Source organism: Pelagibius litoralis (genome assembly GCF_011683915.1).
In the GTDB taxonomy this organism is placed as follows: domain Bacteria; phylum Pseudomonadota; class Alphaproteobacteria; order Kiloniellales; family Kiloniellaceae; genus Pelagibius; species Pelagibius litoralis.
The window spans coordinates 55,570-113,240 of the sequence record NZ_JAAQPH010000005.1 but is presented as its reverse complement, the minus strand read 5'-3'; the positions used below and the strand labels follow the sequence as shown (position 1 = coordinate 113,240).

Sequence of the window (57,671 nt, the reverse complement as noted above, 5' to 3'; positions counted from 1 at the left end):
CGGGTCCCCGATCACGGTAAGCACATAGTCCATCGGCGGCTTATACAGAGGCCGCGCCCTATTCTGCAAGGCGCGCTGACGGGTTATGACTGACACGCCTGATGCCAATGACCGCCGGACGGTGGTGATGATCGCCGGCCCGACAGCTTCCGGTAAGTCCGCTTTGGCGGTGGCGCTGGCGCAGAGGCTCGGCGGCGTTGTCATCAACGCCGATTCCATGCAGGTCTATCGGGAGCTCTCTGTCCTGACCGCCCGCCCGGGCGCGGCGGACCTGGCGGCGGCGCCGCACCGTCTCTACGGCGTCCTGAGTGGCGAATCGGCCTGTTCGGTCGGGCGGTGGCGCGATTTGGCCATGAGCGAGGTGAATGAGGCCCTGGCCGGCGATCACCTGCCGATCCTGACCGGCGGGACCGGTCTTTACCTGCGCGGTTTCGAACAGGGGCTGAACGCGGTGCCGGAGATCCCGGCGGAGATTCGCGCCGCGACCAGGGTGGAACTGGCGCGGGCCGGACCTGCGGCGCTGCATGAAAAGCTTGCCGTCAGGGATCCGCTCATGGCGGCACGCCTCGCGCCGAACGACGGTCAGCGCCTGGCCCGCGCCTGGGAGGTGCTGACCGCCACCGGGCGTTCCCTGGCCGATTGGCAGGCGGAGCGCGCGGTTCCCGCCCCTTTTCGCTTCGTAAAGCTCTGCCTGCTGCCGCCCCGCGAGCTGCTCTATGCCGGCTGCGACCGGCGCTTGGCGGCGATGCTCGATAACGGGGCGCTGACCGAAGTCGAAAGCCTGCTGACCCTGGGGCTCGATCCCGGCCTGCCGGTCATGAAGGCCCTGGGGGTTCCGGAATTTGCCGCCCATCTGGCCGGCGAAAGCGACCTTGAAAGCGCCCTGGCCCAGGCCCGCCAGGCCACCCGGCGCTATGCCAAGCGCCAGATGACCTGGTTTCGCCATCAGTATGTGGGTAATGATCCGAATGTCATGGTCATCGAGGCGCAATATTCAGAAAGTCTAATGCCAGAAATTTTTTCAAAAATTCGCCAAATCCTGTTGACCAAGCCCGGGTAAGGGGATAGGGTCGCGCTCCGTCGGCCCTGAAAACGGGCTGAACTGCGGCCTTTTGGCCGCTGATGATGAGATCGTGGCCGGTTCTGCCGGCCTATTTTGTGACCGATGGCGATTTGCCGGGGCGCCGCGAGGCGCCGGCGGGGCAGTCGGGGCAGGGCCGAGAGGGGCCGGAGGAGAAGGCAGCGATGGCTGGAAACAAGGAAAGCGGTGCGCGGACGATGAACGGGGCCGAGATGCTGATCAAGGCCCTGAAGGACCAGGGTGTCGATGTCATTTTCGGCTATCCCGGCGGCGCCGTCCTGCCGATCTACGATGCGCTTTTCCAGCAGAACGAGATCCAGCACATCCTGGTGCGCCAGGAAGGCGGCGCGGTTCATGCGGCCGAGGGCTATGCCCGTTCGACCGGCAAGGTCGGCGTGGTGCTGGTGACTTCCGGGCCCGGTGCGACCAACGCGGTGACCGGCCTGACCGATGCCCTGATGGATTCCATTCCCGTGGTCTGCCTGACCGGCCAGGTGCCGACCCATCTGATCGGCAACGACGCCTTTCAGGAGGCCGATACGACCGGGATCACTCGGCCCTGCACCAAGCACAATTATCTGGTGAAGGATGTCGAGGACCTGCCGCGGACCCTGCACGAGGCCTTTTACGTGGCGCAGAACGGGCGGCCCGGTCCGGTGGTCATCGACCTGCCCAAGGACGTGATGCAGGCGAAGAGCGATTGCTACATCCCGCCGGAAGAGGTGAAGCACCGCAGCTACCGCCCGCAGGTGAAGGCGGAAGAAGACAAGATCGCCGAGGCCGTGGCGATGATCGCCCAGGCCAAGCGGCCGATCGTCTATGCCGGCGGTGGGGTGATCAACGCCGGGCCCAAGGCTTCGGAGCTGCTGACCCGCTTCGTGCGTCTGCTGGGTGTGCCCTGTACCAACACCCTGATGGGCCTGGGCGCCTATCCCGGCAGCGATCCGCTGTTCCTCGGCATGCTGGGGATGCACGGCACCTACGAGGCCAATCTGGCCATGTACAACTGCGATGTGATGATCAACATCGGCGCGCGCTTCGACGACCGGGTGACCGGGCGCCTCGACGAGTTCTCGCCCAACTCCAAGAAGATTCACGTCGACATCGACGCCAGCTCGATCAACAAGAACGTCATGGTCGACCTGCCCATCGTCGGTGATGCGGCCTCGGTGCTGGAAGACCTGCTGGCGGCCTGGAAGGCCAAGGAATTGCAGCTCGACCAGAAGGCCCTGAAGGCCTGGTGGGCGCAGATCGAGGAGTGGCGCGCCCGCGACTGCCTGAAGTTCGAGCAGAAGGGCCAGATCATCAAGCCGCAGCACGCGATCAAGCGGCTTTATGAGCTGACCAAGGATCGCGCGCCCTACATCACGACCGAGGTCGGCCAGCATCAGATGTGGGCGGCCCAGTACTTCAAGTTCGAGGAGCCGAACCACTGGATGACCTCCGGCGGGCTGGGCACCATGGGCTACGGCATGCCCGCCGCCCTGGGCGTGCAGCGGGCCCATCCCGATGCGCTGGTCATCGACGTCGCCGGGGAGGCCTCGATCCTGATGAACATCCAGGAACTGTCCTGCATCGCGCAGTACGATCTGCCGGTGAAGGTCTTCATCGTGAACAATCAGTGGATGGGCATGGTGCGCCAGTGGCAGGAGCTGCTGCACGGCGGACGCTATTCGGAAAGCTACTCGGCCTCTCTGCCGGACTTCGTGAAGCTGGCCGAGTCCTTCCACGCGGTGGGCATCCGTTGCGAGAAAGCCGACGACCTGGACGACAAGATCATGGAGATGATCGAGACGCCCAAGCCGGTGATCTTCGACTGCCTGGTGGCCCAGGACGAGAACTGTTTCCCGATGATCCCCTCGGGCGCGGCGCACTATGAGATGCTGCTGGGCCCGGATGACAAGGCCGCCAAGCCGATTTCCGAGGAAGGCATGGTGCTCGTATAAGGACCGGCCAAGTTCCGCGGAACTTAGCCGTAGCGCCCGCAACCGGCACCGCACCACCTTTTTTGAGACACGACTGTAGACGAAGAAAGCGGCCCTGCGGCCGGCGATATCCATGGTGAACAAGAGCACAGAGATCGAAACGCGCACCATCGCGGTGCTGGTGGACAACGAACCGGGTGTGCTGGCCCGGGTCATCGGCCTGTTCTCCGGGCGCGGCTACAACATTGAGAGCCTGACGGTGACCGAGGTCGATCCGCGTGAGAAATTGTCGCGCATTACCGTGGTCACCTCCGGCACGCCGCAGATCCTGGAGCAGATCAAGGCCCAGCTCGACCGCCTGGTGCCGATCCAGCGGGTCAGCGACCTGTCGATGGAGGGCCCCTCGGTAGAGCGCGAGCTGGCCCTGGTGAAGGTGGCCGGCGCCGGGGAGAAGCGCGTCGAATCCCTGCGTATCGCGGATATCTTCCGCGCCAGCGTGGTCGATTCCAGCCACGACCACTTCGTCTTCGAGATGACCGGCAAGAGTGAGAAGCTCGACGTCTTCATCGACCTCATGCGGCCCCTCGGCCTGGTCGACGTCAGCCGCACCGGCGTGGTGGCGATTTCCCGCGGACCCCAGGGACTCTAGGTTGCTTTGGGGTCTTTCGGCGCAGCCGGGGTAAAATTTCCTACGAAACTGCTGAAATAAGAACGATTTTCATCGTTCCGGGGCCGTCTTGGCGGGCCTTTGCAAGGCTTTCTCCATTCTTCCCGGTTATTCTGTCCGGGGACTGAGAACGAGAGAGAATGCCTGATGTGCCGCTGGCTGGCCTACACCGGGGAACCGGTGTTTCTCGATGAACTGATCTGCAAGCCGGATCATTCCCTGGTGGCCCAGAGCCTCTGCGCCAATGAAGCGAAGACCCCGACCAACGGCGACGGTTTCGGCATCGGCTGGTATGGCGAGCGGGCGGAACCGGGGCTCTACCGCGAAGTCCTGCCGGCCTGGAACGACCAGAACCTCGCCAGCCTGGCCCATCAGCTCCGCGCCGGGCTGTTCTTCGCCCATGTCCGCGCCTCTACCGGCACCTCGTCCTCCCGGCCCAACTGCCACCCCTTCGCCCGGGGCCGCTGGCTGTTCATGCACAACGGCCAGATCGGCGGTTATCTGAAGCTCCGCCGCCGGCTGGAGGCTTTGATCCCCGATCCACTCTACGATAACCGCGAAGGCACCACGGACAGCGAGATCCTGTTCCTGCTGCTCTTCGCCAACGGCCTGGAGGATGACCCGCTGGGCGCCCTGTCGCGGACCCTGGCCCAGGTCGGCGGCGTCATGGCGGCGGCGGGGGTGAAGCAGCCGCTGCGCTTTACCTCGGCCCTCACCGACGGGCGTTCGATCTATGCCCTGCGCTATGCCAGCGACGACCGGCCGCCCAGTCTCTATTGGCGGTCAGGCGATCCGGCAGGGCAGGGTGATGGCGTTTCCATCGTCTCCGAGCCCCTGGAAGGGCCCGATACCTGGCAGGCTTTGCCGGCCAACCGGGTCCTCATGGTCGGCCCGGACCGCGCGGTCAGCTTCGAGAGTCTGGATTTCCTGCGGGCCGCCGCGGAGTAATCCGGCGCCAGGCGGCGGAATTGCTGCCCGAAAACCGCTGAAAACCGGACAAACCCCGGCTATGCGCCCCTTGCAGGCGGCCATGCCGGGAATCCCGTTGCGCTTTGCCTGCTGGCGCATTAGAACCCCGGCGAGCCAATTCGAACAACAAAAGTACAAAGGGAGACGGCCGCAATGCGCGTCTATTACGATCGTGACGCCGACGTCAATCTGATCAAAGGCAAGAAAGTTGCCATCGTCGGTTACGGTAGCCAGGGCCATGCCCATGCCAACAATCTGAAGGACAGCGGCGTGAGCGACGTCCGGGTCGCCCTGCGCGCCGGTTCGGCGACCGCCAAGAAGGCCGAGAATGCCGGCCTTCAGGTGATGACTCCGGAGGAGGCCGCCAAGTGGGCCGATGTGGTCATGATGCTGACCCCGGATGAGCTGCAGGCCGACATCTATCGCGATTCCCTGGTCGACAACATGAAGGAAGGCGCGGCCCTGGCTTTTGCCCATGGCCTGAATGTCCATTTCAACCTGATCGAGCCGCGCAAGGACCTCGACATCTTCATGATCGCGCCGAAGGGACCCGGTCACACCGTGCGTTCCGAGTACGTGCGCGGCGGCGGCGTGCCCTGCCTGATCGCGGTGGATCAGAACGCCTCTGGCAACGCGCAGGAGATTGCGCTCAGCTACGCCTCGGCCATCGGCGGCGGGCGCTCCGGCGTCATCGAGACGACCTTCAAGGAAGAGTGCGAGACCGATCTCTTCGGCGAGCAGGTGGTGCTCTGCGGCGGCCTCACGGCCCTCATCACCGCCGGCTACGAGACGCTCTGCGAGGCCGGCTACGCGCCGGAGATGGCCTACTTCGAGTGCCTGCACGAAGTGAAGCTGATCGTCGATCTGATGTACGAGGGCGGCATGGCCAACATGCGCTACTCGATCTCCAACACCGCCGAGTTCGGCGACTACGTCACCGGCCCGCGCATCGTCACCGACGAGACCAAGGCGGAGATGAAGCGGGTGCTGGACGACATCCAGTCCGGCCGTTTCGCCCGCGACTGGGTCAGCGAGTGCAAGGCCGGCCAGCCCTCCTTCAAGGCCCTGCGCCGCCGCAATGCCGAGCACAACATCGAGGAAGTCGGCACCAAGCTGCGCGCCATGATGCCCTGGATCGCCGCCAACCAGCTGGTCGACAAAGAAAAGAACTAAGCGCCTTTCCTTCGGGCTTCAACGCTCGGCTTCGGGCCTCGTGCTGACCGGCACGGGGCCCGAAGTGTTTTTTGGGGTCCCCCTCACCCTCCCGCTACGCGGGCCCCTCCCTCTCCCACGGAGGGGAGAGGGCATTACAGCGGCGCCCTTTTTTGTTTCCCCCTCTCCCCTCGTGGGAGAGGGTCGGGGTGAGGGGGCTTCCCGCGATAGCGGGAGGGTGAGGGGGCCTTCCGCACAGGGGAAATGTGAGTGGGCTGGCCCCGCGCAACATCTTCGGCTAGGTTGCGCGCCGCCGCACTGACCGGATGAGGCCCATGCAAACCGACACCCTGCCAACGCTGAAGACCGAACGCCTGATTCTGCGGCCCTGGCGCGACGCGGACATCGAGCCTTTCGCGGCGCTGAACGCCGATCTGGTGGTGATGGAACACTTCCCCGCGATCCAGACTCGCGCGGAAACTGAGACCGCGATGGCGCGCATCCGTCAGGAGATGGCAAAGCACGGCTTCGGCTGGTGGGCGGTGGAGGTGCCGGGCGTTGCCCCCTTCATCGGTTTCATCGGCCTCTGGGCGCCCAACTTCGACGCACCCTTCACCTCGGTCCAAGACCCCATCGTTGAGATCGGCTGGCGCCTCGCCAAGGAACACTGGGGCAAGGGCTACGCCACCGAGGGCGCCCGCGAATGCCTGCGCTTCGGCTTCCAGGACCTGGGCCTGAGGGAAATCGTCTCCTTCACGACGACGACGAACACGCCGTCGCAAAAGGTCATGCAGCGTCTCGGCATGACCCACGACCCGGCGGACGATTTCGATCACCCCAAGGTGGCGAGGGGCCACCGGCTGGAGCGCCATGTGCTGTATCGGATGCGGCGGGACAATTGGGCGGTGAGAGCAGACCTTGCAGGCTGAGGCCCTTGCAGCCACTGTCACCCTCGCACTTGTTCCGAGGTCCATGGTGCCGCGCGCTGGAGCTTCTGTCGGAAGGGTTCGGGTCTGCCGCTGCCATGCATACTCGGGCCAAGCCCAAGTATGACGGCGGAGGGGCTGGTGAGGGGCGGCGCAGCGCCGCTTAGGTTCCCACCCGCAGCGGACCCGCCATCCGCCGCAGCGTCGCCAACACCGACAAGGCGGTGATCTTGCCGGTCTTCGGGTTTTCTTCCGTCGGCACGTTTTCGATGGTCATGGTGAGGCGCGCGGCATCGGCCTCCACCTGCACGGTGTGGGTGTTGCGGGTGACGGTCGGGTCGGCCCAGATCTGCAGTGTGGTCTTGTCGGGGCCGATGCCGGCGAGGCTGAGGGCCGCGCCGACGTTCACGTTGGCGGGAAAGCCCCTGGCGCCGTCGCGGGCGGTACCTTCGAAGACCAGTTTGGGCTCTGTCAGGTTCTCGACGGAGATGTCGTTGTCGACGAGGTGCGGCGCCCCGGCGAGGCCGCCCGGTGGTTTGCGGGTCACCAGGGTGACGCTTTCCACCGGTCCCTCGGCGCAGGCCCGGACGGCATCGAGGCCCAGCAGGGCGCCGGTCGGCACGATGATGGTGCCGCCCTTCGCCCGCGCCAGGTCGATCAGCTCCGGGCGCGGCAGCAGGGCGCCGACGGAAAGCGGGATCAGGGTCCCGCCCCGGCCCAGCACGCTGACCGCCAGTTCGGCGAAATGGGCGGCGGGCAGGCACTCGATCACCACATCGGCCTGCGCTGCCAGATCGGTAAAGGGCAGCACCGGCACCGGGTTTTTGAAGGCAGACATACGGTTTTGGGCCCTGGCCGCATCGCGGGCCGAGACCGCGGCCAGTTCCAGGCCCCCGATCCCGTTGTCCAGAGCCTCTGCGACGGCAAAGCCGATTGCACCGAAGCCGGCGATTGCCACTCTGATTTGTGCTGACAAGATTGTTACTCCTGATGGGCGAAGTCGGGCCTTTTTGACGGCCTTGGGCTGTTGTCTCAGGGGCCGGGCAGGGTACAGTAACAACGAGGCGACCGCACGCCATCCCCGCTCTCGCCAGAGGGCGGCCGGGGGCAGGGCAGTTGATTGCTTTCCGGTCCGCCGGGTCGGCCCCGGGAAGGGGTTGATCGAGACGGGCCCAAGGGAATACCGAACAAGAACATCGAACCCGATTAGTTGGGAAGGGAGAACGAAGAACATGTTGAGAGGCAAACTTCTATTGGGGGCAGCGGCCCTGGCGGCGGCTCTGGCGACCGGCGGCGTATCGACGGGCCCGGCCGAGGCGGCGGACATTTCCTGCCGGACCGCCAAGCTGATCGTGCCCTGGGGCGCCGGCGGCGGCACCGACGTGATTTTCCGCGTCTTCGTCGAAGCGGTGAACAAGCAGGGCGCCGAGCCGCAGCTGCAGGTGGTCAACATCGGCGGCCAGGGTGGCAACAAGGGCGCCAAAGAGGCTGTGAAGGCGAAGGCTGACGGCTGCACGCTCTTTGCCATCCACCAGAGCGCCATCACGTCCTACCTGAATGGCCGTGTGGACTTCACGTGGGACGCCTTTGAGCCGGTGGCCATGCTGACCCGCACCCCGGCTATCTTCGGCGCCAACCCGGATGTGCCCTACAGCAACATCAAGGAACTGGTTGAAGAGGCCAAGAAGAAGCCGGGCGAGATCGTCGCCGGCGGCACCCTGGGCTCGACCAGCCACTTCGTCTTCCTGCTGTTGGAAGATGCGGCCGGCATCAAGTTCAAGCACGTTTCCTATGACGGCACCCGCCAGCGCATGACCGCGCTGCTGGCCAAGAACATCGAGCTGGGTGAAATCAATCTGGCCTCGGCCAAGAAGTACATCACCACCGGTGAGCTGAAGGCGCTGGGCATCACCACGCCGGACCGCAACAGCGAGATCGGCGACGTCATGACCCTGAAGGAACAGGGTTACGACATGGTCTACGGCACTGACCGCGGCATCATGCTGCCCAAGGACACCCCGCAGGAGATCATCGATCACTACGGCGCGCTGTTCCAGAAGGCGGCGACCGACCCCGAGGTGGTGGCACAGATGAACGCCAAGGGCACCGAGGTGGTCTACTACGGCCCGGCGGAGTACACGGCTTACTTCGAGGAGACCTTCACCAACTGGAAGCGGATCGCCAAGGAAGTCGGGCTCTACAAGGGCGAATAACGCCCGGGAGACCAAGACCGGCATTGAATCGGCCCCGGCGGTTTCCGCCGCCGGGGCCGCAATGTCATAACAACGATCGTCAGGGATGCTTTGAGGGAGACTGCCGGTGACGCGCGTGAACCGGGATGTGGTGGTAGCGCTTTTGCTGCTGCTTTTTTGCGGGGTCTTTTTCTGGGAGTCCTTCAATATAAGGCTGACCGACTACGGCCAGATGAACTCTGCCGTCTGGCCGCGTGCCTTGCTGGCGGCCTTGGCGCTGGCAAGCGTGATCTATCTTGCCCAGGCGCTGCGCGGTGACTTTGCGGCTGAAACGAAGTCAGAGGACGGGGCGCCGGAGGAGCGGGGCCTGCTTGCCTGGCTCGCCAGCTACCGCAACGCCTTTTTCTGCTACGGCCTGTTCCTGCTTTTCCTGCTGACGCTGCCGGTCTTCGGCATGCTGATCGGCGGCATTCTTTTCGTTTTCCTCGCCCTGACCGTTCTCGGCTCCCTGGAGCTCAGGCTGGTGCCGATCCACGCCGCCGTCGCGGTCGGCACGGTCGGCGCCATGTGGGCCGTTTTCACCTTCGGACTGCGGGTCTTCCTGCCCGAGGGCATGCTGATCTCGTTTAATTGACCTGGGCAATTGAAGCGGGACCCGATGAGGCGAGATAGCATGACAATGATTGGTTGTTCCTATGGGATTTGAGTCGCTTATCGGCGCCTTCGGCGAGGTTTTCGCGCCGGGCAATCTGGTCCTGATGTTCGTCGGGGTCACCGCCGGTCTGATCGCCGGGTCGATCCCCGGCTTCACCATCACCATGGCGGTGGTGCTGACGCTGCCCTTTACCTTCGGATTGTCGCCGGTTGAAGGTCTGTCGACCATGATCGGCGTCTTCGTCGGCGGCCTTTCCGGCGGCCTGATGTCGGGCATGCTGACCGGTATTCCCGGCACGCCGTCATCGGTGGCCACGGTCTTCGACGGTTTTCCCCTGGTGCGCAGGGGCAAACCCGGGCTGGCGCTGGGCCTGGGGGTCTGGTCATCCTTCTTCGGCGGGATCATCTCGGCTGTCATCCTGGTTCTGCTGGCGCCGCAGCTGGCGCGCATCGGGCTGGAGTTCGGGCCCTGGGACTTCTTCTCGCTGGTGCTCTTCGCCCTCACCATTACGGCCAGTCTGTCGGGCGAAAACCTGACCAAAGGCATCATCGCCGGCCTGCTGGGGCTGATGATCGCGACCATCGGCTCGGACGAGGTGAACGGCGTCGCCCGCTTCAACTTCGGCACCGAGATCCTGCAGAATGAATTGAAGTTTCTACCGGTGCTGGTCGGTCTGTTCGCTTTCTCCCAGTTGCTGAGCGACGTGCGTGATCGCCGCAAGGCCCGCCAGCCCCTGATGGAAAGTTCCGCCAAGGCGGTCAGGGTCGAACACATCGCAGCGATCAAAATGATCCTGCGCCACTGGGTAAACCTTGTCCGCTCCGCCTGCATCGGCGTCTTTACCGGTATCCTGCCGGCGGCGGGCGGCTCGATTTCCAATATCCTGGCTTACGACCAGGCCAAGAAAGCTTCCAAGGCACCGGAAGAGTTCGGTAAGGGATCGCCCGAGGGCATTATCGCGCCTGAGGCGTCCAACAATGCCACCGCGGGCGGCGCGCTGATCACCATGATGGCGTTGGGTATTCCCGGCGACATCGTCACTGCAGTGATGCTGGGCGCGCTGCTGATCCACAATGTGCAGCCCAGCCCGACCTTCATCACCGACAATCCGCAGCTTGCCTACGGCATCTTCGTCGCCTTCTTCCTGGCCCACTTCATCATGATCGTCATGCAGGCTTTCTGTCTGCGCGCTTTCCTGATGATCGTGCGGATGCCGATGTACTTCCTGGCGGCGGTCATTCTGCTGTACTGCGCCATCGGCGTCTTTGCGCTGGACAACGCGGTCTTCAGCATCTGGGTGCTCTTCGTCTTCGGCATCATCGGTTACATCATGAAAACCCTCGGTTTTCCCCTGGCGCCGATCATCCTGGGTGTCGTTCTGGGCCACATCGCTGAGCTGAACCTGTCGCGTGCGATCGGCACCAGCGACGACCTGACGCTCTTTATCACCAGGCCCTGGTCGCTGTTCTTCCTGATCGTCGCCGCTTTTTCGGCCGCTTTTCCGTGGTATCAGCGGAACTTCGGCAAGAAGCAGTGGACCCTGGTCTATGTACCTCTGGCCAGCCTGGCGCTTTCGGTACCACTGATCATGATGGGCGGCATCGTGCGGCCCGGGATCGGCTTGTTGCTGATTGTTTATGCGCTCTACAAGCTCTATCGGCACCACCAGGCCGGCTGGGCTGTGCACCAAGGCTGATCCGCCCGCCCGGCGCCGAGCATCGAGTCGGAACCCGAAAGGCCCGTCTTTGAGATCTTCTTGCGTGGAAAAAGCGTAGGAAGGGCCTGGACTTCAGCAATTCTTAACGCTTTCAAAATAGATATTGTTAACCTCAAGAGTGGCGTTTAGAAAAGTAGGCGTTAACCACGCTTCTGAACGGATTGGCTGACCTTCGGGTCCGGACGCGTTGAGACGGGAAACAACGCGGATCAGCAAGAGCCATGAGCATCGAAAAAGGGACCCAGTCCTTGGACGATGGACCGATAGAAGCAGTGATCCTCTTTCCCGTGGCCTTTGGACCGGCCGTACGCCTTTGCTTTTCGTTCGCCGCTCCACGCTGCCGCGGCTGACGGGGTGAGCGGGTTTTGAGGGAGAGAAGGTTCACGGGACGTGGCATAGTTCGATGCCACGGGGGCCGCAAGGCCCGAGACGAGGGTTTGACAGGCAGTGTCGCAGGCAGTGTCATTGAAGGCTTCAGAGAGAAACGCAATCGGCAGGTCTGCCGCCACTGCTGTTTCGCCGGCTTGCACCGGCCTTTCTGTCGGCCTCTGCGCCGCGCCGGATTTCTCCGCGATCTCGTGTTTCGAACAGCCGCAGGCTCTGCGGCTCCATAAGGATTGAAGAAAAGGCGATTGGATCGATGTTTTCAGGTTTGCTCGGGATGCTCTCCGCCGATATGGCGATCGACCTCGGTACAGCGAACACGCTGGTCTATGTAAAGGGGCGGGGGATCGTTCTTAACGAGCCCTCGGTGGTCGCGATTGCAGAGGTCAAAGGTAAAAAGCAGGTTTTGGCGGTCGGTGACGAAGCCAAGATGATGCTGGGCCGCACCCCCGGGAACATCCAGGCCATCCGCCCCTTGCGTGACGGCGTGATCGCCGATTTCGAAGTGGCGGAGGAAATGATCAAGCATTTCATCCGCAAGGTGCACAATCGCCGCTCCTTTGCTTCACCCCAGGTTATCGTCTGCGTGCCTTCCGGCTCGACCGCCGTTGAGCGCCGCGCGATCCAGGAATCGGCGGAAAGCGCCGGCGCACGCCGGGTTTTCCTCATCGAAGAGCCCATGGCGGCGGCCATCGGCGCCGGCCTGCCGGTGACCGAGCCGACCGGCTCCATGGTGGTCGATATCGGCGGCGGCACCACCGAGGTGGCGGTCCTCTCGCTTGGCGGCATCGTTTACTCGCGTTCGGTTCGCGTCGGCGGCGACAAGCTGGACGAAGCCATCATCGCCTACATCCGCCGCAATCATAACCTGCTGGTCGGTGAGGGTTCTGCCGAGCGGATCAAGAAGGAAATCGGCTCTGCCTGCCCGCCGGAAGACGGCGAGGGCGGCACCATGGAGATCAAGGGGCGTGACCTGATGAACGGCGTGCCGAAAGAGCTGATCATTTCCGAGCGCCAGATCTCTGAATCCCTGGCCGAACCGGTCGGCGCCATCGTCGAAGCCGTGAAGGTCGCCTTGGAGCATACCGCGCCGGAACTGGCCGCCGACATCGTCGACAAGGGCATCGTGCTGACCGGCGGCGGCGCCCTTCTGGGCAACATGGACTATGTGCTGCGGGCCTCGACCGGCCTGCCGGTTTCCATTGCCGACGACCCGCTTTCTTGCGTGGCACTTGGAACGGGACGTTGTCTTGAGGAAATGAAAGTTCTGAAGAACGTCCTTATTTCCATGTATTGATCACCGGTTGATTGGTGATCAATGGTTTCTTCATTTGTATTTGTTTTGATGTTTCGGTAACTTAGCCCGAATCGGTCGCTCGTAGGCCCCTGGGGGGATGGCCGCGACTGGAGGATCTGTGAACAAACCGACCGGCTCAGAGATTCGCGTTGCCTCGCCGCTCAAGGCCTGGGCGAGTCGCTTTGCTCTGTTGCTGCTCGTCGGAGCAGCCTTCGGGCTGATGCTGATCGGCCGCACCAACAGCTTCCTCGTCGAAGAAACCCGCACCGCCGTTACCGACATGGTGACCCCGATCCTGGATGCGGTTTCCCAGCCGGTCGATACCTTCAGCGGTGTCATCGATCAGGCGGAAACCCTGGCCAACCTGCAAAGCCAGAATGTGTCTCTGAAAGAGCAGAACGCCCGCCTGCTGCATTGGCAGGCCGTGGCGCGCCGCCTGGAGGCGGAGAATGCCGCCCTGCGCGATCTGAACCAGATGGTCCCCGATCCCGGGATGCGCCACATCACCGCGCGGGTGGTCGGCGATCCCGGCGGCGCCTTCGTCCGCTCTGTGTTGATCAATGCGGGTGAGCGCAACGGCGTGGAAAAAGGACAGGCGGCGACAACCGGTGCCGGCTTGGCCGGCCGCGTTGCCGAGGTTGGCGTGCGTTCGGCGCGGGTGCTGCTGGTGACCGATATCAACAGCCGGATTCCGGTGGCGGTCGGTGATGGCCGCGAACGTGCGGTTTTGGCCGGTGATAACACCAACGCCCCGCAACTGCTCTACCTCGGCCCCACCGCCCAGCTGCAGGTCGGCGATCAGGTGAGCACCTCCGGTCATGGCGGCGTGTTTCCGCCGGGCCTGCCGATCGGCGTGGTTTCGGCCGTCGGGGAGACTGCCATTCGGGTCGAACCCTTTGTCGACTGGTCCCATATGGAGGTCCTGCGCATCGTCGACTACGAGATGAGCGGTATTCTCGACTTCCAATCGGTCGAAGCCGAGCGCGCCGAGCGCGCTGCTGCGGCGCAGGAGGAGGCGAGCCGGTGAGCCAGGGCGTCTTTCATCGCCTGGACGGCGTTGCCCGCAACATCTCGCCGTTCTTCGTCACTCTGCTGCTGGTCCTGATGGCATTACTGCCCATCAGGGTCACCGATTTCGGCCCCATCGTGCCGGCGGTCGCCCTGATCGGGGTGTTCTTCTGGTCGGTCCATCGGCCGGACCTGATGCCGATCTGGGCGGTCTTCATCATCGGATTTGTACAGGACCTTCTGACCGGCGGGGCCTGGGGTCCGGGGATCGTGGGTCTGCTGGTGGCTCATGCGCTGGTGGCCTGGCAGCACCGCTTCTTCCTGGCGGCCTCTTTCGTCCTGATCTGGTGCGTCTTCATGCTGGTGGCCGCCGTCGCCATGGCGGTGACCTGGATGTTCACCTGCATGGCCATGATGACTTACATCGATCCGGAGCCGGTTTTCTTCCAGTTCCTGATGACCGTCGCGATCTATCCCTGCCTGGCCTGGGTTTTCCTGCGCGGCCAGCGGCTGTTCCAGCGCTAGGCCGGGCCGATGCTGCAGAAAAACGAAGACAACGAACGCCACCGCGCCTTTTCACGCCGCGGCCTGCTGCTGGGCGGCGCGCAGTCCCTGCTGCTGGCCGGTCTGGCCGGTCGCATGTATTACCTGCAGGTGGTCGAGGCCGACCGTTACAAGACCCTGGCCGAAGACAACCGCATCAACCTGCGCCTGCTGCCGCCGCCGCGCGGGCGCATCCTCGATCGTTTCGGCTATCCCCTGGCCAGCAACCGGCAGAATTTCCGGGTGGTGCTGGTGCGCGAGCAGGCCGGCGACGTGGAGCGGGTGCTGGATGCACTTTCCCGCCTGATGGTTCTCGGCGAACACGACTACAAGCGGGTGCTGCGCGAAGCGTCGCGCAAACGCGGCTTCGTGCCGGTGACGGTGCGCGAGAACCTGACCTGGGACGAAGTCAGCCGGGTCGAGGTGAACGGCCCCGACCTGCCGGGCGTGTCCATCGAAATGGGCCAGATCCGCGACTATCCCTATGCCGCCGGCATGTCTCATGTTCTGGGTTACGTCGCGCCGGTGGCGGAGCGCGATCTGACCGGCGACCCGCTGTTGGAACTGCCGGGCTTTCGTATCGGCAAGAACGGCATCGAACAGAAGTACGATCTGCCGCTGCGCGGTGCGGCCGGCAACAGCCAGATCGAGGTGAATGCCTACGGTCGCGTCATTCGCGAATTGAACCGGGAAGAGGGCAAGCCGGGCGACGAACTGGTGCTGACCCTGGACGGTGGCCTGCAGACCTTTACCCACCAGCGGCTGCTGGGCGAAAAGAGCGCCTCTGCCGTGGTGATGGATATCGAAAACGGCGATGTGCTGGCGCTGGCTTCGACCCCCAGCTACGATCCCAACGCCTTCAATATCGGGCTGACCGTCAAGCAATGGAACAACCTGATCAACGATCCGCTGAAGCCCCTGAACAACAAGGCGACCACCGGGCTCTATGCGCCGGGCTCCACTTTCAAGATGGTGGTGGCCCTGGCCGCGCTGAAGGCCGGTATCAGTCCTGACCACCGCGCCTTCTGTCCCGGGCACATGACCCTGGGGCGGGCGCGGTTCCACTGCTGGAAGCGTCCGGGTCACGGCTGGGTCGATATGATCCGCGGCATCCAGCACTCCTGCGACGTTTTCTTCTATGAGATCTCCCGCAAAGTCGGCATCGACAACATCGCCGCCATGGCTCGCCAGTTCGGCCTTGGCGAGCCGGTGGGTATCGATCTGAACGGCGAAAAGGGCGGCGTGATCCCGACCCGCGATTGGAAGCTGGCCAATATTGGTGAACCCTGGCAGGGCGGCGAGACGTTGATCGCTTCAATCGGCCAGGGTTTTGTGCTGACAACGCCACTGCAACTCGCGGTCATGACCGCGCGCCTTGCCAGCGGCAAGGCGGTGACGCCACGGCTGACCCGGGGCGTGCGCGCCGAGGGTGAGGGGCCGGAGGGTGGTGAGCCGCCGGTGCCTGATTTCGCGACGCTGGACGTGCCGGAAGCACACCTGAATATCGTCCGTGAGGCGATGGATGCGGTCAGCAATCACCCGCGCGGCACGGCCTATCGCGCCCGTATCCAGGAAGAGGGCTGGGAACTGGCCGGCAAGACCGGTACGTCCCAGGTTCGCCGTATCACCATGGCGGAGCGCGCCGCAGGCGTGACCAAGAACGAGCACCTGCCCTGGCGGCGGCGTGACCATGCGCTCTTTGTGTCCTTCGCGCCGGTGCACAAGCCGCGCTACTGCTGTGCGGTGGTCGTCGAACATGGCGGTGGCGGCTCCAAGGTGGCGGCGCCGATCGCCCGCGACCTCCTGATCGAAACCCAGCGCCGGGACCCGGCGGGGCGGCCTTCCATGCCGATCCTGGCGGTCGGCCTGCCGACACAGCAGGGCTGAGACCATGCCGGCCGATATCTTCCTGTCCAACCGCAATCCGGAAATAACCCTGCGCCAGAAGATCTGGCAGCTGAACTGGGGCCTGGTGATTCTGCTCTGTCTGATTGCCGGCGTCGGTTTTGCCATGCTCTATTCGGCGGCCAACGGCTCCATGTCGCCCTGGGCTTCGCGCCAGCTGATGCGCTTCGGCATCGGCCTCTTCATCATGTTCGTGGTGGCCTTGATCGATGTCAGGTTCTGGTTCCGCCATGCCTATCTCATCTACCTCGGCAGCCTTGCTCTGCTGGTCGCGGTGGAGGTCATGGGCACCATCGGTATGGGCGCGCAGCGCTGGATCGACCTGGGTTTCATCCGCCTGCAGCCCTCTGAGGTCATGAAGGTTTCACTGATCCTGGCGCTGGCCCGATACTTCCATGGCGTTTCCATGGAGGACATCGGCCGACCGACCTATCTGATGCTGCCGCTGGCCCTGGTCATGGCGCCGGCGGCGCTGGTGCTGAAACAGCCGGATCTCGGCACCTCCGGCATGCTTCTGCTGGCGGCCTCTGCCGTGTTCCTCTGCGCCGGCGTGCGCTGGTGGAAGTTCGCCCTGGTCTTCGTTGCGGGTCTCGCCGCCGTTCCGATCGGCTGGCAGTTCCTGCATGACTACCAGAAGGCGCGGGTGATGACCTTCCTGAACCCGGAGAATGACCCTCTGGGCGCCGGCTATCACGCCATGCAGGCGATGATCGCCTTCGGTTCGGGCGGCGTTACCGGCAAGGGCTTCATGCAGGGCACGCAAAGCCACCTGAACTTCCTGCCGGAGAAACAGACCGACTTCATCTTCACCATGCTGGCTGAGGAATTCGGCCTGATGGGCAGCCTGGGCCTCCTGGCGCTCTATTTCCTGCTGCTGGTCTATGGCTTTGCCATTGCCTTTCGGGCGCGCAACCAGTTCGCCCGCCTGCTGGCCATCGGCCTCACCACCAATCTGTTCCTCTATGTCTTCATCAACATGGCCATGGTGATGGGGGTCTTCCCCGTGGTTGGTGTGCCGCTGCCTCTGGTCTCCTATGGCGGCACTGCGCTGTTGACCTTAATGACCGCCATGGGCCTGGTTATCTCCTGCTACATCCACCGCGATATCCGCATCTCCCGGCGCGGTACCGCAGAGGTCTGAGGGTTGCCCCGGGGCCCGTTATCCAGCCGAAAATCCAAGATCTTTGTCGGAATTCGAGAGGATTTCCGACGAAAATGTCCTTTTGCCGGATTTCCGGCCTCAGCCCCCTCGACAAAGCCCGGCGGACTTGCTATCACCCCGCATCCCGGCGGCCGGCGCGATTTCCGGCCCTTGCCAGACGTGCCTGCGGAAACGTGGGCCAGAGCCGGGACGTCTTTTGGGGGCGCATAGCTCAGTTGGCAGAGCAGCTGACTCTTAATCAGCGGGTCCAAGGTTCGAGTCCTTGTGCGCCCACCATTTTCTCCAGGATTGTCAACGACTTGAAATGGTGCGGGTTTCCATTTGGAATCCCGCCTGCGCGGCATTTGGGAAAAACCGCCGTGAGCCGATGACGCAAGGCGGGCGCATCCGCCAGATTGGTCCGCCGGCGTGCACTGAACGCTCAACAGCAATTGGGGCCGGTGGGCGCCAGTGCACATCTTCGTGCGGTGAGTACACGGGTCCAAGGGAACACGCTCGTATGACGCCGTTTGGACTGCCTTCCGCCACTCGGTGAATGCCGCGTCTCGGAAGGTTCGAAACGTGCTTCTGGAGATGAGGTGGCGTTGGAGGTTGAAGCAGTTGTAGACGACGGCTTGGGCAGAGAGAAATCGCTGTGTCGATCCTGGTCGCTTGAATCCGATCCACGATCGCTCTCGCCGCCGTAGCGGCTGATGGGAATTCGCGGCCCGATTGCACAGTCGGCCGCCCGTCTTGTGACGCAATTTAGCCCCGGATCACTCAGAGCCGCGCCGTAGGAGCGAAGCTTGTCAGTCACTACTGATGTTGGCGAAATGCCCGGCTTTTTCAGCAGCTTCCGAATCAGCTTCTTGGCTGCGCGCTTGTCGCGCCGCGGCTGAACCAGGACGTCGCGGACTTCGCCTGCGGCATCGACAGCGCGCCACAAATGCATCCGTCGCCCGCCGATCGAAACGAACATTTCGTCCAGATGCCAGCGGTCGCTGGGTGTAGTCCGCCGCCGGCGCAAGATACTAGGATAGGCCGTGCCGAATTTCACGGCCCAACGGCGGACTGTCTGGTAGCTGATGTCCAAGCCACGCTCGGCAAGCAGGTCCTCGGCGTCCCTAAGGCTCAAGTTGAACCGCAGATACAGCCAGACCGCGTGCTGTATGATACTCGGAGGAAACTGACAGCGGGAATACGAGGTTTTCAACACGCGACAACGCTAACGCGCCGCCATCAATTTGACTGGCTCGTTCGTGTGACAATGCCCAGTGGAGGCTTGATTTAGGTCATGGAGGGTCTGTCGGAACCGCTTGAGTATGCTTCGACTGGAACTCGGCATCCCGAACCGCCGGAGCAAGCCTTCATTGGACACTATCCATAAGCAAGACCCAGCCCTGCTGCAGCGCGCTAATCTGCGCGATTATGACAGCGTCTACGGTCGTTTCTCCTGGCTGGAAGCCCGCGCGGAATTGGACGGCCTGCCTGGCGGCGGCCTTAACATCGCTTTTGAGGCAGTCGACCGGCATTTGGCGCATGGGCGCAGCGAGAAGGTGGCTCTGCGCTGGCTTGGCAAGGATGGAGGCCAGCAGGACTTTACCTATGGTGCACTGGCTGCGCAGAGCAATCGCTTTGCCTCTGTGCTGAAGGGCTTCGGGCTGGAGCGCGGTGCCGTTGTATTCGGGCTTATGGGGCGACGACCGGAGTTGTATCTGACGGCACTTGGAGCCTGGAAGAACGGCAACGTCTTTTCGCCGCTGTTCTCCGCCTTCGGGCCGGAGCCCCTGAAAGCCCGGATGACCATCGGCCGCGCCCAGGCGCTGGTAACCACCGATAGGCTCTACAGCCGCAAAGTGGCGGCTTGGCGCAGCGAACTGCCAGATCTGCGTCTCGTGCTGTTGCTGCGCACCACCGACAAGGCGCTGCCGCCGGATACCGTCGACCTCACAGCCGCCCTGGCCGAGGCATCCGAGGTCTTCGAGATCGCCGAAACCGAGCCCGAGGATCGGGCACTGTTGCATTTTACCAGCGGCACCACCGGCAAACCCAAGGGCGCAATCCATGTGCACGAGGCCGTGGTGGCGCATCACATCACGGGGCGCTATGCCCTCGACCTGCACCCTGGCGACGTCTACTGGTGTACCGCCGACCCAGGATGGGTGACCGGCACCTCCTACGGCATAGTCGCGCCGCTAACCAACGGCGTTACCATGATCGTCGACGAGGCGGAGTTCGACGCCGAGCGCTGGTACGGCATCATCCAGGACCGCAAAGTCACGGTTTGGTACACGGCGCCGACTGCAATCCGCATGCTGATGCGCGCCGGACGGGGGGTCGCTGACCGCTACGATCTTAGCAGCTTACGCTTTCTCGCCAGCGTCGGCGAGCCGCTCAATCCCGAAGCGGTAGTCTGGAGCCAGGAAACTTTCGGCAAGCCGTTTCATGACAACTGGTGGCAGACCGAAACCGGTGGCATCATGATCGCCAACTTCGCCGCAGAGGACGTGAAGCCCGGCTCCATGGGGCGGCCTTTGCCCGGCATCACCGCCGGCATCGTCGAGCGCAGGCCCGACGGCGGTGTCGAGGAAATCGCCAAACCGATGGCCATGGGTGAATTGGCGTTGCGGCCCGGCTGGCCATCGATGATGCGCGGTTACCTGGACGAGGAGGCGCGCTACCAGAAGTGCTTCGCCGACGGCTGGTATCTTTCCGGCGACTTGGCGATGCGCGATTCTGATGGCTACTTCTGGTTCGTCGGCCGCGCCGACGACGTCATCAAGAGTGCCGGCCACCTGATCGGCCCCTTCGAGGTGGAGAGCGCCCTCATGGAACACCCCGCTGTGGCGGAGGTCGGGGTGATCGGCATTCCCGACGAGACGGCCGGAGAGGTTGTGAAGGCTTATGTCGGCCTTAAGCCCCAGTTCGAGGCGAGCGATGCCCTCCGCAGGGAACTGCTGGGCCATGCCCGCAAGCGCTTGGGGCCCGCGGTGGCGCCGCGTGACATCGCATTCCGTGCCAACCTGCCGAAGACCCGCAGCGGCAAGATCATGCGCCGCCTCTTGAAGGCGCGAGAGTTGGGTTTGCCGGAAGGTGATCTCTCGACCCTGGAAAGCGACGAGCGATGAGCAAACCGCACCTAAGCCGTGAGCACGCTCTGCATTTGCTGAGAGAGATGCTGCGTATCCGCCGTTTCGAAGAGAAATGCGCCGAGCTCTATACCCAGGAAAAGATCAGGGGCTTTCTACATCTCTACATCGGTGAGGAGGCCAACGCCGTCGGCGTCATGCAGGCGCTCGCCCCCGATGACGCGGTGGTCGCCACTTACCGCGAGCACGGCCACGCCCTGGCCCGCGGCGTCTCTATGGACGGTGTCATGGCGGAGATGTACGGCAAGCAGGAGGGTTGCAGCGGCGGGCGCGGCGGCTCCATGCACATCTTCGATGCGGCAACCAATTTCTACGGCGGCAACGCCATCGTCGGCGGCGGACTGCCGCTCGCTGTGGGCCTGGCGCTGGCCGACAAACTGCAGGGGCGCGATCGCGTCACCGCCTGCTTCTTCGGCGAAGGCGCGGTGGCCGAAGGCGAGTTCCACGAGAGCCTGAACCTGGCGGCCTTGTGGAACCTCCCGGTGTTCTTCGTTTGCGAAAACAATCTCTATGCCATGGGCACGGCCTTGGAGATCTCCGAGTCCGAGACCGATATCCACAAGAAAGCCGAAAGCTACCGCATTGCCTCCGAGGTCGTCGACGGCATGGATGTGGTGGCGGTGGAGGCGGCCGCCCAGGCCGCGGTCGAGGCGATCCGGACCGAAGGCAAGCCGCGCTTCCTGGAATGCCGCACCTACCGCTTCCGCGCACACTCGATGTTCGACGCCCAGCTCTACCGCGAGAAGGGCGAGGTCGAAAAATGGAAAGAGCACGGGCCGATCCTGCGCTACCAGACCTGGCTGCGCGAAACCGGCATCCTGCACGGCAGCGATGTCGAGGCCATGGAGGCGGAAGTGGCGGCGGAGGTCCAGGTCGCGGTGGATTTCGCCGAACAGGGAACCTGGGAGCCGGTCGAAAACCTGCTCGCCGATACCTATGCCGACGGCGCGGCCGATACGGCTGTTAAAGCAGCCGCTGCGCCGCCACCGGAGATGACCTATCGCGAGGCCATGCGCGAAGCCCTGCGCGAAGCACTGACCCGGGACGAGCGGGTCTTCCTGATGGGCGAGGACGTTGCTCACTACGGCGGTTGCTACGCGGTTTCCATGGGATTGTTGGATGAATTCGGGCCGGAGCGTATTCGCGATACGCCGCTGTCGGAATCCGGTTTCACTGGCGCTGGCATTGGTGCTGCTTTGGGTGGCATGCGGCCGATCGTCGAGGTCATGACGGTGAACTTCAGCTTGCTGGCGCTCGATCAGATTCTTAACTCGGCGGCGACCCTGCGCCACATGTCCGGTGGGCAGTTCGGTGTGCCGCTGGTGATCCGCATGGCGACCGGCGCCGGCAAGCAATTGGCGGCGCAGCATTCGCACAGCCTGGAAGGCTGGTTCGCGCATATTCCCGGCATCAAGATTCTGGCGCCGGCCACCGTGGCCGATGCACGCGCCATGCTGGCTCCGGCACTGGCCGACCCCGATCCGGTGCTGATTTTCGAGAACGTCATGCTCTACAATCGCCGCGCCGAAGCGGATGCCTCCATTGGGCTTTCGCCGGAAAGCGTGTGGCAGGCGGCGCTGCGCCGCACCGGCAAGGATGTGACGGTCATCGCCTATGGCGGCGGCCTGTGGCGGGCCATGACCGCGGCGGAGGAATTGGCCGAGGCGGGCATCGAGGCGGAGGTCGTAGACCTGCGTTGCCTCAGGCCGCTGGACGACGCAACCATTGCCGCCTCGGTCGCCAAGACACGGCGTGCCGTCATCGTCGACGATGGCTGGCGCTCCGGCAGCCTGGCGGCGGAGATTTCGGCACGAATCACGGAGGAGTGTTTCTGGTCGCTGGATGCGCCGGTGGAACGCGTCTGCGGTGCCGAGGTGCCGATTCCCTATCCGCGGCATCTGGAGCAGGCCTCCCTGCCGCAGCCGGCGGACATTGTCGCTGCTGCCAAACGTACGCTGCACCGGACATGAGCGAATTCCTCATGCCGTCGCTTGGCTCCGACATGGAGGCCGGCACTCTTATCGAATGGTTGAAAGCGCCTGGGGAGGCCGTGCATCGCGGCGATATCGTGGCCGTGGTGGAAACCCAGAAAGGTGCGATCGAGATCGAGATCTTCGAAGACGGCGTGATTGAAGAGCAGCTTGTCGAGATCGGTCAGACCGTGCCGGTGGGCATGCCGCTGGCGCGCCTGAAGGGCGCTGGCGAAACCGCGCCGCCGCCTGAAGCGGCGCCACCGCAAGTGCCGGAACCGGCGCCGCTGCCGATACCAGCCCCGCCGCCGCAAGCTCTGCCGTTGCCAGGCGCCGCGGGCGTCCTGGCCTCGCCGGCGGCGCGTAAGCTGGCTGCCGAGCGCGGCCTCGATCTGGATGTCCTCACCGGCAGCGGCCCGGGCGGTGCGGTGGTGTTGTCCGACCTGGGGGCGGGCAGCGGGCCGGCGCCAGGCACCGCTCCGGCGAAGGTCAGGCCCCGAGGTGTGGATCTGGAAGAGATGCGCAAAGCCATTGCCGCGGCAATGAGCCGGTCCAAGCAGGAAATCCCGCACTACTACCTCTCCCACGATGTGGATCTGGCTGCCGCTGCAGCCTGGCTGGAACGGACCAACGCCGCACGCGAACCGATCGAGCGCCTGCTGATGGGTGCGCTGCTGCTCAAGGCCGTGGCGCTGGCCTTGACCAAGCACAAGGCCTTTAACGGTTTTTACGGCGAGGAGGGCTTTCTGGCGAACGCCGATATCCATATCGGCACTGCCGTGTCGATCCGCGGCGGCGGTCTGGTGGCGCCGGCCATCCACAACACGGATCAACTCGGCCTCGACGAGATTATGACGCGCATGCGCGACCTGGTGGCGCGGGTCAGGACCGGCAGCCTGCGCAGTTCCGAACTGTCGGCCCCGACGGTAACAGTCTCCAGCCTTGGCGAGCGCGGGGTCGAGGGCATGTTCTCCATCATTTACCCGCCACAGGTGGCGATCCTCGGTATCGGGAAGGTGGTTGAGCGCCCCTGGCCGGTTGCGGGTGAGATAGCGCTCAGGCCCGTCGTGACGGTCACCCTGGCAGGCGATCACAGGGTGAGCGACGGTCACCGGGGCGCCGTTTTCTTGAACGAGATCGACCGTCTGTTACAGGAGCCCGAAGCGTTATGACCCCCGACGAGGCACGTGGTGTGTTCTTCGAAGAACTGGGCAACATCGCCCCGGAGTGGGACCCGGCCGAGATCGATCCCCAGGAAGATATCCGCGACGCCATGGATATCGATTCCATGGATTTGCTGAACTTGGTTATCGCCTTGCACAAACGGCTGGGACTCGACATTCCCGAATCTGACTATGGCGAGTTGGTGACGATCGATGGTGCCATCGCCTATCTGGCCGCCAAAAGCAGCGGATAGGGGATATCGACTGTTCACCACCGCCGCAGGCCCGGTTACGGCTGATTTCGCCGGCAACCGTCTGCTGCAGGGGATAACCCTCGCCTATGTGCTGCTGTGGCTGGCGCTGGCCATCGCGCCTGTCAACCGCTTTGACTGGTTTCTGGAAAACCTACTGGTGTTCTTCTTCGTCGGTCTGCTGGCAGTGACCTATCGCGCCTTTCCGCTCTCGAGCTTGTCCTACCTGCTGCTGGCGGTTTTTCTCGGGCTGCACGCCGTCGGTGCCCACTATACCTATTCGAAGACGCCCTTCGGCTGGTGGCTCGTCGAGCTTCTTGAGTGGGAGCGCAACCACTACGACCGGGTTGTGCATTTCCTCTTTGGTCTGATGTGCAGTTATCCGCTTTGGGAGGTGGTGAGGCGCGGCACGCGCCTTGCCGGCTGGTGCAGCTATGGCATTGCCTTTGCGGTCGTTCTGGCCTTCAGCGGCATCTATGAGATGCTCGAATGGGGCGTCGCCATGATCCTTAGTCCGGATGCTGCCATGGCCTTTCTCGGTACCCAGGGTGATGTCTTCGATGCGCAGAAAGATACCGTCCTGGCCACCGGTGGAGCCGTTATTGCCCTGTCGTTGATCGTGCTCACCGAGGGGGTGGGCAGGGCATCTGGAAAGGCTCGACCGCCGACTTCTTGATCTGGTGCAAGGGTACCGCGGGTATTGTCATCTATGGACACCCCCCTGATTGCAAGTGGTTTTGATGATTAGAGGCGGGCTGGGTTTGCAGTCATCTATCCGGCCTCTCGATGCAGCATCTTCTTCACTGCGGGCCCTGATGGAATCCGAGGATCGACGCCTTGTCAGACTATCGAGCTCAAGGCTCGGGTCAAGGACTATGCCGAGGTCTGCCGGCGCAGCTACGGCCAGAAGGAAAGCGTCCAGTCGGACAAATGCTCGATTGAGAGCGTCACTTCTCGAAAACCCTGAACTCTCTGGATCCATACATCCATCGCTGCTTTCTATTTGTCGGCCGTGCTGATTTGGACATCAGCGCCTCCGCGCGATTTTCCGCGTCGAGACGGCGGGCAGGTGCTCGGCTCCTGAGGTTGCGAAGAAATCCCAGAGGGCTTGTGCCGCAGGGAGCAGGCGCTTTTCCTGCGGGCGAACCACAAACCATTGACGCACGATCGGCAGGCCTTTGACCGGCAGTGCGGCGAGGCGGCCGTATTCGATCTCGGCGGAAACCGTGTGGGCCGAGATCAGCGCGATCCCGAGGCCTGCCATGACGGCCTGCTTGATGGTTTCGTTGCTACCGATTTCCATGCCGAGGTTCGGGCTGAGCCCGGCATCTGAAAACAAACGCTGCATCAGCAGCCGGGTACCTGAGCCTTTCTCGCGCAGCAGAAAGGTTTCCTGCGCCAGGTCTTTGAGAGCGAGCCGCTTGCGCCCGGCGAGGTGGTGGTCGATGGGGGCGACGATGATATGGGGATGATCGCCGATAACCGCTTTCTCCACAGCGTAATCTATCGGCGGCCGGCCCATCACGGCGAAGTCGAGATTGTGATCGCCCAGCGCGGCGATGGTTTCCTCGCGATTGCCGACCTGCAGACGGATGTCCACGTTCGGATGCGATTTGGCGAATTCGGCAAGGGCCCGCGGGGCAAAATACTTTGCTGTGCTGACGACGCCGACGGAAGCACGGCCACCATCGCTGCTGATCAGGGCGCGTAGCGCTTCGCCGCAGTCTGCCAGTGCGATCTCGATACGCTCGGCGGTGGCAAGCAGCTCCTGTCCCGCCTGGGTGACCCGTAAACCCTCATGGCTCCTTTCAAGGAGCGGCAGTCCGGCGTTCTGCTCCAACAGGCGGAGCTGAAGGGAGACGGCCGGCGGCGTGATGTTCAGCGCCTGGGCGGCACCGGAAGCGGTTCCGCTGCGCACCGTGGCTGCCAGGGCGCGCAGCTGTTTCAGCGATACTCGTTGTATGGAGGAGTTTAGTTTTTCTTTCATACTGCCAAAGTTAATTCAAATTTACTTTATATTCAAGAATGGTGATATTTCCCGGCAGCTGCGGCGCATGAGGCGCCCGGGAAAAATGCGCTCTGTGTTGGCTCTTGCTGCGGCGCAAGTATGTCGCCGAGGCCCTAAGGACTGCCGGGAGAAAACAATGGGTGAGTTTGCAAGTCTTTCCCGGCATTTTGAGGTCTGGGCTGCCGCCGACCCGGAACGCCGTGCAATCGTCCAGACAGTTGAAGCTCTTGCCGGCGCCGCCATTCAACTGGCGACACTGATCGGACAGGGGGCTCTTGCCGGGGCCTTGGCGGCGGTGGTCGGCGAGAACAGCGACGGCGACGCCCAGAAGGCACTCGACATCCGCGCCGATGAGCTTTTCCTTGCTGCCCTGCGCGCTACGCCGGTTGCCGTCTTCGCTTCCGAGGAAAACGAAACAGCCCTGCCTTTGAACGATGGCGGGCAGCTTGCCGTCGCTATCGACCCACTCGACGGATCGTCGAACATCGATACCAATGTTTCGCTCGGCACGATTTTCTCGATCCTGCCGGCAACCGGCTCTGTCGCCGGGCCTGCCGTCCTGCAGCGCGGCACCGCTCTGCTGGCGGCGGGTATGGTGGTCTACGGTCCTCAGACGACGCTGGCGCTTACGCTGGGGCAGGGTACCTGCCTTTTCACGCTCGATCGCGCGCAAGGCTGCTTTCGGCTGACGCAACCGGCGGTGACGATCCCGAAAGGCCACCGTGAATACGCCATCAACGCTTCGAACTACCGCTACTGGGACGATGCTGTCCGCAGCTATATCGACGACTGTATGTCCGGTACCCAGGGGCCGCGGGGCGAGAACTTCAACATGCGGTGGATCGCTTCCCTGGTGGCGGAAACGTCGCGCATCTTCGCCCGCGGTGGGATCTTCCTCTATCCGCGGGATTCCCGTCCCGGCTATCAGGATGGGCGCCTGCGCCTGATCTACGAAGCCAACCCCATCGCCTTTCTGGTCGAGCAGGCAGGTGGCGCAGCGACGGATGGAGAGCGGCGTATTCTGGAGATCCAGCCGGATGCCCTGCATCAGCGGGTTCCCCTGGTGTTTGGCGCCCGTGACAAGGTCGAACGGGTCGCCCGCTACCATAAAGATCCCCACAGCATCGCCGAGCGCTCACCCCTGTTCGCGCGGCGCGGCCTGTTTCGGGCTTGAGGACGCGGCCTTGTCGAAACAACACCCCATCATCTCGGTGACCGGCTCGTCAGGCGCGGGAACTTCGACGGTAAAGCATACCTTCGACCAGATTTTCCGGCGCGAGGGGGTCGATGCCGTGTCGGTCGAAGGTGACGCCTTCCATCGTCATGATCGCACCGCCATGAAGCGGGCCATGGCGGAAGCCGAGACGAAAGGCGATGCGACCTTCAGTCACTTCGGGCCCGATGCCAACCTCCTCGAAGAACTCGCGGAAACGTTCCGCCAGTACGGCGAGAACGGTGGCGGGCGCTCGCGGCACTATGTCCATGACCAGGAGGAGGCGGCGTTCTACGGCGTTCCACCGGGCAGCTTTACGGACTGGGAGAACTTTCCCGCAGAGAGCGACCTGCTTTTCTATGAAGGTCTGCACGGCGCCGTCGTTACGGACAGGGTCGATGTGGCCCAGCACCCCGACCTCAAGATCGGTGTCGTGCCGGTCATCAATCTCGAATGGATTCAGAAGGTCCAGCGCGACAAGGTCGCCCGCGGCTATTCCACCGAAGCGGTGATGAACACCATCCTGCGCCGCATGCCTGACTATGTCCGCTACATCTGCCCGCAGTTCACAGAGACCGACATTAATTTTCAACGGGTGCCGACGGTCGATACCTCGAATCCCTTCGTCGCCCGCTGGATTCCGACTGCCGATGAATCGATAGTGGTGATCCGTTTTCGCAACCCCCGCGGCATCGACTTCCCTTATCTGCTGTCGATGATTCACGACAGCTTCATGTCCCGGGCGAACTCGATCGTCATTCCGGGCGGCAAACTCGACGTTGCGATGCAGCTCATCCTGACTCCGATGATCTTGAAGTTGGTCGAGCGCAAACGGCGGGCATGATGAACCGATGGAGAGCCTTATGACCACAGCGCAGTTAGAGACCGAAGCGGCAATCGAAGTGGCGCCGAGGGACCTCGCCAATGCTATCCGCGCGCTCTCCATGGATGCCGTCGAGGCGGCGCAGTCGGGCCACCCGGGCATGCCGATGGGGATGGCGGACGTGGCGACCACGTTGTTCACTCGCTTCCTGAAGTTCGATCCCGGCGCGCCGGACTGGCCCGACCGTGACCGCTTCGTGCTGTCGGCCGGGCATGGATCGATGCTGCTCTATGCGCTGCTCCATCTGACCGGCTACCCGGATATGACCCTGCAGGAACTGAAACGCTTCCGCCGCCTGGGCGCGAGAACGGCCGGACATCCCGAGTACGGGCACGCCGCCGGTATCGAGATGACCACGGGGCCGCTGGGCCAGGGCATTGCAACAGCGGTCGGCATGGCCCTTGCCGAGCGTATGCAGTCTGCGCGTCATGGAGATGGTCTGGTCGATCACCATAGCTACGTGATCGCCGGAGACGGTTGCCTGATGGAGGGGATCAGCCACGAGGCTATCGACCTGGCCGGCCATCTGAAGCTGTCGAAGCTCATTGTCCTCTTTGACGACAACGGGATTTCGATCGATGGGTCGACGGACCTGGCGACTTCGATGGATCAGCCCGCCCGTTTCGCCGCTGCGGGTTGGCATGTCCAGTCTATCGACGGCCATGACACGGCGGAGATCGCCGAAGCGATCGAGCGCGCGAAAGCGAGCGACCAACCCTCTCTCATCGCCTGCAAAACGGTTATCGGTTTCGGTGCGCCCCACAAGCAGGGAACGGCGGCGACCCATGGCAGCCCGCTGGGCACCGAAGAGGTTGCCGCGGCGCGCGAAGCTCTCGGCTGGCCATACGAGCCCTTCAAGATACCGGAAACGATCCTCATGGCCTGGCGCGGGGCGGGCCTGCGGGGGCGGCAGGAACGGAAACGTTGGGAGGAAAGGCTCGCCGCGGCGACGCCCGACGCCCGGCGCTGTTTTGAAGACGGATTGAGCGGTGCCTTGCCCTCTGATTTTGACGAGACCGTTACCGCCGTGAAACGGCGTTTTGCCGAGGAAGCACCCAAGCTTGCGACCCGGCAGTCCTCGCAAGAGGTGCTGGAGGCCCTGGCCGGGGCTCTGCCCAACCTGATCGGCGGCTCGGCCGATCTAACCGGATCGAACGGGACCAGGACCAGCGGCTACCAGCCGGTCAGCGCCGAGTGCTTTGGTGGCAACTACATCCACTTCGGCGTCCGCGAGCACGCCATGGCCGCGGCGATGAACGGCCTGGCGCTGCACGGTGGCTTCATCCCCTATGGTGGCACCTTTCTGGTCTTTGCGGACTACGGTCGGCCGGCGATGAGGCTTTCTGCGCTGATGGGGTTGCGGGTTATCCATGTCATGACCCATGACTCGATCGGCCTGGGCGAAGACGGGCCGACCCACCAGCCGGTTGAGCACCTTGCCGGTCTGCGGGCCATCCCGAACGTGCTGGTTTTCCGCCCGGCCGATGCGGTGGAGACCGCCGAGGCTTGGCAATGCGCCCTCAACGAAGAAGCTACGCCCTCCATCCTCTGCCTCTCGCGGCAGGGCCTGCCGACGCTGCGCCGGCGGCATATCACCGTCAACTCGGTGGCGCTTGGAGGCTATCTGATCCGCAAGGTCAAGGGCGATCGCGACGTTACCCTGCTGGCCAGCGGGTCGGAAGTGTCCATCGCCATGGAGGCCGCCGAGCAGCTGTCTGCCGAAGGTCTTCAGGCGGCCGTTGTGTCAATGCCCTGCTGGGAGCTGTTCCAACGCCAGTCCCCGGCCTACCGCCGCGCCGTTCTCGGTGCCGCGCCGCGTCTCGGGATCGAAGCCGCTGTGCGCGACGGCTGGGACCGCTGGCTGCGCGAGGGCGACCGTTTTGTCGGCATGCAGGGCTTCGGTGCCTCGGCCCCGGCGCCGGATCTCTATCAGTACTTCGGCGTTACCGTCGACGCCGCCGTGAAGGCCGCGCGCGACCTGGCCGGATGAACGGAGGCAAGCCCATGACAACACACATCGCCGCCAACGGCTTTGCCCTCAGGGTATTCGGCCGTGGCGCTCAGAAGGTGCCGCGGCCGGTTGCTCAGCCGAAAGCTGCTGCGTCGAGTCCCAACCCTGAGGTGGCGGTTGGGGCCGTCCCGCCCCGCTGCTCCGCCGAAGCATCCCTAGACCGAGGAGACTAAGCCATGGCACGCATCACGTTGCGGCAACTTCTGGACCACGCTGCCGAAGAAGGCTATGGCGTACCGGCCTTTAACATAAATAACATGGAGCAGATACTCGCGATCATGCAGGCTGCGCGGCTGACCGATGCACCGGTGATCCTGCAGGCCAGCCGCGGCGCCCGCGCCTATGCCGGCGATGCGATGATCACCAAGATGGTCGAGGCAGTGGAGGCCATGTATCCGGAGATTCCGGTCTGCCTGCATCAGGATCACGGCAACAGCGAGGCGACATGCTTTTCCGCCATTCAGGCAGGCTTCACCTCGGTGATGATGGACGGCTCCCTGGAGGCCGACGCTGCGACACCGGCCTCTTACGACTACAACCTGTCGATCACCGGCAAGGTGACCGAGGCGGCCCATGCTGTGGGGGTCTCGGTGGAGGGGGAACTTGGCTGTCTCGGCTCCCTCGAAAGCGGCAAGGGCGAGAAGGAAGACGGCCACGGCTTTGACGGCACGCTGTCGCGCGATCAGCTTCTGACCGACCCGGACCAAGCCGTCGACTTCGTTACCCGGACCAAGGTCGATGCCCTGGCCATCGCCATGGGAACGTCACACGGCGCTTACAAGTTCAGCCGCAAGCCGGACGGCGAAATCCTGGCCATGCAGGTTGCCCAGGCGATCAACGAACGGCTGCCGGAGCTGCATCTGGTGATGCACGGTTCCTCCAGCGTCCCCCAGGCCCTGCAGGACCTGTTCAACGCCAATGGCGGTGCCATGCCGCAGACCTTCGGCGTGCCGGTGGAGGAGATTCAACGGGGCATAGCCTATGGCGTCCGCAAGATAAACATCGATACGGACTGCCGCCTGGCCATGACCGGCATGGTTCGCAAGACCGCCAGGGAACAGCCCGAAGAGTTCGACCTGCGCAAATTCCTTAAACCTGCGCTCGAAGCCCTGCGCAAGCTCTGCGTCGAGCGCTACGAGCAATTCGGCACGGCCGGGCAGGCCTCGAAGATCAGGCCGCTGCCGCTGTCAGAAATGGCCAAGCGCTACGATGCCGCTGCGCTCGACCCTTGTCCCGCCGTTTCCAACGCTGCGGCCTAACGCCAGGAGGAGATCGATCATGACAACCAAGACCTACGACGCCGGAGTCAAAGACTATCGGCAGACATATTGGGACCCATCCTATACGCCGAAAGACACCGACCTGCTGGCCTGTTTCAAGATCACGCCGCAAGAGGGTGTGCCGCGGGAAGAAGCGGCGGCGGCGGTGGCTGCGGAGTCGTCGACCGGCACCTGGACCACGGTCTGGACCGATCTTCTGACCGACCTGGAATACTACAAAGGCCGGGCCTACCGGGTGGAGGACGTGCCGGGCGACGATACCTGCTTCTATGCCTTCGTCGCCTACCCCATTGACCTTTTCGAGGAGGGCTCGATCGTCAACGTGCTGACCTCCTTGGTCGGGAACGTTTTCGGCTTTAAGGCGATCCGGGCACTGCGCCTGGAGGACATCCGCTTTCCGCTGCACTATGTGCTGACCTGCGGAGGGCCGCCCAACGGCATGGTGGTCGAGCGCGACAAAATGAACAAGTACGGCCGGCCCATGCTCGGCTGCACGATCAAGCCGAAGCTCGGTCTCTCGGCGAAGAACTACGGCCGGGCGGTTTATGAGTGCCTGCGCGGTGGACTCGACTTCACCAAGGATGACGAGAACGTCAACTCACAGCCCTTCATGCGCTGGCGCCAGCGTTTCGAGTTTGTCGCCGAAGCCGTGAAGAAGGCCCAGGCCGAGACCGGCGAGCGCAAGGGGCATTATCTCAATGTCACCGCGCCGAACGTCGAAGAAATGTACAAGCGTGCCGAGTTCGCCAAGGAGCTCGACATGCCGATTATCATGCATGACTTTCTGACCGCGGGCTTCACCGCCAATACCTCTTTGGCGAACTGGTGCCGCGACAACGGCATGCTGTTGCACATCCACCGGGCCATGCATGCGGTGATCGATCGCAATCGCCATCACGGCATCCACTTCCGGGTGCTGGCCAAGTGCCTGCGCCTTTCCGGCGGCGATCACCTGCATTCCGGCACGGTGGTTGGAAAGCTGGAAGGCGACCGCGAGGCCACCCTTGGGTGGATCGATATCATGCGGGAGTCCTTCATTCCGGAGAACCGTGGGCGCGGCATCTTCTTCGATCAGGATTTCGGCCACATGCCCGGTATTTTTCCGGTCGCTTCCGGTGGCATTCATGTCTGGCACATGCCGGCGCTGGTTTCGATCTTCGGCGACGATGCCGTACTGCAATTCGGCGGCGGAACGCTCGGCCATCCCTGGGGCAACGCCGCCGGCGCAGCCGCCAACCGTGTCGCGGTCGAGGCCTGTGTCAAAGCACGCAATGAGGGACGGAACCTTGAAAAGGAGGCGCGCGATATCCTGACCGAAGCGGCCAAGCATTCGCCTGAACTCGGCGCTGCCATGGAAACCTGGAAGGAGATCCGGTTCGAGTACGACGTGGTCGACAAGCTCGACGCCGCCGTCGGCTGATAGGGAAATTCTCGCTAAGGAGTGCGCTGTGATGGAAATGACCGTACGTGACTATGATTCCCGCATGAAGGACAAGGCTTCGAAGAAATACGGGACCTTCTCCTACCTGCCGCCGATGGATGCCGCAGGGATCCGCAGGCAGGTGGACTACATGATCCAGCAGGGCTGGAACTGCGCCATCGAGCATGTCGAGGCGGATCGCGCAGGGGACGACTACTGGTACATGTGGAAGTTGCCCCTGTTCGGAGAACGAGACGTCGATGCGATCATGAACGAACTGACGAGCTGCCGCGAGGCAAACCCAGCCAATCTGATTCGCATCGTCGGTTACGACAACAGGCGCCAGACCCAGGGCCAGTCGATGGTGGTTTATCACGGGGCATAGTCTTCTCCCAGAAGACTTGCCGGTGGCTTGTCGCCAGGCAGGTCACCGGTCCCTTTTCCTGCTATGGGGTCTGCCAGTGAGCGCAATCAAGATCGCACCCTCGATCCTTTCGGCCGACTTCGCCCGCCTGGGCGATGAGGTTGCCGCTGTTGACGCCGCGGGCGCTGACTGGATCCACATCGATGTGATGGACGGACACTTCGTTCCCAATCTGACGCTGGGTCCGGACGTTATTCGTGCGATCCGGCCATACAGCAGCAAGGTTTTCGACGCGCACCTGATGATTGCGCCCTGCGATCCATTTATCGAGGCCTTTGCGCAGGCGGGAGTCGATATCATTACCGTTCATGCGGAGGCTGGACCGCACCTTGACCGGTCTCTTCAACTGATCCGGTCCTGTGGCAAGAAAGTCGGTGTTTCTCTCAATCCGGCGACTCCGGTCAGCGTTGCAGAGCACGTTTTGGACCGGCTGGATCTGGTCCTGGTGATGACGGTCAATCCGGGTTTCGGTGGGCAGTCCTTTCTGGAGTCGCAGCTCGACAAGATCCGCCGGCTGCGCGACGTGATCGGTCAACGGCCCATCGACCTTCAGGTTGACGGCGGTGTCAACACGAAGACTGCGGCAGCGGCCCGCGATGCCGGGGCCAACGTGCTGGTCGCCGGCTCGGCCGTTTTTGCCGGGACGACGCGGGCCGAATACGCCGCAAACATCGACGCGATCCGCAACGCCGCCCAGGGCGTGAAGACCGCTGCATGACGACTTTGCGGCAGGCTGTTGTCTGGGATCTCGACGGGACGCTTATCGATTCCGCAGCCGACATCGCGGCAGCCCTGAACGCTCTGCTGAGCGCCCATGACCTGCGGGGCCATGATGTTGCCCGTGTTAGGGGCATGATCGGTGGCGGAGTCGCAAAGCTTATTGAGCGAGGATTTGCCGCCGCCGGGGACCCGGTGTCGACGCTCTCGGCATCGGATCTTGCGCCCCGTTTCCTGGAGATCTATAGCGCGGCGCCAACCGTCAGGACAAAGCTGTTTCCGGCTGCCGCGGAAACCCTTCGGAGCCTGGACGAGGCCGGGTTTTGCCAAGCGATCTGTACCAACAAGCCAGAAGCCGTATCGTGCGCCATCCTTGCGCAGTTCGACATCCTCCGGTACTTCACTGCCGTGGTTGGCGGCGATACCACAGCAGCCAAGAAACCCGATCCACTGCCTCTCCGCCGAGCGCTCACCTTGCTCGGAGTCGGGCCGGAAGCCGCCGTGATGGTAGGGGATTCCGCTGTCGACGTTGCCATGGCACGCGCGCTTGGCATGCCGGTGGCTGCGGTGACCTTCGGCTACGGCGGGTGCGGGCCGGCCGATCTCGGCGCTGATGCCCTCGTCGATCACCTGGATCAGGTGCCGGGCGTCCTGAAAACGCTGGCCCCTGCGTCATTGCAGGTTCAATAGACGGTCGACCGGCGTGAAGTCATCGCTCAGGATCGGAACCTCCGCGGCGGCGACCTTGGCGTCGAGATCATGCGCCGGCCACCGCAAGTATTGCCGATCGGGGTCCGACAGCGACCATAGGCGATCGCTTGAGCTTGGTCTTTGCGCCGCCAGGATGACGAAGGTGATTCGCCCGGAGACCGCGGCTTGCTCGCGATCGACCCAGACCTCCACCACAGGGAAGACCTGCTGAAGGGTCGTGACCATCGAGAAAAGGGCCGTGAGCCGATCGCCCCGGTCGACAAGGTTCATCAGATAAATGCCGTCTGAGGACAAACGCCGTTCGACAAGCTGAGCAAATTCCCGCGTCATCAGGTGGGCCGGCACCGCAATGTCCTTGAAGGCATCACCGACGATGACGTCCAGACTTTCGGCGGGCTGGCGTGAAAGCGCAGCGCGGGCATCGTCATGGACAATGCGGAAGGCGCTTGTGTCCACCCAAAGAGACGAAGCTGCCGCGGCCGTGACCGCGGGGTCGATCTCGGCGACCGTTATCTCACCGGTCCATCCCGATGATGCCCAGGCACGGGGGAGCGTATAGGCGCCACCACCGATAAAGTAGGCTGAAGCGTCCGAGTTTTCACCGAGATAAGCACGGGCGAGAAGATCGATGATCTCGACGTAGGGGCTGACCAGCCCGCTTGGCTGGTCCCTCAGATTTATGCCATGGCCCAGATGATCGAGGACAAGCAGCCTGGCCTCAACCCCAAGATCCTCCGTCATGTCGACGACACGAATGCAGTAGTAGTCGCTCTCGACGTCGCAGGGCGAGGCAATGCGGGCGAGGCCGGCAATACCAGAGATGGCGGCAAGCAGCAGGGCCAGGGACGCGGCGATGGCACGAAGCGCCTTTGCGCCCAGCGAAAAGAACAGCACGGCAAGGGTCAGGTAAACGGCGGCGATTGCCAAGATGGTACCGGACGTGCCGATCCAGGATATGAACAGGAAACCGGCCAGCAGGGTTCCGGCAATGGCACCCAGAGCACTGAGAGCGAACATCAGGCCCAGCGTTCGGCCGGCACGATGCGGGGCTTGGTCGATGGCGACTTTCGACAGCACGGGCGAGGGCACGCCGGCGCAGAAACTGGGTAGAAAGAAAACGGCGAAGGTGAGCGCTGAGATCTGCGCGACCCTGTCCATCGGTAGCGACAGGACAGGCCCGGAAAGCAGCCGCACCAACCAAAGACTTGCCGTTGTGCTCGCGGCACCCAGGGTCATGGTCGCGGCGAGCCAGAGATAGGCTCTTGCAGTGTTCCGCTCGGCGACCCAGCCGCCGAACCAGTGACCGGCGGAGAATCCGGCCAGCACCACGGCGATGATGGCCGTCCAGGTATAGAGGGACATGCCCAGGTAAGGGGCCATCATCCGCCCGGCGGTGATCTCAACGATGAGCCCGCAGGCGGATACGGCAAAGATCGCAAAAGCATTTGCCGCACGTAGCGGGTCTGGACGACGGCCTAGCAAGTTGGATCGGCCGCAGTTCGCTTTGCGCCGCCGGACGAAACTGAGGCACGCAATAGAGCAAAGACGGAAAGCTGTACGCGCATGTGGATCATTCTCTGCAAAGCTGTCCGACGACAATTCAGCCGCTCAATTTGCCGGCGAGGCCTTGGCCCGCCGACATGCAGGCCGTTTTGGCAAACCGCAGGGTCTTCCGACAATATTGAGCTAACGACAACGGCATCGTATACGAGATTTGGAATATATTAAATCGTTATCGTTAGCGCATCCGGGTCCGTGGCCGGGTCTATGGTCTGATGTAGGGGCGTTGAGACACTAAGTCGGTAGCCGAGGTGGGCAGAGGTCGCTACGGTCTCCCGATGATCCCGATTCCCTTCAAGCGTCATCGTTTTTCGCCGGCGATCATTCAATACGCAGCCTGCCTCTACACCCGGTTCACCCTGTCATTTCGTGATGTCGAGGACCTGCCGAGCGAACGTGGCATCGATGTATCGAACGAAACGGTGCGGCGCTGGTTCCTGAAATTCGGGTGATTGGTTGCCGTCACTCTTCGCAGCAGTAGTCTGCGCGCTGAGGTGCTGGACTTTCTGATGCAGCCACGGCGCTGCGCTAAATCGGCGAGACGGTTGATCCGGAAGTTGCTGAAGGAGCAGGGCTTCGCGCTGAAGCGGATCACCACGGACAAGCTAGAATCCTACGCCGTCGCCATCCGTAAAGAACGGCTGTCGGCGGTTCACGACCAGGGCCTGCGCGCGAACAATCGGGCGGAGAAGTCGCATCAGCCGGTCCGGCGATCCAACCAGCTCATTCCTGTGACAGTGTCTGCTTGATCAAGCCGTTGGTTACGCCGAAGTAGCTCCCAGTTCATCTTCTATGTGAACGGCAATGATATCTTCGAACGAACGCTCTGCCCTGAAACCAAGGTCGGTGGCACGATCGGCGGTGAAGTCTTGGGGCCATGCGGCAATGATGGCCGCGATATCCGGGTTGGGTTCTCGTCTTATCAGCGCAATGGCATCGTTGCCGGCTACGGTTCGCAGTGCTTCTACCTGCTCGGCGACGGTCGCCGACAGTCCCGGCATGTTGAGCGTTCGCCGATGCCCCAAACGGGAGCTGTCCATCGTGCCGGCGTGAAGCAGGAACCGGACAGCGGCGCGCGGACTGGCATGCCAATGACGCACAGTATCTTCAACGGGCAGGGTCGCTGGCTGACCGACAAGCGGTTCACGCAGAATGCTTGAAAAGAAGCCTGAGGCGGCTTTGTTGGGCAGGCCGGGACGGATGCAGATTGTGGGCAATCTAAGGCCAACACCGTCCATGAATCCACGCCGGGTATAGTCTTCAAGTAGTAGTTCGCCGATGGCCTTTTGTGTGCCGTAGCTGGTTTGCGGCGTGCGGAAGAACGTATCGGAGATCGTATCGGGATAGGGGCCGCCGAACACGGCAATCGAAGAGGTGAAGACGACACGCGGCCGATAGTCTGCTGCATTGCCGTTTCTATCCCTTTCGCGGCGGATCGCTTCGAACAGATGGCGCGTGCCATCGAGGTTGATGGCGTAGCCTTTCTCGAAATCGTTTTCGGCCTCGCCGGACACGATGGCGGCCAGATGAAAGATGATGTCGGGTCGTCTTTTCGTCAGGAGGGGCGCGGTGTCTGTGTGAGATAGATCGAATGCAAGGCTTTCGATCGGGAATGCTGGGTTCTCTGGCGTCTCGGCAACTGCGATGTCCACCAGTGTCAGTCGCGTTACGCTCTGGCCGTTGCATTGCCTTGTTTTTGCAATGACGGAGGCGAGTTTCTTTCCAAGCATTCCAACCGCGCCGATGATCATGACGTGCATGGCGATACACTTTCCTGGTCTGATGGGCCCTGGTCTGAAAGAGGGTCGGGCCCGGCTTAGGTGACTGGTTTCCTTGCCGCCTTGCTGACGATCTGGAAACCCCAAATCAATCCGAACAATGCGAACCCGATCAGGTCGGTTAGGTCTCCGCCGACAAGCAGACATACGGCGGAAACCGCCAGTAGCAGGCGCAGCGCCGGATTGGCGGAACGTGTCAGAAATCCCTGTGCTGCGGCGGCAAGGGCGATGATCCCGACGGAGGCTGTCACAATACCCTGAGCGATCTCCGGCCAGCTGCCTTCCAGCAACAGAGCAGGGGTGGCGATAAAGATGAAGGGGACCAAATAGACAGCGACGCCGAGGCGCATGGCGGTGAAGCCGACAGCTTGCAAATTCTTGTCACCGGCAATACTGCCAGCCGCATAGGCCGCCACTGCGATGGGCGGCGTGATGGCAGAGACGATTGCGTAATAGAAGACGAACAAATGGGCGGACAAGGGTGAGATACCAAGCTTGATCAGCGCAGGCGCCGCGAAGATCGCCACGATGATATAGGCAGCCGCCGTGGGCAGACCCATGCCCAGAATGATGCAGCTCAACATGACCAGTATCAGCGTGATCGTGAGGTCGCCGCCGGTGACGCTGAGCAGCAGCGCGGTAAACCGCAGGCCCAGACCGGTAAGTTCGATGGTGCTGATGATCATCGCCGCAACGAAGAGCGACATGGCGATGGGCACGATGATGCGTCCGCCGGTTTCAAAGGCATTGAGAACGCCGGCAACGGTCATGCGTGTGGCCGGAAAAACCTGGGCCAGTACCAGGGTGGAGATAATACCCCAGTAGGCGGCGTTGTAGGGTGAACGGCCGTCTATCAGAAGATAGACGATGACAACCAGCGGCAGGCCGAGGTGAACGTATTTGAAGAAATCCGCCTTGGCGCCGGCGATTATATCGTCACTCATTGCCGGGATCTGATTCTTCGAGGCTTCGAAGTGCACCATCATGTAGACGGCGAAGAGGTAGAGGAAAGCGGGTATCGCGGCGGCCTTGACCACCTCGAAATAGGCCACCCCGGTGAAGTCGGCGATCAGGAAGGCCGCCGAACCCATGATCGGTGGGACCAATTGCCCGCTTGACGAAGCGATGGCCTCGATCGCCGCCGCGAAGCGCGGTCTAAATCCGGTGCGGATCATCAAGGGTATGGTGAAGCTGCCGGTCGCGTAGACGTTGGCCACGGCGGAGCCGGATATGGACCCGAAGAGTCCACTGGCGAACACCGCTACCTTGCCCGATCCGCCCTTCAGGCGCCCCGCGAGCAAGGCGGAAACATTCATGAAGAACTTGCCGCCCTGGGCGCAGTCCAGGATCGCACCGAAGAGAACAAACATCAGCACGTAGGTAGCGGACAATCCGGTCAGGGAGCCATAGAGACCCGCCGTCGTCATGAAGGTGTGGTCGATCAGGCGCTCCGGCCCGATCGCGGGCTGGTTCATGACCGAGGGAAAATAGGGTCCGAACAGCGCGTGCCCGACGAAAAAAAGCAACATCAGTGTCAAGGTCAGACCCAGCGCCCGCCGACAGGCTTCGGCCGCAAGGACGATGGCGATCAGACCGACAACCCAGTCGAGGGTGGTGAGCGGTTCGACATAGGGGTAACGCGTGGAGACCCGCTCATAGTCGAGGAACATAAAGACAGCCGGGGCGAACGCGAGAGCGCTCAACAGATAATCGTACCAGGGCACCCGGTCTTGGGTGGCGCTTTTCAACACGCCATAAGCGATAAAGGCGAGCGAAGTGTACATGGCCACGTGGAGCGAGCGGAACATCAGAACCTGCGGCTGTCCGAACTGCACCGTGTAGAGGTGATAGAAGATCACAATCAGGGTGAGATAGCGCAGAACCTGGTAATGGGCGCCGGAAAGCTTTCGCTGCCCGCTAACTTCTACTGCCATTCAGCTGCCCAATCGTCGGTTCGCGGCGCGGGTATGGAAAGCGAAAGAAGGGCGCCCGTTTTCTTGACGCCCTTCTCGCAAGTATCAGAAGGCTACTGCAGTACCCCCATCTCGCGGTAATAGCGGGCGGCCCCTGGGTGCAGCGGGATCGTCAGCCCCGTTGCGGCTTTTTCGATGTCCAGTGCCTTGAAGGCACTGTGCCCGGTGACCAGGTCGTCCTTCTTCTCGAACAGCAGTTTCGTCATCTGGTAGACGACCTCTTCGTCGGTGTCGGCACGGGTGATGAAGAGCGGCGTCTGATAGGTCGTGGCAATATCTTCCGTCTGTCCTTTGTAGGTGCCGGCTCTGATAACGCCAGGCACGTAGCCGTACTGCTCTTCCATGATTTTGATCGCCTGCGGTTCCTGCGGCAGCAGCAGGATGTCTTCCTTGGCGGCGAATTCTGCGAAGAGAGGGGCGCCGGGCAGGTCGTCGTTGATGAAGGCGTCGATCTGTTTGTCGTTCACCCGGTCCATGGCTTCGCGATAGGGGGAGTAGGTGATCGACCCGCCCCATTCCTTGATGTTGTCGTAGGACACGCCATGAGCGGCCAGTACGCGGCCTGCCGCCAGTTCTCCACCGCCGCCGCGCGGGCCGGTATCAACCTTCAACGGCATTTTTCCATCGGCAATGGCGCGAATGCTTTCCACCCCGAGCTTTCTGTCCACATAGATGTGGATGTAGGCGGAGAGTCCGGTGTTGGCGATAGCCCGCACATTATCGATCTTGGACTTGTAGGGCGCATCCCCCCTGGCAGCGGCAAAGAGGTTCGTGGAATAGGACATGCCGAACTGTGACTGGCCGGAGCCGACGGAAATCGGATTGGCGACGCTGCCGCCCGGGACGGTCGTATAGGTCAAATCGGGAATGTTGTTGCGATAGGTCTCGAACATCGTGGTGACGATCGCAAACCAGCTGCCGCTGATCGACCCGGCGGAGACGGTATAGGCCTTCTCCTCGGCCCGGGCGTCATAAGCCGCAAACGGCATCGCACCCAGTACCGCGACCGTCGTCATAACAACGGCAGCCTGTTTCATTTTCAGCATCGTGGATTTCATATTTTTTCCTCCCTTGCGCCAGCTGCGCGAACTGTTTGCCAGTTCCTGCTAGTTTCAACTCATCATACAAGTTGAAAAACTCATGCCTGTCAAGTAAGGGGGCAGCTCGAAGGCCGGAGCGCGCAGAACAGCGACGAAGGCTTTGAAAACAAAGCTTTTCTGATTCAGGTCAAGGGGCCTGATGGATCTGTGTAGGTGCCGCCGCGACGTAAGTCGAAAACGCTCTATTGGTCGGGAGAGGACAGATGAGTGCGATGGTAGAGCACGTTTGCCCGGGTCAGATGGTCATGCATCGCCTTGGCGGCGCGCCCAGGGTCGCGGGCTTCGATGGCATTCAGTATCTCGTTGTGTTCATCGAGTGTGAGCTGTTCACGGCCGGGCAGCAGCACCACATCGATATGGAAATCGGCAAGCCAGCTGAACATGGCTTCGCTCAGCGCGGTGTAAATCGGGTTACCGCTGATGGCTGCGATGGAGCGGTGAAACTCCCGGTCATGGATCAGAAACTGACTCATGTTATCGCGCGCTTCATCCTGAAGTTTCAATATGTTACGTAGTCTCTGAAGATCCGATTCCGTGCGCCGCCGGGCGGCCCGTTCCGCAGACGCCTTCTCGAATGCAAAGCGTGCGTCCTTCAAATGTTCCAGGTCGGCCGAAGAGGTTGCCAGCAAATGGCGCATGGTTTCGCCGATCTGTTCGACCATGCGTCCCAGGGAGGGCTCGGCCACTTTTGCGCGCCCGCCGTGGCGGATCTCCACAAGTCCCATAACCTGCAGGCTCTGCATTGCTTCACGGACAGCCGGTCTGCCCACGTTGAACATTTCCATCAGTTCGCGCTCGGACGGCAAGGGGTCGCCGGGTCCGAACGTTTCGCTCTCCAGCATGGCGAGAAGGCGTTTGCGAACCCCATGGGCAATATTCTGCTTGGTGGCTTTGGGTTTGAGACTTGTCATACCAGTATAATGGCTTTCTCTAATATGGATTTCAAGCGATCCGCTTCAGCGAGGCGCGTAGATGACACACAAGCTGGTCGGAACCTGCTCTGGCTCTCCTTAGGTGTTTAGTCCCGGCATTTGATGGATCGGGTTGAGGATGAATCGTTCTGGATCGGTTGTCCAGATTTTGCAGATATATTCGTAGGGTGTGAGGCCCCTAAGGGTCTTCAGGCGTCGAGCATAGTTGTATGCGGCGATGAAGTCGTCGAGGTGGCTACGCAAACTGTCGTGGCTGTCATAATGGTATCGCTTGACGGTGGCGTCTTTGATGGTCCGGTTCATCCTTTCGACCTGTCCGTTCGTCCAGGGATGGTTCGGCTTGGTCAGGCGGTGCTCGATTTCATGCCGGGCGCAGATCCGATCGAAGGGATGCCCGCGCAGCATCGCGGTTGGTCCCTTTCGGTTCTTCGGCAGGTCGGCGAACTGGATACCATTGTCCGTCAATACGGTGTGGATTGTGTAAGGCACGGCATCGACCAAAGCATCAAGGAATGCGCTGGCCGTTTTCGTGTTGGCCCGCTCGACAAGTTGAGCAAAGGCGAACTTGGACGTCCGGTCGATCGCCACGAATAGGTACAGTTTGCCTTCCTCCGTCCGAACTTCGGCAATGTCGATATGGAAGTAGCCGATCAGGTAGACCTTGAACTTCTTTTTATCAGGCTTATCGCCGGAGACATCAGGCAGCCGGGAGATGCCGTGGCGCTGAAGACAGCGGTGCAGAGACGATCTCGTGAGATGGGGGATCGTGGCCTGTAAGGCGTATAAGCAGTCGTCGAGGGGCAGCCGTGAAGAACGGCTGTCTGCGGTTCACGACCAGGGACTGCGCGCGAACAATCGGACGGAGAACTCGCATCAGCCGGTTCAGCGACGCGAGCGAGAACAACAAAGCTTCAAATCGCCGGGATCAGCCCAATTCCCCGGGCGTTGGACGGCCCAATGCTCGTTTTCAGAAGACCCTCAACTTTCGTCCGTCTGGCCGGCTGTCTTTGCGGCCTGCAAATTGACTGCAGCCTAGGTTTCAAACACGTGAAAACAGTGAAGCACGGTCTCGCTTGAAACGTTGACGTTGCGTTCGGCCACCAGCTCTTCCCATCGCCAAACGGGATCAAGACTTGCGACGAGTGGGAATCTTCCTCCCTGCAAGCCCAAGACTCTGCTCACCAAGCGCTGATATCAGGTATAGGCTTCGCGTTATGCGTATTCGACGCCTGCGCCATATGGTAGGTAGCAAAGGCCAGTCGTGAATCGTTGCCTGTCGACCACCGCAAATAACCTCGGGGCGATGTGTGTCAGTTTCCGAACTAATCAACCTCACCGCACGCGACATGCTCGCAGCATACGCAAGCAAAGACCTGTCGCCCGTTGAGGTGACAGAGGCCATGCTGTCGCGCATCGAACGCGTCAACCCAATCATCAATGCTTTCCATTACGTCCAGGCCGATACGGCGCTGGACGCCGCGCGCGCCTCAGAGTCGCGCTGGGCAAACGGCAAACCTCAAGGCTTGCTGGATGGTGTCCCGACGGCAATCAAAGATGTTTTGATGATGAAAGGCCTGCCCATCTATCGTGGATCGGCGGCAAACAATGCCGAAGAGCTGGGGCCAGCAGAGTCAAACGCCCCTTGTGTCGAGCGCCTGATCGAGCATGGTGCGATCATCCTGGGTAAGACGACGATGTGCGATCACGGCATGCTGGCGTCCGGTTACAGTTCCCAGTTCGGCACGACCCGGAATCCGTGGAACACATCCAGGAACTGCGGCGGATCGAGTTCGGGATCGGCGGCAGCCGTTGCCGCGGGCATCGGCCCCGTCACCATTGGCACCGACATTGTCGGATCGATTCGCAATCCGGCATCTTTCTGCGGGTTGACGGGCCACAAGCCAAGCTATGGGCGTGTGCCCTGTTATCCTCAGACGAGCCCTTCGGTCTGTGCGGGCCCCATCGCCCGCGATGTCACCGATGCCGCGCTTCTGCTGAACGTTTTGTGTTTGCCCGATGCGCGGGATGTATCCGCTCTTAAGTACGAAGACGTAGACTACACCGCCAAGCTCGACGGATCGCTGCGCGGCCTGCGTATCGGCGTTCTCGGCGGATTGGGTTTTGGCGCGCCGTTACAGAATGCGGTGCGCGAACGTTTTTCTGCAGCGGTAGACGTATTCGCAGCGGCCGGCGCGGAGTTGGTCGAACTGACGCCGCCGTTTGACGCCAATGACGCTGACTGTGCGGAGCGGTTTTATCAGGTCCGCAGCCTGGCGGAGCTTGAGCAGTTGCCACCCGGCATCCAGGCCCGAAGCCCGGTTATCAATGCATGGACCGAAGCCGCGCGAAGCTATACGGCTGCCATGCACTATGAGGACTATCTCGGCACCCAGGCGCTGAGACAACGGTTGCTGGAAGTCATCAATGGCTTCGATTTTCTGATTCTACCGACAATGCCGGTCCTGCCTTATGCCGCGGACAATCCTGGTCTCGATGATGGCGATACGTTTGCACCCTGGTCGAATACCTTTCCGTTCAATCTGACGCAACAACCCGCCATCTCGGTTCCCTGCGGCTGGGTGGAGAACAACCTGCCGGTTGGGCTTCAGATTGTCGGGCAGCGCTATGACGATGTTGGCGTGCTCTGCGCGGCCCGGTCTTTCGAGATCGCATCAGGTCTTCCGATCCGCCCGATCCCCGAAGAACTGGACCTGAGCTGACCGGACGGCGTGAAAGCCGAATGAAGCAAACGTCGGGACCGCAGGGCCGGCTTGCGTTTAACTGAAAGCGCCCTTGCGGCGGGGTGACGCGCTCAGGTCGCGGGTGGCTTCCTGGCGTCCCGCATCCTTCAGTCTTTTCACAAGGCCCCTGACCGCCATGGTGTTGTCGCGCGGCGCCACGAAAACCGCATCCTCCGTCGAAATGACCACCATGTCCTCAAGACCGATGGCGGCGATCAGGCGCCCGTCCTCGCTGCGCAGATAGCTGCCTTCCACGTCCTGGGTCATGCAGTTGCCGAGAAAGGCATTTCCGGCGGCGTCCTTCTCGGTGATTTCCCAGAGGGCGTTCCAGGCGCCGACGTCGCTCCAGCCCATATCGCAGGGAATGACCACTGTGTGTTCCGAGCGTTCCATGACCGCGTAGTCGATGGACTCGGACGGGCAGGCGGCGAAGGCCGCGGGGTCCAGGTGCAGGAAATCCCGGTCTTGCGAAGCGCCGTCCAGGGCCTTGTGACAGGCTGCCAGGATGTCCGGGCGCTGGCGTTCCAGTTCCTCCAGGTAACGCCGGGCCGAGAAAACGAAAATGCCGCTGTTCCAATAATGATCGCCCGCCGCCAGATAGGCTTCAGCCGCTGCCAGGTCCGGCTTTTCGACAAAGGCCGCCACCCGGTAGGCACCGTCGATGGCCGGCAGGGTCTTGCCGGGCCGGATGTAGCCATAACCTGTCTCGGGGCGCGAGGGGCTGATGCCGAAGGTCGTGAGAGCGCCGGCCAGCGCTGCGGCGTGAGCCTTCTCCATGGCGGCGGCGAAAGCGGCCTTGTCCTGGACCACGTGATCGGAGGGGATCAGCGCCATCAGCGCCTCCGGATCTTCCGCGCTGAGGAACAGGGCCGCCACGGCGGCAGCCGGCGCGGTATTGCGGCCGGCCGGCTCCAGGACGATGCGCCGCGCCGCTGCGCCCATCTGCTGAAGCTGCTCGGCGACGAGGAAGCGGTGGGTGTCGTTGGCGATGACCATCGGCGCGGCGCAGAGGGGCACCGCCGCAACCCGCGCCGCGGTTTCCTGCAGCATCGTCCGCTCGGTGGCGAGCGAGAGCAGTTGTTTGGGGCGCTGCGCGCGCGACAGCGGCCAAAGCCGCTCGCCGGAACCACCGGACAGAATGACAGGATGAATCCGGGGCGCGATAGTGCAATCTCCTGCCGTTGGACGCCGGCGGCCGTCACGGACGCGGGGTCGCTCTCAGAGGGTCGGATTAGAGTGTTTCTGACGGCGCAGAATGGGTGACATTGACGTGTCAAATGGTGCGGCTCCGCAGGCCCGCCCGCGCGCCGCCAAGGAGCGCCACACAACCCGATCGCGCCTTAGCCGTGGCGGGCGTAGGCGGCCTCGGTAATGGCGCCCATATTGGCCCAGCTGCGGGTCCGCGCCTCTGAGATATTGAAAGCGCCCATGGCCGCCAGGTCGGCTTTACGGATTGCGCTGAGCGCGGCGGGAAGCCGGCCCGGATCGAAGTAGACGGCCCCTGCATCGCCGGGGACGTCATAGACCCTGGCGGTCTCCGGCAGGACCAGAGGTTTTGCATAGGACATCGCCAGCAACGCGGCGCCCGAGGTCAGGGTCTGGGCGTAGGGCAGGACCACGGCATCGGCGAGCGCCAGGAAGACCGGCAGTTCCTCATCCGGAATATAGCCTTCGCGAAATATGATCCGCGGATCCTGCGCCGCCTCGGCGTTCAACCAGTCGCGCAGGTCCGGCGCGATCACCGAGCCCGCGATCACCAGCTTTGCGTCGCTGTCGGGAATCGAGCGAAAGGCGGTGACCAGGTCGTCGATCCCTTTGTATTTTCTGATGATGCCGACGAAGAGGTAGACGAAATCCCGGTTGCCGAGCCCCCGGTCGCTGATTCCCAGGGTCTTGCGCAGCCGCGCGATTTCTCCGGGGCCGGATACGGGGTATCGTCCGACATAGCTGGCATGGGGAACGACCGTTGTCTTGTCGGCAAGGCGGGTGTTGTATTCATGCTCCAGCAGAGGCAGCGCCCCGTTGCTGTGCACGAAGCAGGCAGTGGCCTGCCGGGCCAGGCCGCGGCGGATACGCTTTTCCCAAAGGCTGTCTTCGGACTCATGGGACACGAGGTTGTGGACGGTCCAGAAAACCTTCACACCCAGCAGCCGGCAGAGCCTGACGTCGAGAAGCAGGATAAGCAGTTTGACCCAGCGCTTCACCGGGTTGGCGGACCAGAAATGCGATTCGATCCAGGGGGTGATCCAATGGAGGTGAACGAGGCCCACGTCGCGCCGGGCCAAAAGCAGGCGAAACAAAGCCAGACGCGCCTTTGGATAGTCCGCGAAGTCGACCGCGTAACCCTGCTCGGCGACCGCTTGCGCCAGCATGGTCTGGTAGGGATTGCTTTGCCGCCAGTCGGGCAGGAACAAGACTTTGCGTTTGTTGCGCGCCATGGCGGCAGGATCCACTGGTTTGAGATGAGCTGTCTTTGACCGGGGCGATTCTAGGACGGCGGCAGCAGAACCCGGTTGCCATGGATCTCGCGATCGATCCGGTATCCCAGGCTGAGGATATTGGGCGAGAGCCAGGTCTCTTCCGGGACGGTTTCCAGGATCAGGATGGGCCGGCATCGGGCAATCGTTTCAAGGGCGCCTGAGAGTGCCTGTTGCTCGAATCCCTCGACATCCAGTTGGATCACCGAGACCGGCCTGTTGGATGGAATGACATCGTCCAAAGCGGCGATATGCACCTCTGCAGTCAGACTCTCGGGAAGGTTCGGTGTCTGCCAAAGCAGTTGACTGCCGCCGCCCAAAGCACGGCCGTCGAGATCCTTTACCTGCATCACCGCCTTGTCTTCCCCGGCGCCCAGCCCGCTGTTTTTGAGATGAACGTTCCGCAGGCTGTTGATGGCGCAGGTGATGCTCGCGCATCTGAAACTTTCCGGATTGGGCTCGAAGGCCCAGATCTTCGCCTGCGGGTCGCAGGCGCGCGACAGGGCGGGCAGGAAGTCGCCAAAGTACGTGCCGGCGTGGACGATATCGCCGCTGCCGCAGTTGGCTGCCAGGAACGCGATCGTCTCGGGCTCGTACACCGAGCCTTCCAGGATTCTCCGCGCCGCCGGACGATGCCGGGAAGACAGGGGAACGCAGAAGCCGCCGCTCGGGGTGTAGGCGATACAGCAACCCAGGATCTCAGCGGCACTGTTCTGCGGCGCGTCGAAACGCGGCGGGCTTTGTTCGCGTTGACGGGCCCGATGATGGGAAATGCGGCTGACGACCTGCCTGGGCAGGACGGCCTTCGCCAGTTTCTTTACAGACTGCTGCACCATCCGTCGTCATCCCGTTTCTGGGAGGCCAGGACAGCCCCCTGTTCGCAAAAGTTGTTAGGATATGGTGTTGCAACCCTGCCGCGTCTGTCGTCGGCCGACAAGAGGCAACGATGGGATTGGCGCGGCTGCCGGGATGGTCCGAAGCGCTGGCGATCATCCGTAGCCGAGTTCGTTTGCGATCTTGCCGGTGCCGTGACGCAGCATGGCCCGCTCGATGCCGCCCAGCCGACTGCCCGGATCGTCTTTCCAGCCTCTGATCTTCGACATCTCCTGAAGGCTCGGAACCGTCCAGCCCAGGTAGTCGCTCAGCTTCGACAGTATCTGTTCGTCGCCAAGCGATTCGTAATGCAGCAGCAGACCGATATCCTGCTTCTGCATCTCCAGGAAGTCGCGGCAGAGGCGGCGCCACTGGGCACCGAAGCCAAAGGGCGTGGCCACCATCTTGCCGGGCCACTCGGCAAACCAGGTCAGCTTGCTGCGGTAGGATTTGTAGGCATCCAGGGGGTTGCGAACCAGGAAGATGAACTTGGCCTTGGGATAGAGCCAATGCAGATAGCGCACATGATCCGCGCCGAAGCGAACTTCCTTCAGGCCCCACTGACGCAGGTCAAGGGCCTGCGCCGGGCCCGCGAAGAGGGCCTCCATGTAGGCGAGATGCGCAGCGCGAAAGGCCTGGGCCGGCGGATAGAGGTTGGCGACCCATTGATTGGAAAGATCGGATTCGCGGGCCTCGAAAAAATAGCCGGCCGGCGGCCAGTCCGATGAGAACGGCCGTAGCTGGTCGGCAAGGGTCTGAATGGGCGCGGCGATGTCATAGGGTTCTCCCCAGATGACGATGGCCGGATTGTTCGCCATGACCATGCGCTGCAGAAGCGTCGAGCCTGAGCGCCAGCCGGCGGAGAGAATGAAAATCGGCGAATCGCAAAAAGGAACATCAGGCGCTTGCGGCGCCGAAGTGCCGTTGAAGCGCGAGTCGAAGGCCGCGAGCTGGCCTTCGAGCTTTGCCGCATAGGTCTGGGCAGAGCGTGAGCTCTGACGGCTGCGATGGGGACCGAACAGCAGGCGTGCGATCTGCTTCATTATGACAGTCTCTTCTCGCCCCAGAATCGTCGCCACACAGCCATGCCCTCAAGCCAGACCAGGTGCCTGGTCGCCGCGGCGCCGACGACCCAAAGCAGCGCGCTGCTGCCGATCACGATCAGCAACTCCAAAAGGCTCATCGTATCCTGATCCCTGAAGTGATAGACCGCTGCCGGTACGGACACGATGGCGGCGACAAGCGCCGATCGAAGATAGATCGCCCCGAAACGCAGCGGCCGGAAATCGATGGAGCCCTTGATCGCGAGGAAGGTGACGACGATGAAAAAGCCGGCTGCCAGCACGCGGGAAATGGCAAAGGCCTCAAGGCCAAGGGACGCGCTGTAGGCTGCGGTGGAGAGGGAGAACGCCGCCGTCAGGCTGCGCACGCCCAGCACGCGGCCGACCTTTCCGTGCGGTACCAGAATCTGTTCGGGTTGCGGCAGGGTGGCGACGAGGCCCTGGGCGAGAAGGATCCACGCAAAGATCTCGCCCGCCGGGCGCCAGTTCTGGCCGAACACGAGGGTGATGAAGGGAACGGCGATCAGGCTCAGCGCCAGAAAGACGGGCCAGACCAGCACGGTGTTGAGTGCCACCAGTTTTTCGACGCCGGGGCCGATTGACTGTCCATCGCGAATTCTTTTCATCCAGGCCGGGGTCAGCACGCGGCCGACCGGCCCGAAAATGCCCTGCCGGTAAAGGGCGGGGACCTGGGTCGCGCGGGTAAACTGCGCCACCAGGGCCGGGCCGGTAAAACCGCCGAGGATGAACTTCGTTCCCTGCGCGTTCATCGTGCCGATCAAGGTGGCCAGTGAAAGGAGGCCGCCGAACTTGGTGATGTCGCGCCAGTAGACGAACGACGGAAGCATCAGGGCGTGTCGCGGCAGGACCAGCATGGGCAGGACGGCGGAGAGGGTGCTGGAAAGCAGCATGCCCCAGGCCAGCGCCATGTAGCTGAAGCCTGCGTAGGCGAGCGATACGCTGACCAGAGCACCCCCGATGCTCGCTGCGAGGCCCATGTTGTGCAATGCCTGGAAGCGCATCTCGCGTGTCAGCAGGGCAGCGGCGGGCGCGCCGAAGGGCGCGATGATGAAGTTGATCGACAGCAGCGTCATCACCTCGGCGATTCCGGGCCGCTCGTAAAGCGCCGCGATCCAGTGCCGGCCAAGAAACAGCATCAAGCCCAGGGTCCAGGAGATGACCAGCATGACCCCGAAGGCCGAGCGGATCTTGTCGCTGTTCAGGTCCGCTTCCCTGAGCAGGTAGTTGCCCACGCCGAAGGTGCGCAGCGACGTCAGCACCGCCGCCGCCGACATCGCCAGGACGAAGATACCCATTTCGTCGGGGGTGAGGAGGCGGGCGATAATGACCGAAGCGGCGAACTGCAGACCGTATTGAAAGGTCTGTTCGCTGAAGGTCCAGGCGATTGATTTCCGGATCGTCAAACCGCCGCCTCCGTTATTCCGCGCGAATGAATGCCCGGATGAATGCAAGGACAAAATTGAGACATCTGCCGGGTCATGCGTCGCTCAAGATTGTCACTTCGCGTGACCGCCGGCTGTGGTGTAGTGACATACTATCGTAGCCGCTTCTCCTGGGTCCGGACTTCATGATTCTTGGTTCCGGTTCGACCGATTCGTGACATGGACAGCGTCCACATTCTGTAATCCCGGTGAAACACCTCATCAGACTATTTCCACTCATCATCGATCTCCGGGCCTGCGGCCTGAGCGGTATCCGCACTTTCGAGGCGGCCCATAATTCTGTGTCCCGTAACGGCAAGAATGTGCGGTGGGGGTTGCGCCTCATCCGCCGGGCGGCCCGACGGGTGGGTGGATGCTTCGTACACGGCCAGACGCGGCCCGGATTGTTAGAGCGCAAATATGTGCTTCCGCCAGCGATGAAAACGCGTGTCTTTCCCCACGCGCACTATGTCGGACAATACCTTGGGACCAAGCCTGCTGCTGTGACATTGATGCGCTATGAGCGCCCGCCTCCGGGTGGCGGTTTCGCGCCTCTTTTCCCGAGGAAAATCAGAAAAATACCCTTAAATCCAGGGCGTTGCGGTGCCCCCCTGGAAAGCGTGACCGGGTGGGTCCGAGGGCCGCGAGGCGCGCCGGCGACCCACCAAAGCGCGGCTCCTGTTTTCTCCTGCAACGGATAGCTCCATGATCTCTCATCACCACAAGTGCGTTTTCGTTCACATCCCCAAGAATGCCGGGCAGAGCATCGAGCATGTCTTCTTGGAGTTGCTGGGGCTGACCTATGAGACAAGGGCGCCGCTGTTGATGCGGCCCAACGACAAGCCGGAACTGGGGCCGCCCCGGCTTGCCCACCTCAAGTGGCACGAATACGTCGGCTGCAAATACATGACCCAGGAACAGTTCGACAGCTACTTCAAGTTCGCCATCGTGCGAAACCCCTGGGACCGGGCGGTGTCGATCTACAAGTATTCCGGGCACCACAAAAAGTGCAGCTTCCGGGACTTCGTGCACAACCATCTGCCGGGTTCGATGTGGCAGGACAGGCACTGGTTCGTCGGCCCGCAGACGGACTTCATCTGCGATCGCGACGGCAAGCTTGCGGTCGATTTTCTGGGCCGTTTCGAGAACCTGAAAAGCGACTTCAAAAAAATCTGCGCGCATGTCGGGCTGCCGCCCATCGACGTCCCGCGCGTGAACGTTTCGCAGACCCGGCCCGCCGCATCGCAGGACCAGCCGGAAGGCACCGCGCTTTCCAAGCTGAAGCGCTTCTGGCGCCGGCCCGGGAATCAGGTGTTCCCGACCTTCAAGAATTTCCGGGAATACTACGACGCCGAAACCCGTGACCTGGTGGCCCGGCTCTATCGCCCGGATATCGATCGTTTCGGTTATCGGTTCGAGGCTGCCTGAGCGCCGCCCCGGCGGCTGTAGCCGCGAAGAGCTGTCGGGGAGGCGGGCCCGCTTTCAGGGTCTGTAGCGCAGCAGGTTCTGCAGCCGCCAGGGCAGCCACTGCTTGGCGTCGTGAATGCCCTGGCGCGCCGCTGCGATACCCGCGCCGCTGTAGCGGTGCGGCAAGTGATAGCCCAGCTCTGTCGACAGTCCCTGGGTCAGGTGGTCGAAACGTTCGTAGGCGGAAGCGGGCCAGTGGGCGGCGCGCGCCAGCGGATCGAAGTCCGCGCTCTTGGCGACGGGTTTCCAGTGGACATTCTTCTCCGCGGCCTTCTGCTCGGAGCTTCCATAGACCGGGAAGTCCGCCAGCTTGTCGAAGTCGAAGCCTGCCGGATCAAGCGCCAGCTTGCCGAAGACCCGCTGCAGCACCGCCTTGGTGTTGGTCACCAGGTCCTCGTAGCGCACCAGGGTGAGCGGGGGCTGCCCTTGCGCCTCACGCCGCTGCGAGACCGCCAGCACGGCCGCGACGGCGTTGCCCCAGCGGCGGCTGGCGGTCTCAAAGTCCCAGTCGAAGGAGCGCATGCCCGACTCGACCACTGCTGGCCCCTGGCGCACCACGATGAGCAGTTCGAGTTGCGGCATGAAGCGGTCGACCAGCTCGAGCCCGATGACGAAGGGGGTTTTGAAGACCGGGCGCTTGCCGGGCATCTTGGCGTCGGAGCGCAGGAACGACACCAAGCCGTCACCCAGATGGCGGCGAAGGTCGTCCAGCCGGTCGTGAGAGGGCCAGTGCGGTTGCCAGCTCTCGGCGACGCTTTCTATATAGGCCTGCATCTGCGGCAGCCCGCGCACCAGACAGTCCTCGTAGAGCGTCGCCCCTGGTGTGCAGTCGTTGTGCAGGCCCAGCAGGCGGCCCAGCAGGTTGGTGCCGGTGCGCGGCATCAGCCCCAGCACCAGGATCGGTAACCGCTCCGTCGCCTCAGTCATATCGCGCCCAGTCCCAGCTGTTCACTCAAAGCGGCCCCTCGCTTTCGGGGGCACTTTCCCCAGCACCCCGGAGGCTGGCAAGGGACAACGATTGGACCCTACACGGCACTCCTGCCTGTTCAGGTCTCTATCTGTGCATTTTCTGTGCGGTGCTTTAGACTCTGCTTATTATTTCACGGATGTTTTTGGCTCTGCCGGATTTCCCTGGCGGCGCGGGCCCCCAAATCCGCCGTATTTCGGTGTAAGGTTGTCTTCCTATGGGCATAGCGGAGATCGTTCTGACCACGGCGGCGCTGCTGATCGTGGTGGCCAGTGTGCAGCCTCTGGCGCGGCGCAGCGGGCTGCCCTTTACCGTGGTGCTGGCGCTGGCCGGGGTCGCCATCGGCCTGGCGGCGGCCTGGCTGCAGAGCCACCGCGTCGCCGACCAGGTCAGTCAGGTCGCCTCCGCGGTGATCGATATCCCGGTGTCGTCCTCGCTTTTCCTCACCGTGCTGCTGCCGATCCTGCTGTTCCAGGGCGCCGTCACCATCGATGCGCGCCGCCTGATGCAGGATATCGCGCCGGTCATCCTGCTGGCGGTGCTGGCGGTGATCGTCGCCCTGGGCATCATTGGCGGGGCGGTCTGGCTGGTCGCGCCCATGCCCCTGGCGGTCTGCCTGTTGTTCGGGGCCATCGTCGCCACCACCGATCCCTCGGCGGTGATCGCCCTGTTCCGCGATCTCGGCGCCCCGGCGCGGCTCACCCGGCTGGTGGAGGGCGAGTCCCTGCTGAACGACGCCACCGCCATCGCCGCCTTCAGCGCCTTTCTCGCGGTTGTCATCACCGGGCAGGATCTCGACTTCTGGATGGTCTCGGAGAACATCGTCGTGGGCCTGCTGGGCGGAGCGCTGGCGGGCCTCCTCGCCGGGCGGGCCGCCGCCTGGATGCTGGAGCAACTGCGCTTCTACCGCGCCGCGCAGCTCACCATCGCGGTCGCGCTGCCCTATGCGGTCTATGTGATCTCGGACCACTACATCGGCGTTTCCGGCGTCACCGCCGTGGTCATCAGCGGCCTGGTGTTGAGCGCCGTCGGCCGTTCGCGCTTTCAGGCGGAGACTTTCCGCTTCTTCGAGGAGACCCTGGAACAACTCGCCTTCTGGGCCACCAGCCTGATCTTTCTGCTGGCGGCGCTGCTGGCGCCGCGGCTGCTGGCCGATGTCACGCTGCTGGACCTGCTTTATCTGCTGGTCGCGGTGGTGGCCGCGCTGGCGGCGCGGGCGGTGATCCTGTTCGGGATTTTCCCGTTGCTGTCCCTCGCGCGGGTGACCCAGAAGGTCACGACCCAGACCAAGACGGTGATCATCTGGGGCGGCCTGCGCGGCTCGGTCACCCTGGCGCTGGTGCTGGCGGTCAGTGAGAACTTTCTCGTCGATCCGGAGGTGAAGCGCTTCATCGCCATCCAGGCGACCGGCTTCGCGCTCTTTACCCTGCTGGTCCAGGGCACCACCCTCAGTACCCTGATGCGCCGCCTCGGCCTCGACCAGTTGTCGCCCATCGACCGCGCCTTTCGCAGCCAGGTGCTGCAGCAGTCGCTGTCCAGCGTCGGCAGCAGCCTGCGCAGCTTTGCCGGGCGCTACGAGCTGGAGGACGAGTTGGTGGATCAGGCGATCCGGCCCTACAACGAACGCCTGTCCCGGGTGGCCGAGGACGACTCCTTTGCCGAGGCGATTTCCGACCGGGACCGCCTGACCGTCGGCCTGATCGCCCTGGCCAACCAGGAAAAATCCCTGCTGCTGCAGCAGGGCTGGAGCGGCGGCCTGCGCTCCGCCCTGGTCGACCGCTATCTGCTGTCGGTCGAATCGATGATCGATGCGGTGCGCAGCGACGGCCGCCTGGGCTATCTGCGCGCCGCACGGCGTCCCTACCGGCAGAGCCGCTGGTTCCGCTTCATCGCCTGGCTGCATTTCCGCTGCGGGGTGAACCGCCCGCTCGCGATCTATCTCGGCCAGCGCTTCCAGTTCCTGCTGATCAACCGGATCATCATTCTGGAGCTGATCTACTTCCTTGAGTTCCGCCTTGCCGGCCTGCTCGGCGACCGCCTGACCGAGGTGCTGGGGGAGATCGTCAATCTGCGCCTGGAGGAGGTCGAGCGCCATCTGATTGCGCTGCGCCTGCAGTACCCCAACTACGCCCGCGAACTGGATCACGAGGTGCTGGAACGTTACGCCTACCGCGAGGAGCTGGAGCAGGTCGCCCAGCTGCGCGACGCCGGGATTATCGGTGAGGACCTGGCCCGCGACCTGCGGGTCGAGGCCGGCAGCGTGCACGCCAGCAGCCGGCGCAGCGCCAAGGTCGATTTCAAGGCGACGACACCGGAACTGCTGCACGCCTTTCCGGTTTTCGCCGCGCTGTCGGAAGCCGATCTGGAGCGGGTCGCCAAGAAACTGCAGACCCGTGTGGTGGCCGACGATGCCCACGTCTTCCGACGGGGCGACCCGGGCGACGGCATGTATTTCATCGCCTCCGGGGCGGTGGAAATCCGCATCGGCGAGGAGCAGCACCGCCTCGGGCGCGGCGACTTCTTCGGCGAGATGGCGATGCTGGACCAGCGCCGCCGCTCCGCCGAGGTGCGCTCCATCAGCTATTCCCACCTGCTGTTCCTGCCGCGCGCGGCCTTTGATGAGATCAGCGTCCTGGTGCCTGAGTGGCGCTCGCAGCTGGCCGAGGTCGCCGCCGCCCGCCGCCGCATGAACGAGGGCGAAAAGGAAGAGTCGGCGGAGAAGCCCGCGGAAGATCCGCCAAAGGAGACACCCGAGGAACTGCGTGAGGCACAGCCGGAGGAGATAGACGGCGACGCGGGCGAGGAGTCACCCGCCCCGGTGCTGAAGCTGCAGGGTCTGCTGAAGAACCGCGACGGCGATGGTTAGCAGGCTGTTGCAGCCGTTCCCCCCACCCTAACCCTCCCCCGCAAGGGGGGAGGGGATAACGGCAGCACGGTCATTCCCTTCCACGGAAGTTTACGGTGACAGGTGGTCGCGACCTTTTCCTTTTCCCTCCCCCTTGATGGGGGAAGGTCGGGGAGGGGGTGAGGGCGGCAGGCGCAGATGCGCTGTGTGCCGCTGTTCTCAGATAAATGTGTCCCTGGGATGGATCAGGACTTCGATCGCGGCGGTGGCGCCGACGAAGTAACGCACCCGCAGGCGGATCGGCCCGTGATCGATGACGACATGCGAGGCGCCGTCATCGGCTTCCGCCGCCACCTTGTCGATGGTGGCGTTCATCCAGTCATCGGCCCCGGCCCAGTCGGGAAAGACATTGCGCACCAGGGTGAGGGCGTAGCGGCGGTTGTCCGCCGTGGCCTCCGGGTGATCGTCGCGCAGGGCATAGAGGTAGCGCAGGCCGACCAGATCGTCGGCCGGGCCCAGGGTTTCCAGTTCCGCGTGGGCGTTGTCCGAGAAGAAGCGGTCGCTGATCCAGCCGCTTTCGCCGCCGATGAGGGAACCCATGCCTTCGTCGCGCTCCGGGAAGGCGTCCTTCAATCCGGCCAGAAGCTGCGACAGGCTGATGCCGAGGCTCTCCGGGTCGGTGTCGGTGAAGGCGGCGGGGCGCACCGTGATCGTCACCCGGCCGTCGGCGTTGCTGACGGCGATCCGGTAACCTTCGGCGGTTTCGCTGATCTCGGGCCCGCCGGGGGCCTTTTCGGCCTGCAGGGTGGCGCGATGCGTCCATCGTTTGCCCTCGCGCCAGTCGGGCAGGGCATTGCGGATGATTTTCCCGGCCCAATGCCGGTTGTTGCTGAGCTTCCGCTCCTCGCCGGGGTCGTAGGAAAAGACGAAGCTGCGCAATGCCTCCGGCGGTCCCAGCGTTTCCAGCACGGTGTTGGGGTTGGTGGAGGCCAGCAGGTCGCTTTGCAGATTGTCGCTGGACCGCAACGAGCCTTCGCCGCTGCGGATCGCAGGAAAATGTTTCTCCAGCGTCTTGATGAGCTGGGCAATAGTGAAACCCGGGGCGGGTACCGCCGGCTCCGCCACGGCCTGAACCGATCCCAGCAGGGCGAGGCAGAGGATGAGAAGGGGGGACAGGTTTCTCAGCAAGTCTTGCATCTCGGGCTTTTCTCCAGGCGCCGGGTTTTGTTCCGGGTGTAGGTATGCGATCCGCCCTCTTTGTCGTTTCCGGCGAGCGCCGGGTTCAATCTAATTTTCGGCGTTGCTGCCCTTCCGGATCTGCATCCTCCGGATGGAATGTCCCGTATATCGTCATATGCCGCTTGAAAGCATTGGAAACAAATCTTGAACCCTTCTCTTCCGTTTTACCGCGCCGCGCGCCGGGACGATGCGCGCGCCGTGGCCCAGCTTATCGAGATTGCCGGCGAAGGCATCCCGAGTTTCCTCTGGTCGCAAAACGCTGAAGCCGGCCAGGCCCCCTTGGATGTCGGCACGGCGCGGGCCGCCCGCGAGGACGGCAATTTTTCCTACCGCAATGTCGTCCTGGCCCGGCTTGGCGATGCGGTGGCGGGCATGCTGCTGGCCTACCGGCTGCCCCGGCCCGATGCCGGGGATCTCGCCGCTTTGCCGGAGATACCGGCGCTTCTGCGCCCCC

Annotated in this window: 48 protein-coding genes, 1 tRNA gene and 2 pseudogenes (2 of these 51 only partly in view); 34 read left to right on the top strand and 17 right to left on the bottom strand. The window is 62.9% G+C overall.

The window, feature by feature from the left end; translation table 11 throughout:
- Positions 1–33: the 5' portion of a phosphoserine phosphatase SerB gene (gene serB, locus HBA54_RS08140; protein ID WP_167223283.1), read on the bottom strand. 888 nt of this gene lie to the left of the window's left edge; 33 of the gene's 921 nt are visible here — the first part of the coding sequence; the start codon lies at positions 31–33; its stop codon lies beyond the left edge, outside the window.
- A 52-nt stretch (positions 34–85) separates the two neighbouring features.
- On the opposite strand from serB, the gene miaA reads away from it, so the two are divergent.
- The 6 genes from miaA to HBA54_RS08110 all read left to right on the top strand — a co-directional run bounded on the left by miaA (position 86) and on the right by HBA54_RS08110 (position 6,723).
- Entirely contained in the window at positions 86–1,060 is a 975-nt protein-coding gene (gene miaA, locus HBA54_RS08135) for a tRNA (adenosine(37)-N6)-dimethylallyltransferase MiaA (RefSeq protein ID WP_167223281.1), read from the top strand.
- A gap of 185 nt (positions 1,061–1,245) precedes the next feature.
- Entirely contained in the window at positions 1,246–3,027 is a 1,782-nt protein-coding gene (locus tag HBA54_RS08130; RefSeq protein WP_167223279.1) for an acetolactate synthase 3 large subunit, read from the top strand.
- A gap of 112 nt (positions 3,028–3,139) precedes the next feature.
- A complete protein-coding gene (gene ilvN, locus HBA54_RS08125; protein ID WP_167223277.1) occupies positions 3,140–3,655 on the top strand; it encodes an acetolactate synthase small subunit in 516 nt (171 codons plus the stop codon).
- A 165-nt stretch (positions 3,656–3,820) separates the two neighbouring features.
- The gene (locus tag HBA54_RS08120; RefSeq protein WP_167223275.1) at positions 3,821–4,621 is read left to right on the top strand and encodes a class II glutamine amidotransferase; all 801 of its coding nucleotides are present in this window, start codon (positions 3,821–3,823) and stop codon (positions 4,619–4,621) included.
- Between the two features lie 174 nt (positions 4,622–4,795).
- Positions 4,796–5,815, top strand: coding sequence for a ketol-acid reductoisomerase (gene ilvC / locus HBA54_RS08115; protein WP_167223273.1), 1,020 nt, complete (start codon positions 4,796–4,798; stop codon positions 5,813–5,815).
- Positions 5,816–6,129: 314 nt separating this feature from the next.
- Positions 6,130–6,723 (top strand): GNAT family N-acetyltransferase, encoded by a 594-nt coding sequence (locus HBA54_RS08110; RefSeq protein WP_167223271.1) that lies wholly within the window; start codon positions 6,130–6,132, stop codon positions 6,721–6,723.
- Between the two features lie 160 nt (positions 6,724–6,883).
- Here HBA54_RS08110 and HBA54_RS08105 read toward each other — a convergent pair whose 3' ends face one another.
- Positions 6,884–7,696 carry an aspartate dehydrogenase gene (locus tag HBA54_RS08105; protein ID WP_240932570.1) on the bottom strand — a complete coding sequence of 271 codons (813 nt, stop codon included), beginning with the start codon at positions 7,694–7,696 and terminating at the stop codon, positions 6,884–6,886.
- Positions 7,697–7,952: 256 nt separating this feature from the next.
- Between HBA54_RS08105 and HBA54_RS08100 the strand changes: the two genes are divergently transcribed.
- The 9 genes from HBA54_RS08100 to HBA54_RS08060 all read left to right on the top strand — a co-directional run bounded on the left by HBA54_RS08100 (position 7,953) and on the right by HBA54_RS08060 (position 17,859).
- Complete coding sequence (locus tag HBA54_RS08100) at positions 7,953–8,933, top strand: Bug family tripartite tricarboxylate transporter substrate binding protein (RefSeq protein WP_167223267.1); 981 nt, start codon at positions 7,953–7,955, stop codon at positions 8,931–8,933.
- Positions 8,934–9,039: 106 nt separating this feature from the next.
- The gene (locus HBA54_RS08095; RefSeq protein ID WP_167223265.1) at positions 9,040–9,546 is read left to right on the top strand and encodes a tripartite tricarboxylate transporter TctB family protein; all 507 of its coding nucleotides are present in this window, start codon (positions 9,040–9,042) and stop codon (positions 9,544–9,546) included.
- A 61-nt stretch (positions 9,547–9,607) separates the two neighbouring features.
- Positions 9,608–11,263 carry a tripartite tricarboxylate transporter permease gene (locus HBA54_RS08090; RefSeq protein WP_167223264.1) on the top strand — a complete coding sequence of 552 codons (1,656 nt, stop codon included), beginning with the start codon at positions 9,608–9,610 and terminating at the stop codon, positions 11,261–11,263.
- 661 nt (positions 11,264–11,924) lie between these two features.
- A complete protein-coding gene (locus tag HBA54_RS08085) occupies positions 11,925–12,965 on the top strand; it encodes a rod shape-determining protein (RefSeq protein WP_167223262.1) in 1,041 nt (346 codons plus the stop codon).
- A 118-nt stretch (positions 12,966–13,083) separates the two neighbouring features.
- Entirely contained in the window at positions 13,084–13,992 is a 909-nt protein-coding gene (gene mreC / locus HBA54_RS08080) for a rod shape-determining protein MreC (protein ID WP_322095992.1), read from the top strand.
- Positions 13,989–14,498: a rod shape-determining protein MreD gene (gene mreD, locus HBA54_RS08075; RefSeq protein WP_167223258.1), complete on the top strand. Its 510-nt coding sequence runs from the start codon at positions 13,989–13,991 to the stop codon at positions 14,496–14,498. The genes mreC and mreD overlap by 4 nt, the downstream gene beginning before the upstream one ends.
- A gap of 9 nt (positions 14,499–14,507) precedes the next feature.
- Positions 14,508–16,403, top strand: coding sequence for a penicillin-binding protein 2 (mrdA, locus tag HBA54_RS08070; RefSeq protein WP_167223256.1), 1,896 nt, complete (start codon positions 14,508–14,510; stop codon positions 16,401–16,403).
- 4 nt (positions 16,404–16,407) lie between these two features.
- On the top strand, positions 16,408–17,562 hold the full coding sequence (rodA, locus tag HBA54_RS08065; protein WP_167223254.1) for a rod shape-determining protein RodA: 1,155 nt from the start codon (positions 16,408–16,410) through the stop codon (positions 17,560–17,562).
- A 221-nt stretch (positions 17,563–17,783) separates the two neighbouring features.
- Positions 17,784–17,859, top strand: a tRNA-Lys gene (locus tag HBA54_RS08060).
- A gap of 227 nt (positions 17,860–18,086) precedes the next feature.
- Here HBA54_RS08060 and HBA54_RS08055 read toward each other — a convergent pair.
- Positions 18,087–18,778 (bottom strand): annotated as a pseudogene (locus tag HBA54_RS08055) (IS6 family transposase); the annotation flags it as partial.
- Positions 18,779–18,884: 106 nt separating this feature from the next.
- On the opposite strand from HBA54_RS08055, the gene acsA reads away from it, so the two are divergent.
- The 5 genes from acsA to HBA54_RS08030 are packed head-to-tail and all read left to right on the top strand — an operon-like array spanning position 18,885 to position 24,771.
- Complete coding sequence (acsA, locus tag HBA54_RS08050) at positions 18,885–20,690, top strand: acetate--CoA ligase (RefSeq protein ID WP_167223252.1); 1,806 nt, start codon at positions 18,885–18,887, stop codon at positions 20,688–20,690.
- On the top strand, positions 20,687–22,681 hold the full coding sequence (gene pdhA / locus HBA54_RS28970) for a pyruvate dehydrogenase (acetyl-transferring) E1 component subunit alpha (RefSeq protein WP_167223250.1): 1,995 nt from the start codon (positions 20,687–20,689) through the stop codon (positions 22,679–22,681). Before acsA ends, pdhA begins: the two co-directional genes overlap by 4 nt.
- Entirely contained in the window at positions 22,678–23,853 is a 1,176-nt protein-coding gene (locus HBA54_RS08040; protein WP_167223248.1) for a dihydrolipoamide acetyltransferase family protein, read from the top strand. The genes pdhA and HBA54_RS08040 overlap by 4 nt, the downstream gene beginning before the upstream one ends.
- On the top strand, positions 23,850–24,098 hold the full coding sequence (locus HBA54_RS08035; protein ID WP_167223246.1) for an acyl carrier protein: 249 nt from the start codon (positions 23,850–23,852) through the stop codon (positions 24,096–24,098). The genes HBA54_RS08040 and HBA54_RS08035 overlap by 4 nt, the downstream gene beginning before the upstream one ends.
- A complete protein-coding gene (locus HBA54_RS08030; protein ID WP_167223244.1) occupies positions 24,058–24,771 on the top strand; it encodes a DUF2238 domain-containing protein in 714 nt (237 codons plus the stop codon). The genes HBA54_RS08035 and HBA54_RS08030 overlap by 41 nt, the downstream gene beginning before the upstream one ends.
- A 351-nt stretch (positions 24,772–25,122) precedes the next feature.
- On the opposite strand, the gene HBA54_RS08025 is transcribed toward HBA54_RS08030, so the two are convergent.
- Positions 25,123–26,082, bottom strand: a complete 960-nt coding sequence (locus HBA54_RS08025; RefSeq protein WP_167223242.1) for a LysR substrate-binding domain-containing protein — start codon at positions 26,080–26,082, stop codon at positions 25,123–25,125.
- Positions 26,083–26,239: 157 nt separating this feature from the next.
- On the opposite strand from HBA54_RS08025, the gene HBA54_RS08020 reads away from it, so the two are divergent.
- The 8 genes from HBA54_RS08020 to gph all read left to right on the top strand — a co-directional run bounded on the left by HBA54_RS08020 (position 26,240) and on the right by gph (position 34,741).
- Positions 26,240–27,277 carry a class 1 fructose-bisphosphatase gene (locus tag HBA54_RS08020; RefSeq protein WP_167223240.1) on the top strand — a complete coding sequence of 346 codons (1,038 nt, stop codon included), beginning with the start codon at positions 26,240–26,242 and terminating at the stop codon, positions 27,275–27,277.
- Between the two features lie 10 nt (positions 27,278–27,287).
- Complete coding sequence (locus HBA54_RS08015) at positions 27,288–28,160, top strand: phosphoribulokinase (RefSeq protein WP_167223238.1); 873 nt, start codon at positions 27,288–27,290, stop codon at positions 28,158–28,160.
- Between the two features lie 19 nt (positions 28,161–28,179).
- Complete coding sequence (gene tkt, locus HBA54_RS08010; RefSeq protein WP_205944494.1) at positions 28,180–30,189, top strand: transketolase; 2,010 nt, start codon at positions 28,180–28,182, stop codon at positions 30,187–30,189.
- Between the two features lie 197 nt (positions 30,190–30,386).
- Positions 30,387–31,469 (top strand): class II fructose-bisphosphate aldolase, encoded by a 1,083-nt coding sequence (gene fba / locus HBA54_RS08005; RefSeq protein WP_167223234.1) that lies wholly within the window; start codon positions 30,387–30,389, stop codon positions 31,467–31,469.
- 19 nt (positions 31,470–31,488) lie between these two features.
- Positions 31,489–32,910, top strand: a complete 1,422-nt coding sequence (locus HBA54_RS08000) for a form I ribulose bisphosphate carboxylase large subunit (RefSeq protein WP_167223232.1) — start codon at positions 31,489–31,491, stop codon at positions 32,908–32,910.
- A gap of 31 nt (positions 32,911–32,941) precedes the next feature.
- Positions 32,942–33,295 carry a ribulose bisphosphate carboxylase small subunit gene (locus tag HBA54_RS07995; RefSeq protein ID WP_240932569.1) on the top strand — a complete coding sequence of 118 codons (354 nt, stop codon included), beginning with the start codon at positions 32,942–32,944 and terminating at the stop codon, positions 33,293–33,295.
- A gap of 76 nt (positions 33,296–33,371) precedes the next feature.
- Positions 33,372–34,052 carry a ribulose-phosphate 3-epimerase gene (gene rpe, locus HBA54_RS07990; RefSeq protein ID WP_167223230.1) on the top strand — a complete coding sequence of 227 codons (681 nt, stop codon included), beginning with the start codon at positions 33,372–33,374 and terminating at the stop codon, positions 34,050–34,052.
- Positions 34,049–34,741, top strand: coding sequence for a phosphoglycolate phosphatase (gph, locus tag HBA54_RS07985; protein ID WP_167223228.1), 693 nt, complete (start codon positions 34,049–34,051; stop codon positions 34,739–34,741). Before rpe ends, gph begins: the two co-directional genes overlap by 4 nt.
- Here the strand turns inward: gph and HBA54_RS07980 are convergent.
- Positions 34,724–36,244: a fused MFS/spermidine synthase gene (locus HBA54_RS07980; protein WP_277345342.1), complete on the bottom strand. Its 1,521-nt coding sequence runs from the start codon at positions 36,242–36,244 to the stop codon at positions 34,724–34,726. The genes gph and HBA54_RS07980 overlap by 18 nt on opposite strands.
- Before the next feature lie 356 nt (positions 36,245–36,600).
- Here HBA54_RS07980 and HBA54_RS07975 point away from each other — a divergent pair, with 356 nt between their 5' ends.
- On the top strand, positions 36,601–36,774 hold the full coding sequence (locus HBA54_RS07975; RefSeq protein WP_167223224.1) for an IS6 family transposase: 174 nt from the start codon (positions 36,601–36,603) through the stop codon (positions 36,772–36,774).
- Positions 36,775–36,816: 42 nt separating this feature from the next.
- Entirely contained in the window at positions 36,817–37,071 is a 255-nt protein-coding gene (locus HBA54_RS07970; RefSeq protein WP_322096004.1) for a DDE-type integrase/transposase/recombinase, read from the top strand.
- A 12-nt stretch (positions 37,072–37,083) separates the two neighbouring features.
- Here HBA54_RS07970 and denD read toward each other — a convergent pair whose 3' ends face one another.
- The 5 genes and pseudogenes from denD to HBA54_RS07945 form a co-directional block, all read right to left on the bottom strand.
- The gene (gene denD / locus HBA54_RS07965; protein WP_167223219.1) at positions 37,084–38,082 is read right to left on the bottom strand and encodes a D-erythronate dehydrogenase; all 999 of its coding nucleotides are present in this window, start codon (positions 38,080–38,082) and stop codon (positions 37,084–37,086) included.
- Positions 38,083–38,138: 56 nt separating this feature from the next.
- A complete protein-coding gene (locus tag HBA54_RS07960) occupies positions 38,139–40,034 on the bottom strand; it encodes a TRAP transporter permease (RefSeq protein WP_167223218.1) in 1,896 nt (631 codons plus the stop codon).
- 92 nt (positions 40,035–40,126) lie between these two features.
- The gene (locus HBA54_RS07955) at positions 40,127–41,131 is read right to left on the bottom strand and encodes a TAXI family TRAP transporter solute-binding subunit (RefSeq protein WP_205944493.1); all 1,005 of its coding nucleotides are present in this window, start codon (positions 41,129–41,131) and stop codon (positions 40,127–40,129) included.
- 224 nt (positions 41,132–41,355) lie between these two features.
- Positions 41,356–42,084, bottom strand: coding sequence for a transcriptional regulator NanR (gene nanR, locus HBA54_RS07950; protein ID WP_167223216.1), 729 nt, complete (start codon positions 42,082–42,084; stop codon positions 41,356–41,358).
- Positions 42,085–42,183: 99 nt separating this feature from the next.
- Positions 42,184–42,921: pseudogene (locus HBA54_RS07945) on the bottom strand (IS481 family transposase); the annotation flags it as partial.
- Between the two features lie 491 nt (positions 42,922–43,412).
- Between HBA54_RS07945 and HBA54_RS07940 the strand changes: the two are divergent.
- On the top strand, positions 43,413–44,825 hold the full coding sequence (locus HBA54_RS07940) for an amidase (protein WP_322095991.1): 1,413 nt from the start codon (positions 43,413–43,415) through the stop codon (positions 44,823–44,825).
- Between the two features lie 57 nt (positions 44,826–44,882).
- On the opposite strand, the gene HBA54_RS07935 is transcribed toward HBA54_RS07940, so the two are convergent.
- The 5 genes from HBA54_RS07935 to HBA54_RS07915 all read right to left on the bottom strand — a co-directional run bounded on the left by HBA54_RS07935 (position 44,883) and on the right by HBA54_RS07915 (position 50,681).
- On the bottom strand, positions 44,883–45,986 hold the full coding sequence (locus tag HBA54_RS07935; protein ID WP_322096003.1) for a mannose-1-phosphate guanylyltransferase/mannose-6-phosphate isomerase: 1,104 nt from the start codon (positions 45,984–45,986) through the stop codon (positions 44,883–44,885).
- Positions 45,987–46,186: 200 nt separating this feature from the next.
- Positions 46,187–47,284: a glycosyltransferase gene (locus tag HBA54_RS07930; RefSeq protein WP_167223212.1), complete on the bottom strand. Its 1,098-nt coding sequence runs from the start codon at positions 47,282–47,284 to the stop codon at positions 46,187–46,189.
- A 50-nt stretch (positions 47,285–47,334) separates the two neighbouring features.
- Complete coding sequence (locus tag HBA54_RS07925; protein WP_167223210.1) at positions 47,335–48,159, bottom strand: FkbM family methyltransferase; 825 nt, start codon at positions 48,157–48,159, stop codon at positions 47,335–47,337.
- Between the two features lie 153 nt (positions 48,160–48,312).
- Entirely contained in the window at positions 48,313–49,239 is a 927-nt protein-coding gene (locus HBA54_RS07920) for a sulfotransferase (protein WP_167223208.1), read from the bottom strand.
- Positions 49,239–50,681, bottom strand: coding sequence for an oligosaccharide flippase family protein (locus HBA54_RS07915; RefSeq protein WP_167223206.1), 1,443 nt, complete (start codon positions 50,679–50,681; stop codon positions 49,239–49,241). The genes HBA54_RS07920 and HBA54_RS07915 overlap by 1 nt, the downstream gene beginning before the upstream one ends.
- Before the next feature lie 723 nt (positions 50,682–51,404).
- On the opposite strand from HBA54_RS07915, the gene HBA54_RS07910 reads away from it, so the two are divergent.
- Entirely contained in the window at positions 51,405–52,127 is a 723-nt protein-coding gene (locus tag HBA54_RS07910; protein WP_167223204.1) for a sulfotransferase family 2 domain-containing protein, read from the top strand.
- A gap of 54 nt (positions 52,128–52,181) precedes the next feature.
- Here HBA54_RS07910 and HBA54_RS07905 read toward each other — a convergent pair whose 3' ends face one another.
- A complete protein-coding gene (locus tag HBA54_RS07905; RefSeq protein WP_167223202.1) occupies positions 52,182–53,093 on the bottom strand; it encodes a sulfotransferase in 912 nt (303 codons plus the stop codon).
- Positions 53,094–53,350: 257 nt separating this feature from the next.
- Here HBA54_RS07905 and HBA54_RS07900 point away from each other — a divergent pair, with 257 nt between their 5' ends.
- Positions 53,351–55,999, top strand: a complete 2,649-nt coding sequence (locus HBA54_RS07900; protein WP_167223200.1) for a cation:proton antiporter — start codon at positions 53,351–53,353, stop codon at positions 55,997–55,999.
- 198 nt (positions 56,000–56,197) lie between these two features.
- On the opposite strand, the gene HBA54_RS07895 is transcribed toward HBA54_RS07900, so the two are convergent.
- Entirely contained in the window at positions 56,198–57,175 is a 978-nt protein-coding gene (locus HBA54_RS07895) for a hypothetical protein (RefSeq protein WP_167223198.1), read from the bottom strand.
- Positions 57,176–57,361: 186 nt separating this feature from the next.
- Between HBA54_RS07895 and HBA54_RS07890 the strand changes: the two genes are divergently transcribed.
- Positions 57,362–57,671: the 5' portion of a GNAT family N-acetyltransferase gene (locus HBA54_RS07890; RefSeq protein WP_167223196.1), read on the top strand. The gene runs 293 nt beyond the window's last position; only the first 310 of its 603 coding nucleotides appear in the window; the start codon lies at positions 57,362–57,364; its stop codon lies off the right edge, out of view.

Bases quoted from the DNA above. Each gene is read 5' to 3' on its own strand.
- HBA54_RS07960 (WP_167223218.1), bottom strand. From the start codon at position 40,034: ATGGCAGTAGAAGTTAGCGGGCAGCGAAAGCTTTCCGGCGCCCATTAC.
- miaA (WP_167223281.1), top strand. From the start codon at position 86: ATGACTGACACGCCTGATGCCAATGACCGCCGGACGGTGGTGATGATC.
- HBA54_RS07995 (WP_240932569.1), top strand. From the start codon at position 32,942: ATGGAAATGACCGTACGTGACTATGATTCCCGCATGAAGGACAAGGCT.
- HBA54_RS08120 (WP_167223275.1), top strand. From the start codon at position 3,821: ATGTGCCGCTGGCTGGCCTACACCGGGGAACCGGTGTTTCTCGATGAA.
- HBA54_RS08130 (WP_167223279.1), top strand. From the start codon at position 1,246: ATGGCTGGAAACAAGGAAAGCGGTGCGCGGACGATGAACGGGGCCGAG.
- HBA54_RS08090 (WP_167223264.1), top strand. From the start codon at position 9,608: ATGGGATTTGAGTCGCTTATCGGCGCCTTCGGCGAGGTTTTCGCGCCG.
- HBA54_RS08025 (WP_167223242.1), bottom strand. From the start codon at position 26,082: ATGAAAGAAAAACTAAACTCCTCCATACAACGAGTATCGCTGAAACAG.
- ilvC (WP_167223273.1), top strand. From the start codon at position 4,796: ATGCGCGTCTATTACGATCGTGACGCCGACGTCAATCTGATCAAAGGC.
- HBA54_RS08020 (WP_167223240.1), top strand. From the start codon at position 26,240: ATGGGTGAGTTTGCAAGTCTTTCCCGGCATTTTGAGGTCTGGGCTGCC.
- tkt (WP_205944494.1), top strand. From the start codon at position 28,180: ATGACCACAGCGCAGTTAGAGACCGAAGCGGCAATCGAAGTGGCGCCG.
- HBA54_RS07910 (WP_167223204.1), top strand. From the start codon at position 51,405: ATGATCTCTCATCACCACAAGTGCGTTTTCGTTCACATCCCCAAGAAT.
- rodA (WP_167223254.1), top strand. From the start codon at position 16,408: ATGCCGGCCGATATCTTCCTGTCCAACCGCAATCCGGAAATAACCCTG.
- HBA54_RS07895 (WP_167223198.1), bottom strand. From the start codon at position 57,175: ATGCAAGACTTGCTGAGAAACCTGTCCCCCCTTCTCATCCTCTGCCTC.
- HBA54_RS08035 (WP_167223246.1), top strand. From the start codon at position 23,850: ATGACCCCCGACGAGGCACGTGGTGTGTTCTTCGAAGAACTGGGCAAC.
- HBA54_RS07900 (WP_167223200.1), top strand. From the start codon at position 53,351: ATGGGCATAGCGGAGATCGTTCTGACCACGGCGGCGCTGCTGATCGTG.
- HBA54_RS08030 (WP_167223244.1), top strand. From the start codon at position 24,058: ATGGTGCCATCGCCTATCTGGCCGCCAAAAGCAGCGGATAGGGGATAT.
- denD (WP_167223219.1), bottom strand. From the start codon at position 38,082: ATGCACGTCATGATCATCGGCGCGGTTGGAATGCTTGGAAAGAAACTC.
- HBA54_RS07930 (WP_167223212.1), bottom strand. From the start codon at position 47,284: ATGGCGCGCAACAAACGCAAAGTCTTGTTCCTGCCCGACTGGCGGCAA.
- gph (WP_167223228.1), top strand. From the start codon at position 34,049: ATGACGACTTTGCGGCAGGCTGTTGTCTGGGATCTCGACGGGACGCTT.
- nanR (WP_167223216.1), bottom strand. From the start codon at position 42,084: ATGACAAGTCTCAAACCCAAAGCCACCAAGCAGAATATTGCCCATGGG.
- fba (WP_167223234.1), top strand. From the start codon at position 30,387: ATGGCACGCATCACGTTGCGGCAACTTCTGGACCACGCTGCCGAAGAA.
- pdhA (WP_167223250.1), top strand. From the start codon at position 20,687: ATGAGCAAACCGCACCTAAGCCGTGAGCACGCTCTGCATTTGCTGAGA.
- HBA54_RS07925 (WP_167223210.1), bottom strand. From the start codon at position 48,159: ATGGTGCAGCAGTCTGTAAAGAAACTGGCGAAGGCCGTCCTGCCCAGG.
- HBA54_RS08100 (WP_167223267.1), top strand. From the start codon at position 7,953: ATGTTGAGAGGCAAACTTCTATTGGGGGCAGCGGCCCTGGCGGCGGCT.
- HBA54_RS08085 (WP_167223262.1), top strand. From the start codon at position 11,925: ATGTTTTCAGGTTTGCTCGGGATGCTCTCCGCCGATATGGCGATCGAC.
- HBA54_RS08000 (WP_167223232.1), top strand. From the start codon at position 31,489: ATGACAACCAAGACCTACGACGCCGGAGTCAAAGACTATCGGCAGACA.
- HBA54_RS07905 (WP_167223202.1), bottom strand. From the start codon at position 53,093: ATGACTGAGGCGACGGAGCGGTTACCGATCCTGGTGCTGGGGCTGATG.
- HBA54_RS08110 (WP_167223271.1), top strand. From the start codon at position 6,130: ATGCAAACCGACACCCTGCCAACGCTGAAGACCGAACGCCTGATTCTG.
- HBA54_RS08040 (WP_167223248.1), top strand. From the start codon at position 22,678: ATGAGCGAATTCCTCATGCCGTCGCTTGGCTCCGACATGGAGGCCGGC.
- mrdA (WP_167223256.1), top strand. From the start codon at position 14,508: ATGCTGCAGAAAAACGAAGACAACGAACGCCACCGCGCCTTTTCACGC.
- HBA54_RS07955 (WP_205944493.1), bottom strand. From the start codon at position 41,131: ATGAAATCCACGATGCTGAAAATGAAACAGGCTGCCGTTGTTATGACG.
- acsA (WP_167223252.1), top strand. From the start codon at position 18,885: ATGCTTCGACTGGAACTCGGCATCCCGAACCGCCGGAGCAAGCCTTCA.
- HBA54_RS07975 (WP_167223224.1), top strand. From the start codon at position 36,601: ATGATCCCGATTCCCTTCAAGCGTCATCGTTTTTCGCCGGCGATCATT.
- HBA54_RS07920 (WP_167223208.1), bottom strand. From the start codon at position 49,239: ATGAAGCAGATCGCACGCCTGCTGTTCGGTCCCCATCGCAGCCGTCAG.
- ilvN (WP_167223277.1), top strand. From the start codon at position 3,140: ATGGTGAACAAGAGCACAGAGATCGAAACGCGCACCATCGCGGTGCTG.